Below are 57,671 nucleotides of genomic sequence, written 5' to 3'. Positions count from 1 at the left end.
TAATATTCCTCCTCCCTATTTCAACGAACCCTTGAGTTCGAGGTTGATCAGGTTATTCATTTCTACGGCGTATTCCAGAGGCAGGGCCTTGGATACCGGTTCGACGAAGCCGCGGACGAGCATGGCCCGGGCGTCATCTTCACTGAGGCCGCGGCCCATGAGGTAGAAGATGGCTTCATCGGAAATACGGCCGATGGAAGCTTCATGACCGAGGTCGATGTTGTCGTTCTTGACGATGATAGCCGGAATCGTATCGGACTGGGATTCTTCGTCGAGCATCAGCGATTCGCAGCTGACGTTGGCCTTAGCCCCGTCGGCCGGCGGATTGATGACGACGCTGCCGCGGTAAATGCTGACGCCGCCGCTCTTGCTGAGGGACTTGGAGTTGATGTTGCTCGTCGTGTTGGGCGCATTGTGGACGACTTTCGAGCCCGTATCGAGGAACTGGCCGGCACCGGCAAAGGTGACGCCCGTAAATTCGCAGTGAGCGCCTTCGCCATTGAGGATACTCATGGGATAGAGGCACGATGTATGGGACCCGAAGGAGCCCGTAACCCAGTTGATGCGGCCGTTCTTACCGACGATGGCCCGCTTGGTGTTGAGGTTGTACATGTTCTTGGACCAGTTTTCAATCGTCGAATAGGTCAGCTCAGCGTCGTCGCCGATGAACAGTTCGACGCAGCCGGCGTGGAGGTTGGCTACGTTGTACTTCGGAGCCGAACAGCCTTCGATGAAGTGGACCTTAGCCCCTTTTTCGACGATAATCATGGTGTGTTCGAACTGGCCTGCCCCCGGTGCATTGAGGCGGAAATAACTCTGAAGGGGAATCGATACGTCGACGCCGGCCGGCACGTAGACGAAGGAGCCACCGGACCAAACGGCGCCGTGAAGGGCGGCAAATTTATGGTCTGTCGGCGGAACGAGCTTCATGAAGTGCGCTTTGACGATGTCTTCGTACTGATCGAGAGCCGTATCAAAGTCGGTATAGACGACGCCCTGCTGGACGAGTTCGTCCTGAATGCTGTGATAGACGACTTCCGAGTCGTACTGAGCGCCGACACCGGCCAGGGACGTCTTTTCCGCTTCGGGAATGCCCAATCGGTCAAAGGTATCTTTGATATCGTCTGGTACTTCGTCCCAATTGGCCTTCATCTGGGAATTAGGGCGAACGTAAGTGACGATGTTGTCCATATCGAGTTCACTGATATCAGGACCCCAGTTCGGATATTCCATGCGGTTGAACAAATCCAGGGACTTGAGGCGGAAATCGAGCATCCACTGTGGTTCGTGCTTCTTTTCCGAGATTTCCCGAACGATGTCTTCCGTAAGGCCAGCATCGGTCTTATAGGAATAGGTAAAATCTTTTTTAAAGTTATACATATTGCCGAAATCAGCAAAGGTGTCGATGGTCTTGCGTTCGTCAGCCATCTTGCTCTGCTGTGAGGCAAATTTTTCGTTGTTATCAGCCATAGCTGTACCTCCCACTAGCCTTTATATGCGTCGTAACCGTTGGCTTCAATCGCCTGGATGAGGGATGCGTCGCCGGTCTTGACGATCTTGCCGTCGATCAGGATGTGAACGAAATCCGGTTTGAGCTTCTGCAGGATTTCGCTGTGGTGAGTAATGACCATGATGGAATTGTTTTCGTTGTGGTACTGAGATACCGTTTCCGATACGACGCGGACGGCATCGACGTCGAGGCCCGAGTCGATTTCATCGAGCATGGTCAGTTTCGGTTCGAGCATACACATCTGGAGGATTTCCGTCTTTTTCCGTTCACCGCCGGAGAAGCCATCGTTGACGTAGCGTTCGGCATAGGACTTGTCCATCTTCAGCTGATCCATTTGGGCGTGGAGCTTCTTGCGGAAAGGCATGATGCGCTGCTGGCCGGAAATGGTGCTCTTGGCGTTGCGGACAAAGTTTTCAACGGAAATGCCCTGGACGGCAATAGGCTGCTGAAAAGCCATGAAGATGCCGGCTTTGGCGCGTTCGTTGACAGGAGCTTCCGTAATTTCCTGTCCTTCGAAGAAGATCTTCCCGGCCGTGACGACGTACTTCGGATTGCCCATAATGGCATTGAACAGCGTCGATTTGCCGGCGCCGTTGGAACCCATGATGACATGCGTTTCGCCCGTATTGATCGTCAAATCGAGGCCTTTGAGGATTTCTTTGCCTTCGACGGCGATATGCAAGCCTTCTACTCTTAATAATTCACTCATCATTATCACTCCTACGTTAAGTTCTACGTTTTACTCCACCCCTGCACGGCGATGCAAAAACGTAATGATTTCCTATATTGATAAAGTATACCATTTAGATACACTTACTTTACTGTTCTTAATGTACTCCATAAACGCCACAAAGTCAACCTATTTAGTCGCTTTTTTGACTATTTTTTATCGACTTTGTCCTTCATCCAGCGGGCCCGCAAATCACTGCGCAGCCAGAGCTGCATGCCGCAGACGGCGACGGCCGCCGCCAGCAGGCCTAAAAGACCGGCTGACGGGCCGTCGACGACGAGGGCATAAAACAAAAAGGCATAGACGACGAGCCATAGAAACAGTTTGAGTTTCATCATCTTCGTCAGCTTAGCCACAGGCGTTGCATCCTTTGCAGTCTTCCCCTTCTTCGGGATCGCCGAAGAGGCGGGCCTTCTGACCGCGCATGGCCAGCGTTGCCTGGATATACATGGCGCATTCAATACGCTTCTTCTGGATCTGGCAGCTCAGGTCGTAAGGCGTCTTGATGTCGCCGCCGTACTTGATGTTGTTGGCATGGCAGCCGCCGCTGCAGAAGAATTTAGCCCAGCAGTCGCAGCAGATGGGCTTATTGAGGACGTGCATGTCCCGGAATAAGGGCGGCAGCGTCGTATTGGTCACGCCGTCATAGACGTTGCCGATGACGTATTCATCCTGGCCTACGAACTGGTGGCAGGGATAGATATCGCCGTTAGGGACGACACACATGTATTCGTGGCCGGCGCCGCAGCCGCGGAGGCGTTTGGCGATACAGGGGCCGCGATAGAGGTCCATGATGAAGTGATAATAGATGAAGGGCCGGCCTTCGTCGAGGCGTTTCAAGTAGAATTCGGCCAGGTTGTCGTATTCGTCAAAAATACGGGGCAGGTCCTTTTCGGTGATGGCATAGGACAAGTCGTCGCCGACGACAGGTTCCATGGACAGGCCTTCAAAGCCGAGGTCGGCCATGTGTTCTACGTCTTTGGTGAAATCGAGGTTGTACGTCGTGTACGTGCCGCGGACGTAGTACTCTTCCCCATTGCGGTGCTTGGCGGCATAGACCTGGTTGTCGGCACAGGTCTTGTAGGAGCTGCGGCCGCCGGCATCGGGGCGCATCCGGTCGTGGACTTCGGGACGGCCGTCGAGGCTGAGGATGAGGCTGATGTGATTGTCAGTCAGATACTTGACCTTAGCCGGGTCGAGGAGCATGCCGTTGGTCGTCAGGGACAATTTGAAGACCCGGTCGTGGATCTTTTCCTGTTCACGGATGTATTCGATGGTCTGTTTAACGACGCCGAAGTTCATCAGCGGTTCGCCGCCGAAGAAGTCGATTTCGCAGTGCTGGCGCTTGCCTTCGGTACTGCGGATCAGGAGGTCTACGGCATTCTTGGCTACGTCGAAGCTCATTAGTTCCCGCTTATGCGTGTCGTAGTCGCCTTGGGAGGCAAAGCAGTACTGGCAGCGCAGGTTGCAGTCGTGGGCAATGTTGAGGCACAGGGACTTAATGACCGGTTCTTCTTCGGCGACGACTTTAAAGTTTTCCGTCATGGGCGCAAAGAGGAGTTCCTTTTTGATCAATTCATCGAGTTCACCGAGGATATCGGTGAGGTCCTGTTTATCATACGTACCGGCAAAGGCTTCGTAGACGGCGTCTTTATTGGTGCCGTCGTAGACGTCGAGGACATCGTAGGTCATCTTGTCGATGACGTTGATGATGCCGCTGTTGACGTCGAGGAGCATGTAAGTACCGTTTTGACAGTATTTATGAATCATTGGTTTAATTTCAGCCATGAATAATCTTTCCTCCATATAAAAAAGAACGGGGTGCCGCGTGAGCGACGCCCCTTTTCCTTGAATAACTTATTTTGTGCAGATCTGATTGCCAACGGTGCAAGAAGTCTTGCAGGCGGACTGGCAGGACGTCTGACATTCGCTGCAGCCAGCGTGCTGTGCCGTCTTCTGGATAGATTCCGTATTAATCGTAATGATGTGTTTTGCCATGATCTTCACCTCGCTATCAAAGATTATGCTTTATTTTACCACATTACAGACGATTCTACAACAGAAGTCAAAACTATAAGAGTTTAAAACCTTCAAAGAAGAAGTTCTTGCCGATGCTGATGACCAGCGAGCGTTCTTCAAATACATCGTTTGTGTCAAAGAAAACGTCAAAGCCCTCTTGGTAGGTAGCATAAATCGAGGTAATGCGCTGCAAACATCCGGTGATGTCGTCAGCACTTACTTCCGGCTCACCCTCGGACCGCCATTTCTTATTCTTGAAACCAGCGATGAGCGGTGCATGGGAAACGACCTGTGACTGGTGTTCTACGACCCAGTTCCAGATTCCCTCAGCATACTGCTGGGCCTGTGCCTCCTGGCCTTCAGGGAGTCCGTCGAGAGTAAACAAAACGGGGCGGCCATCAACCATGATTTCATCCATGTAGCTGCCTTTGACATATTTTAAATTCACAGAAGCACCTCCTGCAAAATCATGTGGAGCATGAAGAATGGTTATGTCTAACGTATTAATTTTATCGTGCATTCAGGAGATTGTCAATAAAAAAAAGCTGCCGCCGAAGCGACAGCTTTCCATGGCTGCATTAGTCCATCTTCGTGAAGGAACCTTTGTCAGCACCGCAGGTCGGACATACCCAATCTTCCGGAAGATCAGCAAATTTCGTGCCAGCAGCGATACCGTTGTCAGCGTCGCCTTCAGCTTCATCATAAATGTAGCCGCAGATTGTGCATTCGTACTTATCCATAATCTTTCCCTCCTGATTGACGTATTAATAAATAATACTTATTAATTATTTTTTACACGTTTATGATATCATATTGTCTTAAAAAATGCAAGACTATTTTGCCTGTTTTCCCATATTAATATCGATAATGCCCGACGAGTATGGTGCCACTTCGTATTGACCGAAGATAAAGTGGATATTGCCCTTCTTATCGAGGTAGAAATTCTTGGGATCTTCCGTCAGGCCGTTGAAGTATGTCGACAAGACGTTGTCGCTCAAGGTCAGCTTGTTGGTGATTTTTTGCAGGGTAAAGGCCTTTTCGTCGCCCGGTTTGACCAATTCACGCCAGTTGGTAATGCGCCGGCCCGTTTCCATGTCGAAGACGACGCCCGTCTTCCAGCTCGTCGGATGGGCGGCCCGGTCGAAATAGAGGTAGCCTTCATCGAGGAAGGACAGGTACTTCCCATTGTTTAAGGTCACGGTATAGTGCTTTTCTTCGGTCAATTTGACGCCCTTGGTCCCCTGCTGGGCAAAAAATTCCCGGGCCTGGGCCTGTTCATCGGCAAAATACTGAGCCATCAGGGCCGCAGCCCCGGCATTGCCGTCAATCGAAATCGACGGATACTGGATGGTCAGCGTACTGCCATCGTCATGGGTATAGACAGCCTTCGGTGCGTCTTCAATGACAGCCGGCGACGCCGCCATGGCGACGGCTCCCATGAGCCAGGCGCCGCACAAAAGGGTGAGCAATTTCTTGTTTATCATAAGGAACCCCTCCTCTTTATTTTCTCTATATTATACCATATTTACTGGACGATTTTCCGCTTTTCATCGTTCCCCAGCCGGAAGAAGTCGTAAATATTTTCGGCAGCCTGACGGTTCATGCCCGGCACAGCGGCCAGTTCTTCGATGGAAGCGGCCTTCATGTCGGCCAGGGTTTTAAAGGCCGTCCACAAGGCTTTTCGCCGCTTGGGGCCGATGCCTTCGACGTGGTCCAAGATGGAGACCAGACTGCGCTTGCCGCGGAGGTTGCGGTGGTAGGTAATGGCGAAGCGATGGGCTTCGTCGCGGATTGACTGCAGGAGCTGCAGTTCCGGTGTGTGATGGCTTAAGATGATGGAATCGCTGCTGCCTTCGACAAAGACTTCTTCGATGCGCTTGGCCAAACTGATGACCGGGGCTTCACAGCCGGCATCGCGGATGATGGGCAGGGCGGCGTGGAGCTGTCCCTTGCCGCCGTCGATGATTATCAGGTCCGGTACGGGCCAGTCTTTTTCGCCGTAGCGGCGGGCCATGATTTCGGCCATGGACTTGAAGTCGTCTGGTTTCCCCTGAACGGTCTTCAATTTAAAGCGGCGGTATTCCTTCTTGGCCGGCTGGCCGTGTTCGAAGACGACCATGGAGGCCACCGTTTCGATCCCCTGGGTATGGGAAATATCGAAGCATTCCATCCGTTCGGGAAGATAGGGCAGATTGAGGATCCGCGCCAAGCCTTCGACGGCGCCCGTCGTCTTATCGACGTCGTGCTGCCACTGGAGGCGCTTCTGTTCCAAGAGGGCGGCGGCGTTTTCACAAGCCATGGTCAACAGCTGCTTCTTGGTCCCCCGCTGGGGCACGGTGACGCTGACCTTCCGGCCCTTCTGTTCGCTCAGGCGGCGTTCACAGCTTTCCCCGTCTTCAATGGCCGGGACGACGACTTCCGTCGGGACAAAGGTGCCGTCGCTGTAATACTGGTCGAGGACGGCGCTCATCAGGGCCCCTTCTTCTTCGTCGCTGCTGTTGTCCAGGGAGAAGGTTTCCCGGCCCATGAGTTTCCCCATGCGAACGGTGTAGATCTGGACACAGGTCTGACCGGCCTGACGAGCCAGGCCGATGACGTCCATGTCGCCGCCGTCGGTGTTGACGATGTTCTGCTGTTCCTGAATGACGGCCACGGCCTTGAGCTGGTCGCGGTACATGGCGGCCTTTTCAAACTCCATGGCTTCCGCCGCTTCGGCCATCTTTTCCTGCAGGGAACGGACGACGCCGTTGTCCCGGCCTTCGAGGACGGCCACGGCCTGGTCGACGTTGGCGTTGTAGTCGGCTTTGGTAATATAGTGGACGCAGGGCGCGTCGCAGTGGTGCAGATGATATTGCAGGCACGGCCGATCGCTGGGCATGACCCGGCACGACCGGATATGGTAGGCCCGCTGCATCAGTTTCAAGACCCGGTGGACGGCCGTCGAATCGGCAAAGGGACCGAAGTAGCGGGCGCCGTCGCGGCTGACGCGGCGGGTCATGAAGATCCGCGGATAGTCCTCTTGGACGGTGACCTTGATATAGGGATAGGTCTTGTCGTCGCGGAGCATGATGTTGTAGCGGGGATGATGCTTCTTGATGAGGTTGTTTTCTAAGATCAGGGCTTCCATCTCGGTGGCGACGACGATGGTTTCCAAGTCGACGGCGTGGTTGATCATGGCCGCGACCTTCGGCGAGCGGTTGACGTCGTGGCGGATGTAGCTGGTCACGCGGTTGCGAAGGTTGACGGCCTTGCCGACGTAGATGATCTTCCCCTTCTCGTCCTTCCACAGATAGACCCCGGGTTGGCCGGGCAGGTTCTGTACTTTCTTGCGTACGGCTTCACTGACAGCCATGACTTACCTCCCTTCTCCCTGTTCCATAAAGGCCCGCGTCCGTTCCAGGACCGGTTTCAGGAATTGACCCGTATAGGATGCCGGGACCTTGCAAATGTCTTCCGGCGTCCCCGTGGCAACGACGGTACCGCCGCCGTCCCCGCCTTCAGGGCCGAGGTCGATGAGGTAATCCGCCGTCTTGATGACGTCTAAGTTGTGTTCGATGACGACGACCGTATCGCCGCCGTCGACGAGCATCTGCAGGACGTCCATCAATTTATGGATGTCGGCCGCATGGAGGCCCGTCGTCGGTTCGTCGAGGATGTACAGCGTCCGGCCGGTGCTGCGCTTGGACAGTTCCGTCGCCAATTTGACACGCTGGGCTTCGCCGCCGGACAGGGTCGTCGCCGGCTGGCCCAAGCGGATATAGCCCAGACCGACCTGCTGGAGGGTCTTCATCTTATTGACGATGCGCGGCTGGTTTTCAAAGAAATTGCAGGCGTCGTCGACGGTCATGTTGAGGACGTCGGAAATGGTCTTGCCCTTGTATTTGACTTCCAGCGTTTCCCGATTGTAGCGGGCGCCGTGGCAGACTTCGCAGGGCACGTAGACGTCGGGCAGGAAGTTCATTTCGATGCGGATGATACCGTCGCCCTTACAGGCTTCACAGCGGCCGCCTTTGATGTTGAAGCTGAACCGGCCGGCTTTATAGCCGCGGACTTTGGCTTCTGACGTCTGACTGTAGAGCTGGCGGATGGCATCGAAGACGCCCGTATAAGTCGCCGGGTTGGACCGCGGCGTCCGGCCGATAGGCGACTGGTCGATGTTGATGATCTTATCGATGAGTTCGACCCCTTCGAGGGCCTTGAATTTCCCCGGTCGGTGCGGCGTTCCGTAGACGGCTTCAGCCATGGCCTTATAGAGGATTTCATTGACCAGGGTCGACTTGCCAGATCCGGAAACACCGGTGACGACGGTCAAGGTCCCGATGGGAATGGAAACGTCGACGTTCTTCAAATTGTGTTCGGCAGCGCCGATAATCTTGATAAAAGAGCCGTTGCCCTTCCGCCGTTCTTCGGGAATGGGAATGTATTTCGTCCCCTTCAAGTACTGACCGGTCAGAGACTGAGGGCAGGCCATGATATCGGCTGCCGTCCCCTGGGCGACGATGGTGCCGCCGTGTTCGCCGGCTTCAGGGCCGATATCGACGATGTAGTCCGCAGCTCGCATGGTGTCGTCATCGTGTTCGACGACGATGAGGGTATTGCCCAGGTCGCGCAGGTTGCGCAAGGCGTCGAGGAGCTTGTCATTGTCCCGTTGATGGAGGCCGATCGACGGTTCATCGAGGATGTAGAGGACGCCGACCAGGCCCGATCCGATCTGAGTGGCCAGGCGAATGCGCTGGGCTTCGCCGCCGGACAAGGTGCCTGCCGTCCGCGACAAAGTCAGGTAATCGAGGCCGACAGTCTGGAGAAAGGCCAGGCGAGCCTTGATTTCCTTAAAGACCTGCTGACCGATGAGCTGCTGCTTTTCCGTCAGTTTCAGATTATTAAAGAAAGGGATCATATCCCGAATAGGTAAGTCGGTCAGTTCGGCAATGTTGAGGCCGCCGATCTTAATGGCCAAGGCTTCATGGCGCAGGCGCGTGCCGTGACAGGTCGAGCAGGGCTTGACGGTCATGAATTGGGCAAACTGGTCGCGCATCATATCGGAAGAGGCTTCGCGGTAGCGGCGGCGGACCATGGGCAGGACGCCTTCAAAGGGAATGGAAAAGGTCTTCACTTCGCCCCGCAGGTTTTCATATTCAAAGACACAGTTTTCGGCCGAGCCGTTCATCAGCTTATCCTGAAGTTCTTTCGGCAAGTCGTCATAACTATTGTCTAAGGTAAAGCCATAGGGCTTCAACAAGCCGCCGAGCTGGCGCATGAACCACGAGTCGGGGTTGCTGCTGAGGGCGGCAATGGCCCCGTCGGCAAAGGCTTTCTTCTTGTCCGGCAGGACCAGGTGGATATCGACTTCCATCGTACTGCCGATGCCTGAGCAGTCCGGGCAGGCGCCGAAGGGACTGTTGAAGGAAAAGAGATGGGGCTCGATTTCCGGCAGGCTGATATGGCAGTCCGGGCAGGCGAAGTGCTGACTGAAGGTCAGGACTTCCTTGGTACCCATGCGGAAGATATGGACGATGCCGTCGGCCAGTTTAGCTGCCGTTTCCAGGGAATCGGTAAGGCGCATGAGGATGCTGTCCTTGATGACCAGGCGGTCGACGATGACGTCGATGGTATGCTTTTTATTCTTATCTAAAGGGATGTCGTCGGACAAAAGGTAGACTTCGCCGTCGACGCGGACCCGGGTATAGCCGTCTTTAATGAGCCGGGCCAAGAGTTTCTGATGGGTCCCCTTGCGGCCGTCGACGACAGGCCCCATGACCATGACCTTCTCCCCTTCGCCAAGAGCCATGACGGCATCGGCCATCTGCTCGATGGTCTGCTGGCGAATGGGTTTGCCGCAGTGCGGGCAGAAAGCGTCGCCGACGCGGGCGTAGAGCAGGCGCAGGTAGTCGTAGATTTCGGTAACGGTCCCTACTGTCGACCGGGGATTGCGGCTGGTCGTCTTCTGGTCGATGGAAATGGCCGGCGACAGGCCTTCGATGTAGTCAACGTCAGGTTTATCCATTTGTCCCAAAAACTGGCGGGCATAGGCCGACAACGATTCGACGTAGCGCCGCTGGCCTTCGGCATAGATGGTATCGAAAGCCAGGGACGACTTGCCCGATCCGGACAGGCCCGTAAAGACGACGAGCTTGTCCCGGGGAATCTTGACGTCTATATTTTTTAAATTGTGCTGGCGGGCACCTTTGATGACGATATATTTATCTTGCAAGGTAGACTCCTTCCTGTATCTTCAATGCCATAGCGGCCTAGCGCTTCTTGGCATCGGGCCGTTTGATCTTTCGTTGGTAGCGGCGGCTGGGCATATCCTCGCCTTCCATTTCTTTGGGCAGGGTGTCGTCGTGGCTCATATCGGCCAACTGTTGGCGCAGCTGCCCCAGGCGGTCGCGCAGTTCGGCGGCCTTTTCAAATTCCAGCCGCTTCGACGCTTCCTTCATCTGCAGGGTCATGGTCTTAATGACCTTGTTCAGGGATTCGCGGGTCATGGCCCGTCCCTTGCCGCCCTTTTTACTGCCATAGGCCACATCGTCTTCAGCGACCTTGGTCAGCTCGATGAGGTTGACGACGTCTTTCTTGACCGATTTCGGCGTGATGTGGTGCTGTTTATTATAGGTATCCTGAATTTCACGGCGGCGCTGGGTTTCATCCATAGCTCTGGCCATGGAATCGGTAATCTTATCGGCATACATAATGACCGTCCCGCCGACGTTTCGCGCCGCCCGGCCCATGGTCTGGATGAGGGACGTATCGGAACGCAGGAAGCCTTCTTTATCGGCGTCGAGGATGGCGACGAGAGACACTTCCGGCATATCGAGGCCTTCACGCAGCAAGTTGATGCCGACCAGGACGTCGAATTCGCCGACGCGGAGGTCGCGGATGATTTCCGCTCGTTCGATGGTAGCGATATCGGAATGGAGGTAGCGGACGCGGACGCCCATTTCCTTCAAATAGTCCGTCAAATCTTCGGCCATCTTCTTGGTCAGGGTCGTGACCAACACCCGTTCGTCCTTGTCGGTCCGCTTGCGGATTTCCCCTAAGAGGTCATCCATCTGGCCTTCGATGGGCCGGACTTCGACCTTGGGATCGAGGAGGCCCGTCGGGCGAATGATCTGCTGGGCCATATTCGTTTCGACATCCATTTCATAAGGCCCCGGCGTGGCGCTGACGTAGACGATCTGGTTGATGCGTTCGACAAATTCATCGAACTTCAAAGGCCGGTTATCGAGGGCCGACGGCAGGCGGAAGCCGTATTCGATGAGGCTTTCCTTCCGCGACCGGTCACCGGCGTACATGGCCCGCAGTTGAGGCAGGGTTACGTGGGATTCGTCGACGAGGATCATGAAGTCGTCCGGGAAATAGTCCAAAAGGGTATACGGCGCCTGGCCGGCTTTACGGCCTGCCAAGTGGCGGGAATAGTTTTCGATGCCCGAGCAGTAGCCCATTTCTTCCATCATTTCCATGTCGTACCGCGTCCGCTGTTCGAGACGCTGGGCTTCCAAGAGGTGTTCGCCGTCTTTCAGCTCTTTCAAGCGTTCATCGAGTTCCTGGCTAATGGTCCCCAGGGCCCGTTCCATCTTGTTCTTGGTGGTGACATAATGGCTGGCCGGGTAGATGGCGACGTGCTTGCGTTCGGCAATGACTTCGCCGGTCAGGACATCGACTTCAGTCAGGCGGTCGATTTCATCGCCGAACATTTCGATGCGGATGATCGACTTGTCGAAGGCCGCCGGAAAGACTTCAATCGTATCGCCGTGGACGCGGAAGGTCCCGCGGTCGAGATTCATGTCGTTGCGGTTGTACTGGATGTCGACCAGCTTCCTCAAGATTTCTTCCTGCGTCTTTTCCTGGCCCAGGCGCAGGGAGACGACGAGTTCACTGTAGTCTTCCGGGTCACCGAGGCCGTAGATGCAGGATACGGAGGCGACGATGATGACGTCCCGCCGTTCAAAGAGGCTCATCGTCGCCGAGTGGCGCAGTTTATCGATTTCATCGTTGATGGACGCATCTTTTTCGATATACGTATCGGTCGAGGCGATATAGGCTTCAGGCTGATAAAAGTCGTAATAACTGACGAAATAGCCGACTTCGTTATCCGGGAAAAAGGCCTTGAATTCGCTGCACAGCTGGGCTGCCAGGGTCTTATTGTGAGCGATGACCAAGGTCGGTTTCTGTACCTTTTCGATAAGCTTGGCCATGGTAAAGGTCTTGCCCGTCCCCGTAGCGCCGAGAAGGACCTGGGCCCATTGGCCGGACTGAATGCCTTCGGCCAGGGATTCAATGGCTTCGGGCTGATCGCCCATTGGTTCATAAGGGGCGACGACGCGGAAGGGATGGGACGTATCGTAATCTTTATTATAATGAGACATATCCATAAGGGCCACCTCGCTGCAGCTGTCGGCTGCGGACAACATAACTATTTATTGACTATCTTTCCGATGTTCTTCAACTCGATGGACAAGGTGCCGTCAGGGTTGTTGATGAAGCGGATAAAATCGGTGTTTTCGATATATTCAGACGGGAAGGTAATTTCAATGCCCGTATCGGTTTTTATTTTATGACTGCGGCCGGCTTTCTGGGCGTATTCCTTTTCGATAGCCACGACGTCGGGCAATTTGGCTTCGGCGACTTGCTGCTGAAATTCCTGGGCCATGGCCGGCGAGCTGCCGAAGACATCGGCTCCCATCTCCTGCGGCGAGAAAGAATCGGCGTTTTCAGCGTTTTCCACTAAATAAGTCTTGGTCTTGGACAAGGCTTCGACCGTGCTGGCACCGTGGTCTTCGGCGACTTTTTCGGCAATCTTGCTGATGACCTTGACCGCTTCCTTACTGGAAATGACCGACGTGCACTGGAGGAGCCGGTCCGGCAGGAGGTAGACGTCTTCGCCGTCCATCTTGCGCTTCTTGTCGACAAAGTGGATGGAAAAATCACTCAGCCGGATGAGGGCGTAGGCTTCGGCCTTCTGAGCCATACCGGGCAGGATGGCGTAGTGCTTGATGAGCTTGTTGTAGACCGTCCCTTCGTCGTCGAGAATCTGATGGGTATAAGCCGTCTTATTGTCCAGCATCAGGACGGCAATATTGCGGACGTCGTCGTCATCCTGAAAGTCGATGACCAACAGGTCGGCCGACTCCGGTTCGTCGCAGTGAGCCACGAGCTGATAGAGTTCGCGGGCCGTGTCCGAGGCCAGTTCGTCAAAGGTCATCGTCCCTTCGATCAGGGCCTGGAGCTTAGGCTGAAAGGCACTGGTGGCATAGAAGACGCCCGTCTGCTGGGACGCATCGCCGAGGATGCGGCTGAGCCGTTTATTGACGTATTCATAGACGACGTCGCTGCTGAAGTCGAGGGACTTTTGGGACACGATGCAGACGTTGGTATTGAAATCAAAAATATGGAGCACTGCTGCGTTGATCATCATAATCTATATCATCCTCTACGCTTGTTTTCGTAATTCAAAGACACTGGCTTCGCGGGAACAAAGGACGCGGAAAGGCAGCCAGTGACCGGTACCGCGGTTGACGTAACCCCGGCTTTCACCCTTTCGGAACATGCCGCGCAGGTATTTAAAGCCCACGGCCGTAACCAAAGGACCGATGGGGGCAAACTGAGCCCCGTGGGTATGACCGCTGAGGGTCAGGGGAATATTATGTTCAAAAGCTTCGTCGATGAAGGCCGAGTGATGGGCCAACATGACGATAAAGGCATCGTCGGGAACGCCGTCCAAGGTCTGGCGGACATAGTCCTCCCGCTGGGCGGCAAAGGCTTCATCGCCCTTGGCAAAACTGTAGTCCGTACCGGCAATATAGAAGGGCCGGCTGTCGCTGCCGTTCCTCCCCTTCAAGCCCCGGCCGTAACCGGGACTGGCTTCAAAGGACGTGTTGCGCAGGATGCGGACCGGCGTATCTTCGAGCATGGCCGTAATGGCCGGAAAATTGCGGTAATATTCGTGATTGCCGTAGCAAAAATCGATACCGTCGGGAAAGCGATGGGCGTTAGCGTTGAGGATATCTCTGGCCTGGGGCAGAAGGACGATCTCATCGATGAGATCGCCCGTGATTTCCAGCCGGTTGACGCCCTTTTCGGCAACGGCGTCGATCGATTCCTGAAGGCGTTCGGGGCTGAAGAAAAGTCCCATATGCAGGTCCGAGAGTTGACCGATTTTATAGCCATCGAGATAGTCCGGCAAATTCTTATACGTTAAGACGTGATGGGTCGTATCCAAATCACTTTCACCGAGGACATTCCCGGCGCCGCTGGTGGCAAAGGCCGCAGCCGGAATGAGGGCTGCCATCCCTTTGACGAAGGTCCGTCGGGTCATCCCCTGCGGAGCCGGTTTTTCCTTGCGATGCCAAAAACGGTGGACCGCCGTGGCTAAGGCGACGACGATCAGGCAGGGCAAGGCCAGGAAAAAGGCCAACAGCCAAATGAGAGCCGCCATGCCCTTGCCATCATAGAGACCGTCCCAACCGGACAGGACCATACCGGGAAAGGCCTCTTCATAGGAACTGAAGCCCACCGCCGACAACAGGGTCAGGACCAGGGTCCCCAGGATCAAGGCCTTGCGGTGGCCCGAGCGAAAGACGTAGTCCCATAAGACGGCCGCCAGGACGCAGACGCAGGACGCAAAGATCATGAAAGTGATTAAAAAAGTTCCCTTCATCGTTTACACCATGGCTGTGATCTTGCCGTGCGGACCGGCCCAAGGCAGGGCATCGTAGTCACTGCGGTCAATCCACTGCCAATCCTCCTCTTCTCCCATTTTTCCGTCCGTCAGCTCCCCTTCATAGACCGTGAGCTGCCAGACTTTATGCGAAAAAATACTCTTTAACGACCCGGCCGGACTGTCGTCGACGGAAACGCGCAGGCCCTTGTCGGCCAACATGCGGCGGACGGCGTCAATTCCGTCCTGCCCCGTTCCCGGTGCGTTGGGAAATTCCCACATCGAGGCCAGAAGGCCCTTGGGCGGGCGGCGATGGACGAGCCATTTCGTCCCGTGACGGGGAACGACGACGGTAATCTTTTCGACCGGTGCCTTTTTCTTGACCTGGCGCAGGGGCAGTTCACTTTCCTTGCCGTTAGCCCGGGCCAGGCAGATGTCCCCTAAGGGGCAGTCTTCACAGCGGGGATGCTTGGGAATGCAAATCGTCGCCCCCAAATCCATGAGGGCTTCATTAAAGGCCCCGGGACGATCGTCAGGCATCTGTTCTTCGACCAACGCGGCCACTTGTTTCTTGACTGCCGTCGACAAAACGTTTTCTTCAATATCGTAAAGGCGGGCAAAAATCCGCAGGACGTTGCCGTCGACAGCGGCTTCCTTTTTCCCGTAGGCTAAGCTTAAAATAGCGCCGGCAGTATAGTCACCAACGCCCTTTAAAGCCCGTACTTCCTTCTTCGTATCCGGTACGCGGCCGCCATATTTTGCCTGCACTTCCTGCACAGCCTGATGAAGATTGCGGGCCCGTGAGTAGTAACCGAGGCCCTGCCACTGTCGGAGGACGTCGTCTTGTGACGCTGCCGCCAGACTCTTGATATTGGGGAACCGTTCCATCCAGCTGTCGTAATAAGGACGGACCGTTTCAACCTTGGTCTGCTGCAGCATGATTTCCGACACCCAGACCTTGTAGGGATCGCGCGGCGATTCATCGCGCCAGGGCAGCTCCCTGCCATGGGAATCAAACCAGTCGAGCAGTAAGGAACTCCAATGTTCTTCTTTTATATTCATAGATAATAAGCCTCTTTCTTTCTACACTGTTATTTACTAGTATAGAAATCAAGAGGCCTTTTGTCAAACACGTGTTCTATTATTTTTTCTCATCGTTTCAGCCCCAAAAAAGAAGGCTTTATGACTTACAAGGGATGCAGATTTTTCAAGGATAAATCGAGGATTGGCGCCGAATGAGTCAGGGCTCCACTGGAAATATAATCGACGCCGATATCGGCCAGGGACGCAATATTTTCCTTAGTGACGTTGCCTGAGCATTCCGTTTCGGCCCGGCCGTCGATGAGGGCTACGGCTTCCTTCATCATATCGTGGCTCATGTTGTCCAGCATGATGATGTCGGCACCGGCTTCGACAGCTTCCCGGACCATGTCCAAAGTTTCCGTTTCGACTTCGATCTTGCGGACGAAGGGCGCATAGGCTTTGGCCATGGCAATGGCTTTCCCGACGCCGCCGGCAGCACCGATGTGATTGTCCTTCAAGAGGATGCCGTCAGACAAGTTGTAACGGTGGTTGCCCCCACCGCCGACGGTGACGGCATACTTTTCAAAGACGCGCATATTTGGCGTCGTCTTGCGCGTGTCGACCAATTTCATGCGGCTGCCCCGTAAGAGTTCCACGATCTGCCGGGTATAGGTGGCAATGCCGCTCATGCGCTGCAAGTAATTGAGGCCGACCCGTTCAGCCGATAAGATAGAGCGCATGCTGCCGGTCACGACGGCCAGTTTCTGCCCTTTATGAACGGTATCGCCGTCCTTGACGGTAAAGCGGACCTCGACGCCCTCATCCAAGAGGGTAAAGGCCCGGGCGAAGACGGCAAGGCCGGCAATGACGCCGTCGTCCTTGGCCAAGAGTTCGGCCTGTCCCCTACCATCTTCGGACAAAATGGCGTTGGTCGTCACGTCTTCACTGGTAATATCTTCCTGCAGGGCCTGTAAAATCAGAGGATCAGCCTGCAATTTCATGGTTACGTTGTTCATGACTCTTTTTCTCCCTTTCCATTTCCCCTAAGATACTCTTTCGATACACTTCGTCAAGGCCTCCTTCGTGACGGCTGACGTAGTCCGAAGCTTGAGCACAGGCCAGGCTGAAATCGCCGCAGGCCTCACCCTTTTCAGCCAAATCGAGGGCTGCCCGCTTGCCGAAGACCAGGCTTTCCAAGAGGGAATTGCTGGCCAGGCGGTTACGGCCGTGAACGCCGTTGCAGCTCGTTTCGCCGACGGCGTAGAGATGGTCCATCGTCGTCTTACTGTGGCTATCGACGTGGATGCCGCCCATGAAATAGTGCTGAGCCGGCGTGACCGGGACCCAGTCGACGGTGGCATCGATGCCGTCTTCGAGGCAGCGTTCATAAATATTGGGGAAATGGCCTTCGATGACGTCTTTTCCAAGACCGGTCATGTCCAGCCAGACGAAGGGTCGATTATCCTTTTCCATCTGCTTACGAATAGCAGCCGTCATCAGATCGCGGGGCAGAACTTCATTGGCAAAGCGCTGGCCGTCTTTCCCCCGCAGTTTCGCCCCTTCGCCGCGGACCGATTCGGAAATGAGGAAACTCCGCCCCGGACGGTTCGAATAAAGGGATGTCGGATGGATCTGGACGTAGTCGATATTCTCTAAGGCAATGCCGTGGCGCATGGCAATGGCCAAAGCGTCGCCGGTCAGGTGCGGGAAATTCGTCGAGTGGTCGTAGAGGCCGCCGATGCCGCCGCTGGCCAATATCGTATTGCCGGCTTCAATGGCACGGTAGGCCCCGTCCTTTTCGCGGGCCAGGATGCCGAGACAAGTATTGCCGTCGGTAATGATGTCGACCATGGTCGTGTAGTCGCGGATGGTCACATTGGGAAGCTCCCGAACGGCAGCCAAGAGGCGGCTGGTGATTTCCTTGCCCGTAATGTCCTTATGAAAGAGGATCCGCGGCCGGGAGTGACAGCCTTCGCGGGTATAGTCGAAAGAGCCGTCGGCCTTTCGGGCAAAGTCGACACCGTAGCCGACGAGTTCATCGATGACCCGGCGCGACGAGCGAATCATGATATCCACCGATTCGCGGCGGTTTTCGTAATGGCCGGCCTTCAGGGTATCTTCCATGAAGCTGTCGTAATCAGTTTCATCGTGAAGGACGCAGATTCCCCCTTGAGCCAGGAAAGAATCGCTGTTTTCCACGTCATCTTTGGTAATCATGAGGACCTTTTTATCGCGCGGCACGTGGAGGGCGGCAAAGAGGCCGCTGGCACCGGTACCGACGATGACAACATCTGTTTTTTCTGTTTCCATGACATCTACCTTCTTCTATTTGGCTAACTCCAGCATCCGTTCCAAAGCCCGGACGGCTTTCCCTGCCACGTGATCGTCGACAAAGACTTCGTTGGTCTCATCGCGCAGGCAGTCGCGGACCTTTTCCAAGGTGACTTTCTTCATATTGATGCAGTACGCATCTTCCATGGCCGGATAAAAGACCTTGTCGGGATTGCGCGTTTCCAGCTCATAAAAGACGCCGCCTTCGGTGCCGATGATGAACTCTTTGGCATCCGACGCTCCGGCATAGTCGATGATGCCCGACGTGCTGCCGACGTAATCGGCCAGGGCCAGGACTTCCTTGCGGCATTCGGGATGGGCCAGGAACAAGGCCTTGGGATGAGCCGCCTGAACGGTCTCGACGTAATCCGGGTCGACCGTATCGTGACGGGGACAGAAGCCCTGATTGACGATAAAATGCTTATCCGGCACCTGAGTCGAAACGTAATGGCCCAAGTTCTTATCGGGCGTAAAGAAGATGTTCTTCTGGGGCAGCTTCTTCACGATCTTGACGGCATTGGACGACGTGACGCAGACGTCGGACGCCGCCTTGACCGCTGCCGTCGAATTGACGTAACAGACGACGGCCAAATCGTCGTACTGGGTGCGGGCCTTTTCGATCGTCGCCGTGTCGGCCATGTGGGCCATAGGACAGGTCGCCGTCGCATCGGGCATGAGGACCTTCTTTTGAGGATTGAGCATCTTGGCGCTCTCACCCATAAAATCGACGCCAGCAAAGACGATGATTTTGGCATCCGTTTCGACAGCCTTCTTGGCCAGACCAAAAGAATCGCCGACGAAGTCAGCATAGGCCTGGACCTCATCGGGCACATAATAATGAGCGAGGATAATGGCCTCTTTCTCCTTTTTTAAGGCAGCGATCTCATCTTCAATATACACAGGTTTTCATCCTTTCAGAGAAACGGGACCGCCCGTCGGACAAGTCCCGTTCACCCCGCCGAGTATAAGGCCGGCGACCCTTTTTATTTACCCTAATTATACGCTATTGACCAAATTTTGACAATACTACTGTCAAGACAATAGAAAAGTCAAATATACAGATTTACCCAGAAATCACTACCGATACAGAAAAGAGCCGTTCCCCAAGGTAATGACCTCAGGAAACGACATGTAGTAAAGTGACATAGTCGACCAAGCCTCCATACCAATATGAAAAAGTGTTAGCACTAGTCTAATTATTAACATCAATTTCAAGCAAACCCAGAGTATATCATCGCCCGCGCTCTGATACCAGTCTATCTCCAGATTCAATAAAATCAAGACTTACTCAAAAATCAAGGAGAAAATAAAAAGAGCTAACTTTAAATACCATAAATTATGGATATCAAAGTTAGCTCCAATATATAGACTTTTATTTTCAAGTTCTTTTCAATTTACATTACGAAAATAAGGGCCCTCAATTTCACATCCAATGATGTCCTAACAAAACATCATTAAATATCATGCATATAATCATGATTATTCGAATTCATTTTTAACATGAAGTATCGGAAATTTGAATTGTTTTTTTTCTGAAACCAGAGTCCCTTTTCGTAGGCACATAAATCTTTCCAGATCCTCAATCCTAAAAATTATCCCTTCATTTGCAAATTCATCCAATATCGCTTCTTTGCTCATATAACCACCGTCTATTAATAAATCAATAGCTCCTTGGAATAAGTTATCCCTAAGTTGTCCAGGAACATCCCCTGGTTCTTTTAGTCGCCATCCTTTTTTTGAAATTTGCCTCATCATATACTGGAATTGATTCGCTGTTATAATCCCCATTTGGCGCGATCGATACATCATAGCCTGCATTGACACTTTCCACTTTTTCTTCAATTCTCTATAATAATCTATTGCAGTAGGATAAGCAGAAACAGCCATTCCAAACGATTTTCTCGGCAGCAAAAATGCGCTAGCAAAAATATTTGCCTGTTTTTCCCGCGCATTAAATTCATCCTTAGAGACTTCACCTTCTGTATCTTCAATTGACCATCTATGCATCAAAAGATGTCCAAGCTCATGAGCCATATCAAACCTCAATCTTTCAAGTGGCTTCTTTCCAATTGCTAAAACAACTACATATACATCTTCACCATTAACATTAATTTGTTGACTATAGGCATCAATTGATGAATCTTCATTTTTAAAGCCGGTAACAACAATACCATTAGACTCTAGCAAATACTGAAGATTATCAATAGGTCCATTACCCAATCCCCAATAATCTCTTACGTATTCTGCTAAACGTTCTATCTTAGATACAGCTTCATCAGAATCTACATCTTGAAAATTTTCTTCAAAATCATACATCCTTGTATCTGGCAGATTTAACTGAGGGAAATCGATTTTACTGAGTAATATTTCATATAAGGAAGCTACATATTTTGTCTTTTGTGAGGCTGCAACCCTAGCTCTCTTCGTAGTAGAAGCTTGTGATCTAAAATAAGTTTTTCCAGTCCTAATAACTTGAGAAGGCTCAGTCATAAAAAATTGATAAGGAAACGATAAAGCCTTTGCAATTTTAAAAACATTCTCTGCGGGCGGAGTATTAGCCTCATTTGCATATAACGACAGTGACTGCTTGCTGATCCCGGTTTCCCTTGCCAATTCAGTCATTTTCTTTTCTCTTAATTGCATAGCCTCTTTAAGCCGTACGCCATTAAATTTTTCTTGTTTCATTTTCATATAAAAAGCACACCCTTTTATGTTAATGTTATGCTTTCCTGTCTTCCTCCATTTCCCTAGGATAAATTTCAACCTTTTTATCCGGCTCGCTAGATAACTCACCTATTACTCCAGGTTTAATGGAGACTAAGTCATGCCCATCCTTTACGGGTTTATCTTTAGATTCCAATGTCAATTCACTAAAATCTGGCTTTAAATACTCAAGCAAGGATAGACACTCAAGAGTATGCCCATTCTTATCTAATAGCATCGCATCGATATTCGTAATCATATAATTTGCTGATTTGTAAACAGCAAGCCAACAACGATACCCCTGAAAAAAAGTCGGATTTCTTTTCAAAATTTTGATAAAATCTTCTTCATAAGTATTTTTTCTAAACGCATAAGGATCTTCTAATCCAAAATCAAATAAAGACCCTTGTTCATAAGTTGATATTGCATCTGAATTTAGGTTATTCACTAAAGTCTGTATATAATGGGGATTGCTTCTATCCTTCTTTTTTCTGACACTATCTAAAGCACTCTTTGTGCAAATCAGAAAAATTATTTTATTAACAAAGTCAATAACTAGAACGCCTTGCCAACACGCACGTTTGAATATCATTGTTTCAACAGCTTCACTTGTTGCAAACAGATTCACCAAATTAGTATTTATATTATCCACTCTCACACGAGGAGAGGCATTTTTCGTTACTGTATTACTTTCTTCATCGTAGTGTCGACAATCTTCACCCACGCCTTTTTCCACCGCTCTTACAATACCACTTAATGTTTGATTCATATGTTTGTCGATGATCACAATAACTTATATCCTCCCGGTCTATTTTATAATATTATTTTTACATTTATAATTAAATTTGTCAAGTATTTTATTAAATTTATTTTTTTAGTCATTTCTAAGAGAAATAAATTTTCTACCTTGAAGTAACTCTAGAAATTTAAGTTTCCCCCACCGTAGCCAAATGCTGCATTGTTTTTTTCGCTGCAATATCATGGCAAAGGCAAAATTCTATGAGCTATACCAGCCGATTTTTTTCCTTGCGTTTTCTATCATTATAGTCTTTGATCAACTACTTTATGACATTGCTCCAAGTCTTCAATTCCGTTGCAATCTATAAACCCATATTAGATTTTCTACTTCCCATAGTTTGGTAGTCCAAGTCTTTTGTTTTAGATATATGTTCTCAAAAAAGATATTTTTTTAATCGTTAGATATGACATTCTATCTGGTAGTACTCGACTTAGGCCGAGCGGAATACAAAAGGCCCCTACTTAGTTTAGCTTGCTTTATTCAACGCAGTTCCCCCCCCCTTTCTGCACAAGACTGTTTAGTAATTTCATAACCACCCTCTTTGTGTATAGATTTAAAAGTAAGTCAAAATAGCGCTTTTTCATACCTGCACGTCCTTGCTAATCAAATTAGTAATACTTAGGGCTATAACTTTCTGAGACGAGTTGCAAGATGTCAGTCCTGTGTTTAAGCAATTTGGAGACACCTTGCAGATTTTTCCTTGTAAAAATGATATGTCTAGCGTCTGTACGCAAAGTATGTGTCTTGAAGTGCCCAAATTGAATTTTGAACCCGTTCTCAGTTTATATGAAAACTTTTTTTCACGCGACGTTCCATACATTCGACGATAACCGTAATTTTCATGATTTTTTCGGATATCCTTGATTTTGGTCTCGAGCTCATGAAAGTTCAAAGGGGAACCAGTCGCATTGTCCAAAATGTGTATATTTCGGCAGTTTAAGAAAGGAAAGGATATCTTCTAGTTAATATGATTCTTGGCGAATGTGAGTCAGACTTGCTTTCACATTCGTGCTGCTTCATACTTTAATCGCAGTCACCTCAATACTTTTAAACAAACAGGCTCCACTCTTAGACAATAATTTGCTTCTTCCAATTGTTTCAGATAGACTTGTTGTTCATTTTACGGTTTCCTAGGCATAGTGAGTTTAACTATTTTGAGATTTCTGCCCGTCTATTGTGAGTGGAATCTTTCTAATACTGACTGACCGATAAGTATCTTCCCCCATTTGCCCCAAGACGGTCATTTCATGGCAAAAGTAAACGATAAATTCTGATATCTGTACTTAAGTATAATTTATCTCATAAAGTTTTAACCTAAAAAAGCATTTTGCAAAAAAGCACTCCCCCTGTAGTCAGATTTTAGATCCAACTACAGGGGGAGTGGGTAGAAAGAAGATTATCTCGATATATCCATCCTTCTTGTATCATCATAAAAATCATATTAACTAAACTTACCATTCTTCGACAGTTACTAGTCCTTTTTCAATAACCATCGGAAACGAAAGCGTTTTATTGGTAGCCGCAAATGAAACCATGATTTTACCAGTTTTAATCCCTGTAACTTTTCCTTTGCCAAAAGTCGTATGCCTGACAACCGTGCCTATGCGGAATTTGGACAAATCAATCTCTTTAAACGTAAGATTATCTGTTTCCTCTGAAACGTTATCTTGTTCCAATGTTTCTGGGATAGTATATATTTTTTTGCTAGTTAAAGACCTTTGGACCGGTTGTTCTACAATGATCTTTTTCTTAAAAGGGTTTTCCTGCATCGAAGCATTTTGTGCTGTCGCCATCTCTCTATATTCGTCTTTTGAAATGACAGTACTGAACAAACCAATATTTTCATCCGCAACATGTCTGTTAATCCCCGTATACTCTAACGAAGAATCTTCGTAACGCTTAAAATTATAAACGGCGCTATTCATCAGTGAATCGTTAAAAATTCCTATAGAAACAAGCAATTCAAAATCTTCGATAGTAAGACCCGTTACTTTTTTAAAAAGTCCTGGTTCAAACTGAGTGATGACGTCTTTCAAACTAAATTCACGAAAATCTGTTAAGTACATGAAAATTGGTATTCTAGTAGCAAATTTAATAAGTTTTTCTTGAATTTCTTTTCTCTTAGCCTTATATTCTTTTTCCTCTTCCGAAAGTTTTTTCTTTTTTTTCGGAGTCATTTCTTCATTTCCCTTAGACTTAATCTTTTTAACTGCATTAGACTTATTAATAATAGTTTCAATATCTCTATTTAGACTACGAAAACCTTCTATATTCATAATAGCATTCATTGCGTCTTCATTATTAAGAAGTCTCTGCAAGGTTTCATTATCTACATTTACAAGTAACGCAGATTCCCAGCGCCGTGCCAGTAATGTCGCTGACGTACCGGCCATCGTAATATCGAGAATATCCGATGCAGAAACAGCAGTCATCGTACTTCCATCAAAAGCCAGAACAGGGAGAAAATGGATGAAATTGGCAACCTTTTTTTCCGGATTTGATTCTCGAATATTTAACCTACAACTGTAGTCAGAAATCTGTCGAAGTGCACGATCGAGCGCAAAATCAAAAATGTAGGAATTTTCTTTCATAATTTCTTCCGTCCCGTCTTCCTTCTTAACGGTCCAAGGAGATTGCACACGAAAGGCTGCCTGGAAATAGGTTTCAGGAGAAGATAAATTACGCAACATAAAAATACCGGTCCACGGTTTAATAGTTACACCCGTTGTCAATTTACCACAAGAAAGTGTGATTGTCTTGGTTTCAAGTGGCGAATCCATAGAAGTACGTACCGGTCCAAGAGCTTCCAGCCCGACACCTGCTGCCGCTCCAGCACAGACATTTACATAGTAGTCATGATAGAAGACATTTTGTGCTTCCGCAAGTAGATTTGCCATAGCATAACACGAAGCTACATTCGGTAAAAACCATAAAGTATGATTTAAAACAGAAAGCATTCGAGTATCAGAATATGGCATAACAGGTTTTGCATTCTGACCTAGTTTCAAATCATCAAGCGATGAAGGAAGATAGGCACCACGAATCAGGTTAAGCCATTTCTGAACAGAGTCCTTATAAATAAACTGTGCAGTTTCAACCTTACCTTCTATTGCCGGTTTTGCTGCAAAAAATACATTTAAATCAAATTCATTGAAATCTTCATTATATGCAATACGTCTGATTTCATCAGGAATTCGGTACGTCATTAAAACAATTTGGGGCATAGATGCATAGGGATTAGGCCCATCATGATAATCCCAGTTTTGTTTTGCATTTTGTTCATCAGAATAAGTCCAAGAGAAGATTTGATCTTCCATAAACTCACCTGTGTTCAATGCACGAAAAGGAGTTCCCGATAGAAATAGATAATAATTCGTAGTAATTGGTAAAAAAGTTTCGTTTATAGCATTGTCAGCCTCATCGTTCTTATATTTTTCAAGATCAAGTTCATCATAGCTATCATCATCTTCGTTTTCAAAAAGCTTCTTTGCATTTTCGCGCCAGGCACCGAAATGATATTCATCAAAAATGACCAAGTCCCAATTCGTAGTGTGCACCCATTCATTTTTGACTTTTATACCACCTGCAACATTAGTTCCTAAGAAATCCTGAAATGATCCAAAACAAACAATGGGTTTATCAGGATTCATATCCTCTGGCTTTACTCCTGTCCTCCAAGACAAATCTCGAGAGTAAAATTGCCAGCCTTCAAAATCCACATGTGTATTCAAGTCGGTTTCCCAAGACTCTTCTACAGCAGGTTTAAAAGTAAGAATTAACACACGTTTCAAATTCATTATCTTAGCCAGTTCATAAGCAGTAAAGGTTTTACCAAATCGCATCTTAGCATTCCAAAGAAATTTTGCCGAATGATTTGGATTTTCTCTTTTTTGCGATTCAAAATATGCTTTCGTCATTCGAACAGCACGAGCTTGTTCTGGACGCATAGAGAAGTTTTGTACTCGGTGCGTAATATTTGTTTTATAATGCTTGACTGCATATATCGCTTCCTTGACCTGCTGAACAGAACATTTAAACCATTCTGTTTTTTTACCGTCCTGATCTTTGAGGGCATGAATATGATTTGCTTCCAGTAATTTATGCACTGCGTGGTCATAAAATATCTCTCCAGCTGCATTTAAAGCGGATTCGGTATATTCAACTTTATAAGAACACCCAGGAGTAAGAGTCGGATAATGCTCATGCATACGGTCTTTTACGGGACGGTCGGTATAACCAATTTTCAAACATCCAGGGAATCGAGTATCGGAGTATACATATAGGCTAGGATTAATATCTTTTTTGGGATGAACATATTGATCAAAAATATCAGGCATCAGCGACTACCTCCAATATTAGCTATCTTTGAATCTATAAACAACCACTCATCATCGTTAATATCCCATTTTTTGCAGAGCATCTCATCTGTATACACACCTGAATATTTCTCTAAATGCGGCACAAAACGAAATTTTTCTCTGGTAACATCTTGTGAAACTACACATTGCAATAAAAGGAATCTTGCAACTTTTGTATAAATATAACTTTTAAAAGATTCAACTTCCGCTTTGGTAGTCGCGGAAAAAAGAACTATAAATGACTCGGTGCAGCAAGTTCCTGGGGGAACTATTCTGGTATTACCATCATAATAAAAGCTTACTGGTTTAGTAAAATCTGTTTGTCCTGCAATAGGAGAACGTGGTGCCAAAAACTTCCATTTATCAAGAATATTTCCACTATCAGTCACATCCTGAGGGTCTGCATATTTTAAGCCTATCTTTTGAATAAATTGACATGGTATCCCGTGACTTTTGGGTTTATAAAATGTACGTAATCCAAAAGGCTTTGATGGAGATACAGTCTCATTCATGTATTTACCTTTATGATGCTTTACTATCTTCCTTACAATATCGACAGCTTTATTAGAGCGGATAAAAACATCATATTCATCAAGCAACCTAGTCTGAGAAATATCCTGATGATTACTTGCACAATTCACAACTTCACATAGACCATCATGGTTTCTATCCCATAGGAAATAACAAGCTCCACCAGCTAAATCAACCCCTGGAAAAACATCCTTAAAGCTCTCATAATCAACAAGTTTCGAAATTCGTTTGTCCTGCAGCATCATTTTTCTAAATTTTTCTAATCCCCTGCCACCGGAAAACCATCTTGACGGAATTATCATTGAAAGATATCTTGGATTTAATTTTAGAGCTTGCTGCACGAAATGTTGATAAATAGGCATCGCACTTTTCCCGTGTCCACCGTCCTCTAATTGATAGGGTGGATTACTGATGATTACATCAAACTTCATTCCAAAAATCTCCTCTGGTTTTAATGTATGAATGAATTCATATGCATGATTTTCCATTCCTTCACGCATTACATCATTTAATTGATTGCTATAGTTTATACCGCAAAAAATGCAATGTCCCTTTGAATTAGTTTTATCCCACTTATGCTTAACTTTATGGAACAGAATATTCCCATATACACTATCGAATTTAGTAAGCGAAAATGGACTATTTGCATATTTAGAGCAATATATAGAACGCCTAGATAGGAGTGAGGTCAACTCGGTTATAGCAATTCCATATAGCTGGTTCTTAAAAATCCAGTCACAGCGTTCCTGCAAATTTGGGATTTTATCTGCCAGTCCGACAATTAATCTTTTTGCAATTTCCCGTAAAAACACACCTGACTTACAGGCTGGATCTAAAAATTTTGTATCCAGACTGCGAAAAAGTTCTTGAGGCAATATATCGAGCATATCATTTGCTACATCGGGTGAAGTAAAAACCTCGTCATTGGACAAATCCGCCAGACAAGAAAGCACGTCTGGTTTATAAATACTCGTAAATAAATCAGGATTAAGTGGCATATTGCACCTCCCAAAAATCTATAAGTGGATACTCTTTAATTGGAGCGGGTATCCATTCTTTCATTTCCTCGTCATATTCCCAGCCTACCATATCAAAGGACATTTGTACTTGCTGAACTCTCATTAACGCATCAAGTGTATAATCCCTTCGTTTTATCTTATTACCAGTAATGAAATCCCACTGAGCAAATACGATAGGTGTCCCATCATTTTTCAGAAGCGTCAATGCATCGCCACATAAAATATTTTTACCAAGGATATATTTTGCAGCAGTTCTTACTTCATCCATTATGTCTTCTTTACACTGAGTAAGATAATCTTTATCCCAGATTTTGAACAACCGTTCGCGGCATTCTTCTACATTATCCTCTAAAATATCAATCCCATAAATACTAGTAAGTGCCAGAAAAGAATTTTTCGTATATTCCAAATTATTCCTTGTATATTGTCGTTTTACCCTAACAAGTTTTCGCCTTAAAATCTCCGCTAAAAAGTTTCCATTACCACAGGCCGGTTCTAAAAAACGGCTTTCAATACGGTCAGTTTCATCTTTAACAAGGTCAAGCATCGCATTAACTTCTTGTTCGTTTGTAAATACTTCTCCATGATAAGATACACGATTCTTCGACTTTATCTGTTTTGTCACGTAAAAATTTCACCTCAAGTCACTCTATAAAGACTTTTAAAAGATTATTTATCAGCCACGGTTTCCACAATTTCGTTTATATTGCAATCTAGTGCTTCACAAACCTTAAGAAGCACATCCGTAGTAAGATTTTCGCCCTTGCCTAATTTGGCAAGAGATGCAGTGCTGATACCACTTTTTTCACGCAACTCTTTTTTAGTCATTTCTCTTTTGGCCAATAATACCCACAAAGGTCTATAGCTTATATGCATTAATACCTCCATAAATGCTCTTATTGCAACATCTTAACCATCGAACCGTCTAATCGAAATAAAAGTTAGTAGATTTTCTGAAAAATACGAAGCCCCCTTTTTACCATAACGGTTAATTCCCAATTAAGACGCAAACAAAAGTATGTACAGCTGTGTTTTGGATTAATTTTTCTCAATTCGTTAAATATACTTAAATCGAAAAAGAAATTTTCAATCCACAACTCTTTGTTTAAATTATATCTAATGATTATCCGATGGTCAATTTTAAATTTGTATTCATAAACTTTAAATTGACCATTAAATAATATTCTTCCCGTAAAACACGTGACTCGACTAACAGCCATAGACCTTTATGGCTAAAAACCCGCTTTCAAAGACTTGCCTTTCAATTCATTCAAACAAATATGTATTTCACACATTACATTTCCCTAAAAGAATTTTGATTACTTCTCAAGTAATCAAAAAAGTGACCTAACAAAATCCGGTACAAGACATCATTATCAGATGACCTGTACCGGATTTTCTCATGCAGCATCCAATTTTATGAAACTTATCAGTCTTCCGTCCCCTTTCGGGGATTATGGTTCTTAACGTTGGTCATTGACCAACAGAAGTACTTCAGTTTTAAGGTGTTTCCGTCCCCTTTCGGGGATTGTGGTTCTTAACAGCCCCCTTACGGATGGCATAACCAAGCCATCGATTTTGCCGTTTGCGGGGCGGATTTTATTTTTCTACTATTTCCGGTATTATCTGTGAAAACTTCTATCATAAAGGCTTAAAACCTGCATGTTCATCATATCGGGGCAGAATGTTATAAAATCCATTGGTTTCTTTACATTATACCATATTTTTAATCTTCAAGAAAAATCCAGTACAGCCTTTCTTAAGGATTTCAGTCACCTATTAATCAGATCCTTTTATAGAAGAAGTGCCATCAAGGTGGGAAAAATGGTAATGCGACGAAAAAGACGTTGCTTCTTCACAGATGCCCCTAATCGGGCACAGGAACTCTTTCCATATCTTGGTCGTCAGTTTTTATTAATCGACTTCAACAGGCCTTCTAATTCGCGCCTATGAGGGTTTTCTCCTATATAAAAAGAAGGCTGTACGTCGTGAAAAAAATTCATACGTACAGCCCTTATATGGGGAAGTCTCCCCTCCTAATATACAAGGACGTTTCAATCCACGCACCCTAAGGGTGCGACTGCGAAAGACTATATGTTTCGCTTTTTCTTATAAAAAAAGGACGTCCCATGACAGGAGTCACGGAACATCCTTTTTGTTCGGAGTCAAACGATGATCTTATTTGCCTTCAAAGGTCGGTTTACGTTTTTCTACGAAAGCAGCCATGCCTTCTTTCTGGTCGTTCGTGGAGAAGCAGAGACCGAAGACTTCAGCTTCGTAAGCGATGCCGGTTACGACGTCGCAGTTGATGCCGCGGTTGATGGCAGCTTTGGAGAGCTGTACAGCGACCGGAGCGTTCTTAGCGATCTTGCCAGCCAATTTGAGAACGGTCGGCATTAATTCTTCCTGAGGAACGACTTTGTTTACGAGGCCGATAGCTTTTGCTTCTTCAGCACCGATCATGCCGCCGGTGTAGATGAGTTCTTTAGCCTGGCCGCGGCCAACGACGCGGGTCAAGCGCTGGGTGCCGCCGAAGCCCGGGGTAATACCGAGACCAACTTCAGGCTGGCCGAATTTTGCGTTTTCTGCTGCATAGCGGATGTCGCAAGCGCAGGAAAGTTCGCAGCCGCCGCCGAGGCAGAAGCCGTTGATAGCAGCGATAACGGGCTGAGGCATGTTTTCGATTTCCGTGAAGACGTTCTGACCGAACTGGCCCCATTCGCGGCCTTCAGCCGGAGTCTTGGTAGCCATTTCTTTGATGTCTGCGCCAGCTACGAAGGATTTTTCGCCAGCACCGGTGATAACGACGACTTTAACGGCTTTGTCGACAGCGATCTTTTCGATAGCGTCTTTTAATTCCGTAACCGTGTCGAGGTTCAAAGCGTTCAAAGCTTTCGGACGATTGATGGTAATCGTTGCAATACCGTTTTCTACTGCACAAAGAATGTTCTGGTAATCCATGAGATAAACCTCCTAAAACAACTGATATAAAGAATAGTATAGAATGAGTATAGAAAACGACTGTCTTTTCCAGAATGGACTCCAACAGGCCGGACCGCCCCCGGGATGTTGGAAAGATACGCCGTTTTATGGACTAAAGTTTAAAAATAATACGGGGTGTGATAGTCACGCCCCGTATTCAATTAGCACAATGCTAACTTATTTCGTGTAATCGTAGAAGCCTTTGCCAGTCTTACGGCCGAGGTAACCAGCCTGGACGTATTTTTTGAGCAGCGGGCACGGACGATATTTGGGATCGCCAAAGCCTTCATAAAGAACTTCCATGACGTGGAGAACAACGTCGTTACCGATAAGGTCGCAGAGAGCCAGAGGTCCCATGGGATGGTTGAAGCCGAGTTTGCAGACGTTATCGATGTCTTCTTTAGAAGCAACGCCTTCCATCAAAGCCTGGATAGCTTCGTTGAGCATCGGAATGACGATACGGTTGCCGGCGAAGCCCGGGAAGTCGTTAACTTTAACCGGAGTTTTGCCGAGGTCTTTCGACAACTGTTCGATCTTAGCGTAAGTTTCATCAGAGGTTGCGATGCCGTTGATGAGTTCGAGCAACTTCATGACCGGAGCCGGGTTGAAGAAGTGCATGCCGATAACTTTATCCGGGCGTTTCGTAGCAGCGCCGATCTGAGTGATAGCCAGGGACGACGTGTTGGAAGCGAGGATCGTGTGTTCCGGGCAGAGTTCGTCAAGTTCTTTGAAGATAGCCGATTTGATCTTCAAGTCTTCGATAGCAGCTTCGACGACGAGGTCGATGTCTTTCATGTTTTCAGGTGTACGGGTTACGAAGCCAGTAATGCGAGCCATCGTTGCATCTTTTTCTTCCTGAGTCATTTTTTCTTTAGCAACTAATTTGGTCAGAGATTTGTCGATTTTGGCCTGGCCGCCAGCGATGAATTCGTCTTTAATATCGTTCAAGACAACGTCCCAACCGTGCGTAGCGAAAACCTGTGCAATGCCGGAACCCATCGTACCAGCGCCAATAACCATTACTTTACTCATGTTTAACTCCTCCTTCGTCGCGTGATTTTTTTCACTAGATTATCCTAAAAAAAAAGTCACACGCCTCATAAATAAGATTCACTGCTTACATTGATAGTATACCACACACACCAAAAAAATCCACTAAAAAACGGCACTTTTTTCATTTTTTCACATTTATTACATGCATTTTATGCAAGTCGTTTTAAGTCAAGTTACTTATTATCATTCTTTAATACAATTATATCATAGAAATACGTTACGTTATGAACTTATGTTATAAAAGTTACGTCTATTTTTCACAAAGTGAATCGGTATCCATAACCAATGGGAATTATCGGTCAATCCGGCCGGAGTTTTCCCTAGGACACCGATAAAAAAAGTGCCGCATCCGGCAAAGCGGTACGGCACTTGATCTGTCTTATTTTCCCCCATTGAGGGCTTTTAAGAGGGCGCCCCGTTTTTCATAGGAAGCGCGGTACATCTTGGTATTTTCTTCATCGGGAACATAAGTGGCTTTAACTTCCAGCTGGCGTTCGAGGGCTTTCTTCAAGTCTTTGATATCGCCGGCCGCGTAGGCTGCGACGATGCAGTTGGTCGGTACGGCTCCGCCGGCAACTTTCAAGGTAACGACCGTCGTATCGAGCATGTCGGCCTTGATCTGGTTCCACAGTTCGTCCCGACTGCCGCCTTCGGTAATGGTCAGGTGCTTTAAGCCGATACCGGCTGCCCGGTACTGGTCGGTGACTTCCATGTAGTCGTAGCCGATGCCTTCGAGGACGCAGCGCCACATGGCCCCTTGGTCGGAGTCGAGGGTAAGTCCCGTAAAGGTCCCGCGGACGTTGGGATAGGCGCTGTCGCCGCCGGTAAGGTAAGGCAGGAACATGGCCCCTTCGCAGCCCGGTTTATGGCGCTTGGCCAGTTCGTCGAGGGTTCCGTAGTAGTCGTCCCCTTCTTGTCTGGCAATGCTGTCTTTGAACCAGCGAAGAGCCAAACCGCCCGTGCGGACCATGCCCCAGTAGAAGTACGTGCCCGGCAGTGTCCCGGAGTTAAAGATCAGGTTGCTTCCGGGGACGGACAGTTCAGGCATGATGCCGTCCGTTGCGGCGCAGAACATGGCACAGGTCCCGGCGACGTCGACGGCGTTGCCCGCTTCCAAGATGCCGCTGCCCATCATGGATTCCATCGTATCACCGGCACCGGCGCAGATGGGAATGCCTGCGGGAAAGCCTGTTTCCATAGCGTCTTCTTCACAGAGATGACCGATGATGTCCCAAGGCTTTACGATGCGCGGCATGAAGTCTTCGGAAATGCCCAGAATATCGAGCTGTTCCTTGGACCATTCTTTTTTGACGACATCATAGCCGAGGCCCCATCCAGACATGGTACCCCAATCGATGAAGGCGTCTTTGCCTTTAAGGCCTGCCAGGTGCATCAATACGTAGGGGCAGTTATGGACGAACTTGACGCCCTTTTCTTTCCAGGCCGGGACGTTTTTCATGAACCAGCGGGCAAACATGGCCGGGAACATCATGTTCGGTTCGGCATTGCCCGTTTCCCGTCCCCAGATATCGAGGTTCTTGGCTTTCAGGGCTTCTACATCGTCGCGGGTACGGCTGTCGAGGTAGTTGACGTAAGGCGTAATGGCCTTTCCGTCTTCGTCGATGCCGGCGATGCCGCAGATGATGCCGTCGCCCATGATGGCCCGGACGTTACCGACGTCCCAGCCTTTTTCTTCCATCTGCCGGCTGCAGGACGCCATGCACTGTTTGATGAGGCGGTAATATTCATCGACGTCCATCTGAACCCAGCCGGGCTGGGGATAAGCCAAATGGGTCTTGGCCGTATCCATGGCCAGGCAATGCTGTTCGTCGTCGTAAACGGCTACTTTGACGCTCTGTGTACCGGCGTCGAATCCGAGATAATACTTATCACTCATTGATACCACAATCCTTTCTTATCAGCCGTGGCAGTCCTTGACCATGCCGCCGATGCGCCCGACAAGGCCCGTCGTCGATTGGTTTGGCTTGGGAAAGCGCTTGAGGCTGGTCAGGGCTTCGACGTAACAGAAGTATTCTTCCATCGCCGTTTCGATGGCCGAAAGGGTCTGTCCGTCGATGTGTTCAATGAGGGCCAAATCGTGCTGTTCATAGCGGTTGATGTAGCCGTAAAGCGAGGTAAAGGTACCGGTATGTTTGGTATAAGAACAGAAGAAACAATACTCGATGACGGCGTCGCATTTTTTCAGCGTCTGCTGCTCTGCCGTACTGGAAAATTCCGGTCGGTCCTGGATGATGGTCTTGATCCAGTTGTTGATAACGCCTTCAAAAAAGGTAAATAACGACAACAGTGCCGCCCGATAGTACCGGCGGGATAAAAAGATGCCTTTCTTCGTTTCCTTTTCTTGCTGCATGACAGCCCGTTGTTTAAATGTACAGTAGTCTTTCCACAGTTCTTCGTAGATCGAAGCCTGCAGTATATCCATATCACCGTTTTTGAAAATGGTGACGTCAATCTTGGCCTTCATGAAATCGGCTGTCCTCCTACTTCGATAGTTTTAAAAAATCTGGTTCTTTCTCGGCCATGCGGCTGAGGATCTTTTCGTACCCGCCGCTGCCGTATACGAGACAGCGCTTGATACGGCTGATGGTCGCCGTGCTGGCGCCGGTCTTTTGGACGATATCTTCGTAGATGTCGCCGGCTTTGAGCATGCGGGCTACTTCGAGCCGAGCCGAAATGGCTTTCATTTCCTGAATGGTGCAGATGTCTTCGAAAAATTCATAGCATTCGTCGACGCTCTTGAGTTCCAGTATGGCCCGAAACAGCTGGTCGTGCAGGTGATCCCGTAATTTTTCATTCACTGCCACGATATATCCCTTCTTTCGCTTACAGATTTTGTCTTGCTGAGGCCGTTCCTTTAGTCGGCTAAATACAAGAATTATTATACGGCAATACGGTCAATCTGTCGAGAGAAAAAGCCCCTCCTAAGGGAGAGGCTCTGTTTCTTATAGGCTCGTTTACATGGCAAAGAGATCGATTTGTTCGTCTTCCGGAAGGTCGCCTAAGCAGCCTTCTTCGCTCATGGTGTCGATGAGCGACTGGGATACCTTGCCGCGCATCTTGAGGTCGGCTTTGGAACTGAACGGGGCAGCCTCTCTTGCGGCAACGATCTGTTCGGCAACATTGGCCCCCAGGCCGTCGATGGCCGTAAAGGGCGGCAGGATCTTGCCGTCGCAGATGGTGAATTTCGTCGCTGCCGAGCGGTTGAGGTCGACGTTCAGGAAGGAGAAGCCGCGAAGGCTCATTTCCTTGGCCAGTTCCAGGGCCGAATAGAGGTCCTGTTCGATCTTGGACGCGCTCTTGCCCTTGGCGGCGATGGTTTTCATGGCCCGTTCCTGCCCTTCAAGACCGTGGATCATGGCCGACAGTTTGAAGGCCTTGGCCCGGATGGTGAAGTAGGCGCAGTAGTAGGCCAGGGGCTGGTTGATCTTATACCAGGCGATGCGGAAGGCCATCATGACGTAGGCGACGGCGTGGGCTCTCGGGAAGAGGTAGCCGATTTTCTGGCACGATTCGATGAACCACTGAGGAATGTGCCCTTCTTTCAATTCGCCTTCGTAGTCCGTCGTCTTTTGGCCGAGTTTGTTGGGCTTATCGATGCCCTTGCCCTTACGGACGTTTTCCATGACTTTAAAGCTCGTCTTGGGTTTGATGCCGTGTTCGATGAGATAGTTCATGATGTCGTCACGGGTCGAAACGGCTTCCTTCAAGGGAACCGTCCCCGACGTGATGAGGTCCTGGGCGTTGTTCAGCCAGACGTCGGTACCGTGGGAGAAACCGGAAATACGGACCAATTCCGAGAAGGTCTTGGGCTTGGTATCGACCAGCATCTGACGGACGAAGGACGTCCCGAATTCGGGGATGCCCAGGCTTCCGACTTTGGAACCCAGTTCTTCCGGCGTGACGCCGAGGGCCTTGGTCGAGCTGAACAGGCTCATCGTCGCCGGATCGTCGAAAGGAATGGTCGTGGCCTTGATATGGGTCATATCTTCGAGCATGCGGATGACCGTCGGATCATCATGGCCGAGGATGTCGAGCTTGACCAGACGGCCTTCGATGGAGTGGTAGTCGAAGTGGGTCGTGATGATGCCGCTGTCTTTCTTGTTGGCCGGGTACTGGACGGGGGTAAAGTGATGGACGTCCATGTCGCGGGGGATAACCATGACCCCACCGGGATGCTGGCCCGTCGTGTTCTTGATGCCCGTGCAGCCCGAAACGAGGCTGTTGACGTAGGCGTCGTTGACTTTGATGCCCTTGGCTTCGGCCCATTTCATGACGTAGCCGTAGGCCGTCTTATCCTTGACGGCGCCGATGGTACCGGCGCGGAAGACGTTGTCTTTCCCGAAGAGTTCTTCCGTATATTTATGAGCCTTGGGATGGTATTCGCCGGAGAAGTTGAGGTCGATATCAGGGACCTTGTCGCCGTCGAAACCGAGGAAGATGGCAAAAGGAATGTTGTGGCCGTTCTTTAAGAGCGGTTCGCCGCATTCGGGGCAGGTCTTATCGGGCAGGTCGAAACCGCCGCCGTATTCCCCTTTGGTGTAGAAATGACTCCAATGGCACTTGGGGCAGACGTAGTGCGGCGGCAAAGGATTGACTTCGGTGATGCCTGACATGGTGGCCACGAAGGACGAGCCGACGGACCCACGGGACCCTACGAGGTAACCGTCGTCGTTGGAGTGTTTTACCAGTTTATGGGCGATGTAATAGAGGACGCCGAAACCGTGGCCGAGGATGGATGTGAATTCTTCTTCCAACCGATCTTCGACGACCTTCGGAAGCGGCGTGCCGTAGATTTCATGAGCCTTTTCGTAGCACATGTGCTTCAAGGCTTCCGACGAGCCGGCGATCTGCGGGAAGTACAGCGTTTCCTTCGGGATCGGGCGGCAGTCGTCAATCATGTCGTTGACCTTATTGGGATTGGTAATGACGACTTCCCGCGCCCGGTCTTCGCCGAGGTAGGAAAATTCTTCCAGCATTTCGTCCGTCGTCCTGAGGTACAGGTCGGGCTGGAATTCGGCATCTTTAAAGCCCTTGCCAGTCATGAGGATTTCCCGATAGATCTTGTCTTCGGGGTTCATGAAGTGGGCATCGCAGGTGGCGACGGTCATTTTCCCCAATTCGTCGCCGATTTTTAAGATCGTCCGGTTGATGTCGCGCAGCCCTTCTTCATCGGCCACATAGCCTTCGCGGACTAAGAAGCCGTTGTTGGTCAGGGGCTGGATTTCCAGGTAATCGTAGTAATCGGCGATCTTCTTCAATTCTTCGTAGGGCAGTTTCTTCTGGACCATGGAGCGGACCAGTTCGCCGGCTTCGCAGGCAGAACCTAAGATGAGGCCTTCGCGGTATTCGTCGAGAACGGCCCGGGGAATGCGGGGACGGCCGCGGTAGATGTATTTCAGGTGAGAGATACTGACCAATTTGTACAGGTTGCGGATACCGGTCTGGTTCTTGGCCAGGATGATGATGTGGTACGACTGGTCGATCTTGTCGTCAAAGAGGTAGCCTTCGACGCCGTAAATGACCTTGACGCCGTTGCTCTTATCGGTCGAGATTTCCTGCAGCAGCGGGAAGGACTGGACGACGCCGTGGTCGGTGACGGCAACGGCTGGATGATGCCATTTTTTGACGGTCTTGATGAGCTGTTTGACCGTGATCAAGGCGTCCATATCGCTCATGACCGTATGCAGGTGGAGCTCGACGCGAGGCGTCGGGTTGTTGTCTTCCCGTTCGACGGTCCCGCCGTCGGCAGCCATCATGTCATAGGCCATGAAGACGTAGTCGTTTTGGTAGTTGTCATATTGGATATTGCCGTGGATGCGGACGTAGGCGCCGGGCTGCAGTTTCGTTTTCAAGCAGTCGTATTCTTCCGGCGTCATGGTATTCTTGCGGCGGAACTTGCCGCCCCCGCCCTGATTGCTGACGTCGAGGAATTTTTTGGCCGAAATACCGTTGGTGCTGTCGGCCATCTGGAAGGTCAGGAGGATGCGCTTCGATTTCAATTCCCGGAACTCGACTTTGACGACCTTGCCCTGGAGGACGACGTCGTTCTGCTCTTCGCCGAGGACGTCGTTGATGGGAACCGGCTGACCGCCAAAGGCACGGCCCATCCAAACCCGGCTGTCGCCGCCGGTCTTGGTGCCGCTTCCCTTGCTTTCTTTGGTGACGCTGCACGAGGAAACGGAAGCGCACTGGCAGGCCTTCTTATAGTCTTCATCCTGATATAATTCTTCGTCGACGTCGTAGAGGGCTTCGTACGAATCCTCATGGGGAATGCCGTAGCCTTCGAGGTCATCCGTCGAGATGTCGGCAATCTGCCGCAGGGGATCGTTTTCCGGTACCGCCAGCGACATGTCGCCGCCGTGGAAGACGGACGTCACCTGGTGTTCGACAGAGACGTTGCCTTCAAGGCCCAGTTTCCGGCAGACCCGGTCGCGGAGGAGGTCCATATCGCCGAGGGCATAAGACGACTCGGTCTTGACCTTCCACCAGTGACCTTCGACGTCAGCTGCAATGGAGGCAACGGCGACGGTCTGACCGCCGTCGACGGGAATCAAAATATCATTTTTGGGAACAATATGCCAAACCTTCATAAACTATCCTTTCTTTCAGGCACGGTGATCAGGCTACTCTTCGTCGTAGTCTTCGTCAGCGTTTTCGTCGCCATTCGGGTCATCGCCGGCAGGCGCTGCCGTGACGTTGAATTCCATCATATCGTGCGGCGCGTTGAGGAGCGGATCCTGAGGCTGGAGATCCGCCGTGCTGACGACTTCTTCACTGTCTCCGTCGGGCGTCAAGACGATGGCGTCGTTGGGATCGTAGTGCGACGTAATGAGGTCGATATGACGGTCGCCGTCGCTGTAGGTTACGGTCCGGCGGATGGTGATGTCGTGGCCGTCGTAGCCAAACTGCTTCAGCGTGTCGTCACTGACACTGTCATCGTGCTTCTTTATGATCTTGTGAGGTAAATTCTGGAGATGTGTCGTTTCAAAGGTGACCGTACTGGTATCGGCGTGGTTGCCTAAGATGTACGTCGTCACCGTATTGGCCCCGACAACGGTATAGACGGCGACGGGGTGCTGGAAGGGGTTGGTAAAGGCGAAATCAAGGCCGTCATCGGCAACGGTGGCATCCATGCCGACAGGGACATAGGCTGCCGGAGCGAAATGCGGTTCCCGACTGGCGATGAAGAGGCCGGCCCGGAGGGCTGCGTTGAATAAGGTTGTGCTGACCTGGCAGACGCCGCCGCCGACGGATTGTTCCAACCGGTTTTCAAAGTAAGACGGGGCCTGTTTATAGCCTTTATCTGCCGTTCGCGTGCCGACGTATTTATTGAATGAAAAGTCCTGTTGGCTGGCAACGAAGGCATGATTCAGCCGTTCCTGGGCCAATTTGATATTCGTATTGCGGTCAGGATTGCTGTTGTCGAAATGGGTCGTGTAATAGGACAACACCGTATCGATGTCCTTTAAGTCACCGCTCTTGACATCGGCCTGCTGCCGACTGTCAATGGGCACGTCGATGTCGCCGGTCTGGCCTTTATGCAGGCTGTCGGTAATGGAATCCTTGAGGCCTGCCGTATTGATGACGATGCGGTCTTTTTCCGGTTCGACGGCGACGGTCTTATTGTCTTCCTTGACATAGGCAAAGGCATTTTCCGGATCCTTATCGTGTTTATCGTGAAGATCCGTCAGGGCCTTGTCGAGTTTTTCTTCATCGACGGCAATGGCCAGGGGGATGTCCTTGCCATGCATCAAGGTCGTCGCGACGTCAGCCACGCGCTCCCAGGGCATGCCCTGCCGGCCGATGAGATGGAGTTCATCGTCGATGTAATCGCGGTCGAGTTTGGCACCGAGTTCATCGAGGCTCAGCGTCGTATCGACGCCGTCGGCTGCCAGGTGGAGCTTGCGCCCTTCGATATCTTTGGCATGGAGATCGAGATAGTTGGCAATATCCTCTTCGGTCATATCCTGAACGGAATGGCCGTCGAGGGTCACCATCTGTTCGGCCCGCGTCTGGGCGGCAAAGAACCCGCCGAATCCCAGGATGCACAGGGCCACGACTGCACCGCCTATTTTCTTCCATGACCGAGACTTCGGAGCCGGCAGCCCATGCTTTTCACGATACCGGCGGCGGTATTCCTTCATTCTCTCTTTTCGTTCCTTTTCTGCTTCCGTCACGCTCTAACCTACCTTTTCAGACTACAATAAAGACAAATAAGGGCTCCCATATCGGCCGGCGACGCCTTCCCGCTGCGGATATGGAGCTGTAAGGTAAAAATATTACATATACAACGTTCTAACTCTTCTATTGTCCAATAAGATGCGACTTTTTGCAAGTGATATATGACATATTTCGCACTTCGCCCCTTATTGACAGCCGTCAGGACCTGTTCGCGCTGGTGCTGACCGGCGTGGGCCCGTAACAGTTCTTTATACGACAAGAGGAGCCGCAGGCGCGACAGCATATATCCCGTGTTCTTTAAAAAGGCATCCTGCTTACTGAACAAGCCTTCGACAAAGGGCAGGGTCTTCTCCCCATTGCGGCGAAGGAAGGCATCCATGAAGGTGAAGAGGTTCTTTTCCATGGTGCCGGCAAAGAGGTCGGCCAAATCGTCGGGGCCGATGCTCTTTTTCCCGTCAGGGAGGGTGATGCACAATTTATCGAGCTCGGAAAAGACGTAGAGCAAGGATATGCTGCCCCAGGTTTGAAAGAGGTCCTGCAAAAAGACGACGCCGTCGCGGCTAAGGCTTCGGCCCCGATCTTTAAGATAGGCTGTCACATAGGGCATGACCGTCTTTTCCGTCACCGCTTCGGCAGCGACGACCTCAGCCATGGGCTTCAAGGCCTTAAAGAAAGCGCTTCCCGTATCGACGTTGCCCTTACTGTAAAATAAGAGGCTGTTGCCGTCGTCGAGGTGTCCAGCTTCATCGAGAAACCACTGTTCTTCTTTCGATATTTTACTCCGCGACCGGCCGCCCTTCTTCAAGGGCAAAAAGGGACAGTCGTACCAGACGGTGATCGTACCGCTGCTAAAGAGGCTCGTCCCCTGGAAGGATTCGACGACCGTCGCCGCGGCGGCATCCTTTTGAAAGGTCTGCACTTCGGCATCGCCGCCGGATCGTTTGCGGGCCGCTGCGAAAAACTTCTTCCGCCCCTCTTCCATGAGGTAGGCTTCGGTCCCGTAGATGATCATGATGTTCTTGGTAGTACTCATAAATCTTCCTCAATAAATGTAGATAGGCGCCACTGACCGCGATGGCGAAAGAGGCGCAGTTGTCCGTCCCGAGACGGGATATAGGCAGGAACGCCGTAGCTATCGGCCGCTTCGCCCCACTCGGCGGCAGCGCCTTGGCCGCGGAACCCTTCATAAACGACGGTTCCTAAAGCCGATGCGGGAAAGGATTTTCCGTCCCAAGCGTCAAGGGACCGCAGTTCCCAAAGGAGGGGTTCGCCCGAAAAAGTCTGGGGCACGGCCGTTACGCCGCGATAGGGAATCTCCCCTTTCCCCGGTCCTTTTAGGAAGGTAAATGCTTTTTGGAACAAGGCTTCGGTGTAAGCCCTTTCCTCCCCTTCGACGACGCACCGGCGAAGGCGGAAGATGCCGTTGGCCCGAAGGGCCGGAATGACGACGACGGCCGCCTGATCGGGATTGGAGAATCTCGATTTATTATACCATAAATCGGCCGATCTATCTTCATAAATAATGGCCGTAGCCTGATCGCGGCCGGCGTCAAAAATGAGCACTCCCGGCCCGGATGGCCGCATCATCCAACTGACCGCCAAGGAGATGATTAGGGGCAGAAAAATTTTCTTTCGAAGGCTCCGAAAAAAGACGAATCCCACCAAAAGATACCACGAAAACCAAGCCCAAAGGGACGGCTGTCCGGCCCACAGGCGGCTCCCCGGAAGGGCGGCGATAAAGGCGTTTCCTTTTAAGGCCAGAGCCAACAAAGGCTTTACCCCAAAGAGTATGAGATCGGCACCGGCGTCGTACAAGAGGGATAATACAGAAGCGCCGAGGCCGAGGACCATGACCAGGTCGAGGACCGGCGCCACGACGACGTTGGCCAGTAACGAGTAGACGGGAAAGGAAAAGAAGGCTCCCAAGAGGAGGGGCACGACGAGGACCTGAGCTGACAGAGAGACAGACAGGCAGTTTCGCAAAAATTCCGGCAGAAACGAAAGGATTGTCGTAATCCGTTTATAACATAAGACGATGCCCGCCGACGCACTGCACGACAGGCGAAAGCTCAGGTCAAAAAAGAGGTAGGGGCTGTAGAGCAGCATGGCCATGACGGCTAAGGCCAAAGCATGGCCTGCCGTATAGTCGCGCCGTGCCGTCAGGCTGAAGGCACTGAGACTTCCCATGATGGACGCCCGGACGACGGGCGACGTAAAGTCAGCTAAGGCGCTGTAAAGGAGGAGAAAGGCGGCCGATAAGACAAAGAGCGGCGTCCCGCGAAGGCCAGCGGCCCGGCCGATCACTTGCAGAACGGCTAAGAGCAGGGCCACGTGAGAGCCCGACACGGAGAGGATATGAATGAGGCCCGTCGTGCTGAAGGCCTCGAGAAGACCCGGCGGCAGTTCGTCGTAATGACCGCCAAAGAGGAGGCTCGACAGGACCGGTGCATAGTCCGGCCCGAGGACGGCGTCGTAACGCTTAGTCAAAGCCGTTTTCAGGTCTTGTAGCAAGGCGCGGATGCCCACGGGCTCTGAAAGGACCTGAACGGCCCCACCCTCTTTGCCAAAGATCCGCAGCCAGATGTCCTTTTCCCGGTCGCGGTGACGGGCGTCGTACATGCCGTCGTTTTTATAATACGTCAAGGGTTTGCTCTGGCCCGTAATCCGCAGGGTGTCACCAACGTCAGGCCCATCGGGGACGGTCACATAAGCCCGCCCCTTTCCGGGATACGTCCGGTCGTCATCGCCATACCGATAAGACGTAAGATCCATGACGTAGCGTCCCATGGTTCCCCCTTCACCGGTAAAGGTACCCCGTTTTTCCGAAAGGGTTCCCTCAACGACGAGGTTGGCGCCAGCGGCCTGATGGGGCAAGGCGTCGTAGCCGTCAGCGGCCAGTTGAAGCCGCATGCCTCCGAGGCAAAAGAGGGCCGGAATCAGGAAGAAGATCAAGGCCATTCTCCGATAGAAGGCACACAATCCAGTTCCAAAAAGGGACAAAAGAAAAAAGGCCCCCCACCAAGGAAGGGGCAGTGAAAATCGGTCAGCTGCAGCAATGCCGGCACAAAGGGCCAGTGCCAACGACAGGCTGAGCCACAGAGGCCGCATAGAAAGGGCTTTCATAAGCCGACCTGGTCCTTTAATTTTTGGAACTTAGCCGGCCCGATACCCTTGACCTGCTTCAGCTCGTCAATGTTGGTAAAGGCACCGTGTTCCCGGCGGTAGGCGATGATATTGTCGGCCATGGCCGGCCCGATACCTGGCAGGGTCATGAGTTGTTCGGCATCGGCCTGATTTAACGACACCTTTCCGTCATCGACAGACGGCGGCGGTACGCCGTTCCAGTCATAAGGGATGTGGATATGCATGCCGTCGACGGCCTTTCCGGCCAGATTCACCGCTGCCGTATCAGCATAGGCCGCCATGCCCCCTGCCGTCGCTACGGCTTCACCGACGGTCTGTCCCCCATCGAGGGCATAGAGACCGGGCTTCTGGACGGCACCGGTGACGTAGATAAAGGCTTTCTCGGGCAAGGCTTCTTCGACGACCGGTACCGGTTCGGCCACGACCGGAAAGAGGGCGTCACTAAATTGACTGACGGCCAAAAAAGCGGCTATGGCGCCAAAGACGGCGATTTTCTTCATGTTCGTCCCTCCTATCATAAGGCTATACGTACAGTGTGCCTTACTCAGAGGACGCCGAGGAGAAGTTTAATCGATTTTTAACCGATATTCTTTTTATTCAGGAAGGATTTACCTACCAGCTGCCCTTCGACTTCCAGAAGTTCTTCTGGAGCATGACCAAGAGGGTGAACATTTCCAGTCGCCCTAAGAGCATGGACAGGCAGAGGATGGACTTTGAAAATAGGGACAGTTCGGCATAGGTCGACGTCGCCCCGGTGATGCCGAAGGCCGGGCCGATACAGCCCATGGTCGAGACGCTGATGCCGATAGCATCGAAGACGGTGATGCCGTCAAAGGTCAACAGCAGGGCCCAGAGGGCGATGAACATGACGTATAGGAAACAGAACTGGGCGACGCGGACGACCGTATCGTCGCCGATGCGGTGGCCGTTGATGGTCATGCCCAGGACCTGATTGGGATGAAGTTTGGTCTTGGCCGCATGCCAGATGTACTGGGCCATGATGACTACGCGGGAGACCTTTAAGCCTGCCGCCGTCGAGCCGGCACAACCGCCGGAAATCATGAGCATCAACAAGATCCCCTTAGAAAAGGTCGGCCAGCGGTCAAAGTCGGCCGAGACGAAGCCCGTCGTAGCGATGGACGCCGCCTGGAAAGACGAGTAGCGAAGGGCCGTCGTCGGACCTTCTCCTAAAGAGCTCATGAGATTGAGGCCGATGAGGATCGTCGCCGCGGCCACGATCAAGAGATAGACCCGAAATTCCATATTTTCCCACAGGACGCCCCAGCCCTTCTGCCAGGCCCGGTAATAGAGGGCGTAGTTGCCGCCGGTGAGGACCATGAAAAAGGTCATCCAGCCTTCGACGGCCGGACTTTCAAAGTGGGCGGTGCTGGCATTATACGTCGAAAAGCCGCCGGCCGAGACCGTCGACAAGGCGTGGTTGGCCGCATCGAGAAAATCCATGCCGCAGATGACGAAAATGACGAAGGCCGTCGCCGTAAAGGCCAGGTAGATGCGAAACAGCACCTTGGTCATGTCGTGAAGCCTGGGCAGGACGCGTTCCCTTGTCGGCCCTGTCGATTCGGCATTATACATGTAAAACACCGCCGACTGACCGGCTTCGGGCAAGAGGGCGATGAATATGACGATAATCCCGAGGCCGCCGAGCCAGTGGGTCATGCTGCGCCAAAGGAGCAGGCTCTGAGGCAGGATTTCTAAGTCCGTAATGACCGTCGCCCCGGTCCCGGTAAAGCCGGAGACGCTCTCAAAGAGGCCGTCGAAATACGACAAATAGCCGCCGAGGCAATAAGGAAGCATGCCCAGAAAGGTGGCCAGCATCCAGCCGATGCCGGTAATGGCAATACCTTCGCGCATGGTCAGTTTCTGCGTCCGCACGCGGCCGTAGTTCAGGCAGCTCATGCCGACTAAGCCGCAGAGAATGATGCTGCCCACAAAAGGCAGCCAGCTCGATTCCCCCATGATGATGGCCATGGCCAGGGGCAAAAACAGGACGCCGCCTTCGGCCAAGGCTATTTTTCCTAAAAATCGAGAAATGACGCGTAAGTCCATAAGATCCCCTTCACAAAAAATATTTTCTCTATTATACCATGAGGCTTTCAGAAAACCAAAAGCATGGCCGCCCTTATCTATGATATAATAACAGGATCACAAAATTTATCCCCAAGAAAGGATGATCGTCATGTCCCGTGACTCTATCGATACCTTATTGAACTTCATTGACCGCTCCCCGTCGCCGTACCACACCGTCGCCGCCTCCAAAAAGCTTCTCGACGAAGCCGGCTTTACGGCCCTCGTGCCGGAAGAGACACTGTGGCAATTGAAGGCTGACCGTGCCTACTACGTCCCGGTCTACGGATCGGGCCTCGTCGCCTTCCGGACGGGCCGGGATATCCGCCGTCATCTGCGCCTCAGTGCGGCCCACACCGATTTTCCCGCCCTTCGCATCAAGCAGCGGCCGGAAATCCGCGAAAAGGGCTATCTGAAACTCAATGCCGAAACCTACGGCGGCCTCATCCGTGAATCGTGGCTCGACCGGCCTCTTTCCCTGGCCGGTGCCGTCGCCCTTGAAAGCGACGATCCCTTCCGGCCCAAACTGCGCCTCATCGACCTTGAAAAACCGGTCCTCACCATCCCCCGCCTGGCCATCCACATGAACCGCAAGACCAATCAGGGCATCGAACTCAATCCGCAAAAGGACCTCCTGCCCGTTCTCGGTCTCGACGGCAAAGACGTGACTAAACACTTCTTCCTCGACTTTTTATCCGAAACCTGCCGCTGCCTGCCTGAAGCCATTTTATCGTACGAACTGACGGTCTATCCGGCAGAATCGGGCTGCCGCCTCGGCTGGCACGACGAATTCGTCTCGTCGCCCCGCCTGGACAACCTGACGTCGGTCCTGGCCTCCCTCTTGGCCCTCGTAGGCGCCGACGAAGCCGACGGTTTGAACGTCGTCGCCCTCTTTGACAACGAAGAAGTGGGCAGCCATACGAAACAAGGCGCCGATTCCGCCGTCCTGTCCCGGATCCTGGGCCGCATCTACCACGCCTTCGAGCTGACCGATGACGATCTCTCGGCCGACCTTGCCAAGGGCTTCATGCTGTCCGTCGACGTGGCTCACGCCATCCATCCCAACGTCCCTGAAAAATGCGACATCACCAACCAGCCTCAAATGGGACGCGGCGTCGCCCTCAAGATTGCCAGCAGCCAATCTTATGCCGGAGATGCCGAAGCCGTGGCCGTCTTAAAAGGCTTGTGCCGCAAAGCCGACATCCCCTATCAGATTTTCATGAACCGGTCCGACCTTCCCGGCGGCTCGACCTTGGGCTCCCTGTTATCGGCCAACCTCCCCATCCGGACCATGGACATCGGCATTCCCATTACGGCCATGCATTCCTGCCGCGAATTGATGGGCGCCGCCGACCAGGATGCCCTGACCGACCTCATTACGGCCTTCTTCAGTCATTCCTAAATATCTCGAAATATTTATTTTCTATCCTAGTTTGTCAGCATTGACACGTTTTGTTTTACATCTTATAATGACAAGTGTATAATACAGCATACTGTATAGTATACAGAAAGAGTGGATATGAATGACTCTAGGACAAGAAATTAAGTACTATCGCAAGAAAAACGGCTTAACCCAGACAGCTTTCGGCGACCTCTTCGGTATGTCAAAGCAAGCCGTCTACTCTTGGGAAACAGGTCTTTATTCACCAGATATTTCAGTATTGCTGAAAATGGCTGATTTTTTCCAAATTCCCATCTGTGTCCTTGTCGGCCGGCCCGGCATGTATTGCCAAAAGAGCGACGACACCCGCAGCAACTGCGACTACTGTGCGCCCATCACCGACGAAGACTGTCTCGTCATCCGGGCCCTTCACGCCTTGCCCCCGGAAAAACAGCAGGCCGTCAAGACACTCCTCAATATCAAACCGAAAAAAAACGGCAGCTCCGACGTAGGAGACAACTGACAACGCGGTATTGATGTATAAAAAATCGGACCCGATCCATCGAGGGTCCGATTTTTTATGCCCTTTTCTTGCCAGGGCCTGACAAATAGGCTATGATGAGAAAAAACGAAAAGGAACGATATGCTATGGAATCTCTTCTCCGCTCGGTCTACGGCCGGGCCGAAGCCGAATATGTCATCAAAAAATCCCGCTTCATCGCCACCGTCTGTGAAGTGAAGACGGAAGCCGAAGCGGCAGCCTTCATCGAAAGCGTGCGCAAGCACTATTGGGACGCCCGGCACAACTGCTCGGCCTTCCAAATCGGAGCCGGCGGTCAGATCCAGCGCTCCAGCGACGACGGCGAACCGTCGGGAACGGCAGGCCGCCCCATTTTGGAAGTCTTAAAGAAACGGGACCTTACCAATACGGCCGTCGTCGTCACCCGCTATTTCGGCGGCATCAAACTCGGCGCCAGCGGCCTCATCCGGGCTTACAGCCACGCCGCAGCGCTGGCCCTTGACGAAGCCTCCGTCGTCGACTACACGCCCTTCACGGTCCTTACGGCGACCGTCGCCTATCCCCTGGTCAGCACCCTTGAACGCTTTGCCGAAAGTCACGGCGTCCTCATCACCGACCGGGCCTTTGCCGCCGACGTGACCTTCACCTTTGAAGTCCCAGAGGGTAACAGCGCCGCCTTTATGGCCGATCTGACCAATACCACCAACGGCCGCGCAAGCTTACAAAAAACGGGTACCGTCGTAAAACCGGTACCCGTTACAGAGTCTTAACAGCTGACCTCAGGCCTTATAGCCCGTCGTAAGATCGACAATATTTTCCAATTTTTCGCCGGCCAGGAACCGTTTCAGGTTGTCAACGGCGATACGGGCGATGTAGTCGTGCGTCGCCTGCAGGTGGTAGCCGCCGGAAATGTGCGGCGTAATGTAGATGCCTTTCGTCTGCCACAAAGGATCCGTCGACGGCAGCGGTTCCGGATCGGTAACATCCAGCCCGGCACCTGCCAAATGACCGGACAGGACGGCTTCGCGCAACGCTTCCTGGTCGACGTTGCTGCCGCGGCCGACGTTGACAAAGAAAGCGCCTTTCTTCATAGCCATGAAGCGTTCCTTATTGTAAATCCGATACGTTTCCGGCGTATCGGGCAGGCAGGACGCTACGATGTCCGCCCGGGAAAGATAGTCTTCAAAATGAGCCATATCCCCCATTTCATCGGCTTCCGGCGGTACTTCGCCCTTGCGGCGGCGCAGGCCGATAACCTGAGCACCCAAGGCCTTTACGCGACGGCCAAAGTTGCGGCCGATATCGCCAAAACCGACGACGACGACCGTGGCCCCGTAAAAGGACGTGACCGGACCTTCATCCTGCCACAAGGATTGATGCTGATTGTCATGATATACGTAAAGCTTCTTCATCATGGCCATAGTCAAGGCCAGCATGTGCTCGGACAACGCCAGGCCATAGGCACCGGTCGCATTGGTAAGTAAGACGCCGTCCGGCAGAATACCGGGCTGGCAGTACGTATTGGCACCGGCACTGTTGAGCTGGAGCCATTTCAAATTCTTAGCCTTGCTGACCAGTTTCGGTTCGACGTTGCCGATAATGACGTCGGCTTCTTCGAGAGCCGCACCGGCATCGCTTCCATCACCGGGACAGAAGGTCACCTTGGCACCTTCCGCAGCCGTTTCAAACCACTGTCGCTGTTTTGCATCCGTATCCATGACAACTAGAATATTCAACAGAATCACTCCTTATTATATTTTGTGTTGGCGGCAATTTCCTTCACCGTTTCTAATGGGCATTTTGCGATGTGGGCAATAAATTCATAGGTTACATCTTCCTGCAAGAGCTCCGTAACCAGACGAACTACGCTGCCCTCTTCGCCGTCCATGTTAACGAATTGTCCCATGTCCGCCTCCTCTGCACTATCTGCACAACCAAAAGGTCCCGCATCACCTGGGAAACAAGACCATTTTCGTAAAAATAAACGCTGTATTTACGTTTTAATTATAGCCTGTATATACTGAAAAAGATAGGCAACGGCGCCACTTGTGACAAAACTGTTCAGCGGAGGTGGAAATATATCAACTATCTGTTACTGATAGGCCCAAAAAAGGATTTATTGTTACTAAATAGACAGCCCCTGTCATCAGAGCATGTAAGTCTGACGACAGGGGCCAGTCCCAATAAGCAATCTTATTCAGTTCGTGCCGCCTTATTTGGCCATAAGCGAGGCGACTTTATTGGCAAAGGCAACGGGATCATCGGGCATGATGCCTTCCAGGAGCAGAGCCTGATCGTAGAGCAGCTGGCAGTAATCCTTGAAGTCTTGGCCATCTTTACCAGCCTGATGAACGGCGGCCAGTTTTCCGAACAGTTCATGGTCCGGATTGATTTCCAGGATCCGGCGGGCTTTGAACATGGGGTTATTGGCGGCAGCAAAGGCCTGTTCCATAGCCAGTGACGGACCGGCCGCATCGGCGACGAGGCAGACGGCACCGCTCTTTAAGCGGTTCGACAGGCGGACGTCGGCGACCTTATCGCCTAAGGTGCTCTTCATGTCAGAGAGGAGGCCTTCATTGTCTTTGGCCAGGTCTTCGTTCTTCTTCTTTTCGGCCTTAAAGGCGTCGTCTTCGAGGTCGAGATCGCCGCGGCTGACGGAATGGAAGCGATGGCCTTCGTATTCACCGATGGCTTCGACGGCAAATTCATCGACGGGATCGGTCATGTACAGGACTTCGATATCGCGGTCGCGGAGGAGTTCCATCTGGGGCAGGCCTTCGATGGCTTCCTTATCCTTGCCCGTTGCGTAATAGATCTTCTGCTGGCCGTCTTTCATGGCGTCGACGTATTCCTTGATGGTGCGGAGTTTTCCGTCTTTGGAGGACATGAACAACAACAGGTCCTTCAGCTTTTCAACGTTGTTTTCACCGGTCATCATGCCGCTGTAGACGCCGATTTTCAGGGATTTACCGTATTCGGCCCAGAATTTTTCATACTTTTCACGGTTCTTTTCAAGATCCCGCTTCAAGGACTTGAGGATCGTCTTTTCCAGGTTGCGGCCGATGAGGTTCAGTTCACGGCTCTTCTGCAGGAGTTCACGAGAAATGTTGAGCGACAGGTCCGGCGAATCGACGAGGCCTTTGACGAAGCGCAGGTAATCCGGCAGGAGGTCCTTGCATTTATCCATGATGAAGATATGCCGCGAATAGAGCTGGATGCCCGGTTCATAGTCGGCATAGTAGAGGTTGAACGGCGCCTTGCCGGGGATGAATAACAAGGCCGTGTAATCGACGGCGCCTTCGGCACGGTTGTGGAAGATGTCCATCGGTTCGTCCCATTCATAGAACTGGTGCTGGAAAAATTCGTGGTATTCTTCCGGTTTGATATCCGATTTATTCCGCGTCCACAAGGGCTGCATAGAGTTCAAGGTCCGCGTTTCTGTCTTTTCTTCTTCCGGTGCATCTTCGATGGTCTTTCCGTCTTCGTCCTTAGGCTTTACCTTGGTCGTAAAGTCCATGGTGATCGGGTAGCGGATGTAGTCGGAATACTTCTTGACCAGGCTCTGGAGGATCATCTGGTCGGTGTAGTTTTCTTCGCTATCGTCGCCATAGAATTCGCTGTTCAAATGGAGGATGATCGTCGTCCCGTGCTTCGGTTTCTGGCATTCTTCGAGGGTATATTCGCCGCTGCCCGTCGATTCCCACTTGTAAGCCTGCGTTTCGCCGGCCTTGCGGGTAACGACGGTGACCGTATCGGCGACCATGAAGGCCGAATAGAAGCCGACACCGAACTGGCCGATGAGGTCCTTATTCGTATCGCCGCCGTCCTGGGATTCCTTCAGCTTTTCGAGGAAGGCCTTGGTCCCGGACTGGGCGATAGTGCCGAGGTTATCCATCAGATCCTTTTTATCCATGCCCAGGCCGTTGTCGGAAATGGTCAGCGTATGGCCGTCAGCATCGGGCGTCAGGTGGATTTCAAAGCCCGTGTCCCCTTCGAGGAGATCGCCGTTGGTCAGGGATTGATAATGGAGTTTATCGATCGCATCGGAGGCGTTGGAAATCAGTTCCCGCAGGAAGATTTCGTGATTTGTATAAATAGAGTGGACCATGAGGTCCAGCAGCTGCTTCGTTTCAGCTTGAAATTCATGGGTTTCTTTTGCCATGGTAAAACACTCCTTTGTATCCGTTTTCCGTACCGTCAGCGGCAGCTGAGGTACTTTCACATCACTATCATACCGCAAAAAGTCAAATAGTCAAGTATTTTTTCAGCATAAGCCTATCCCATGGCAAAGGACAAAGCCCGGCCTCATTCCCAGGTTTGAACCGGGCCCATTTTGACCGCTCCGCCCATAAAAATCTGCTGCAGATTCCCCTCGTCATCGACACTGGCCGCAATGGCAATAGTCCCGCCGGGCTGCTTCAGATAAGCGGCGACCCGCTTGCGCGTCGTACAGGCCAAAGCTGCTGCCACGGCGGCAGACCCGCTGCCGCAGCTGTTTTCCCAGTACAGGGTGTCGGTCTGGCTGACGTAGACGGCTGGCACCATCTCCTGGGTCTTGGAATCGCAGAGGATGAGGCCGTAAGCTGGAAAATCTTCGCCGTCGACATAGTCTTTTAAGGCCTGCCAATAGACGTCCTTATCGAGGCCGTCAAACGTCTCGATGAAGTGGACAAAGTGCGTAATTCCCGGCAGGTCGACGCGGAAGAAGCGGGCCGGCTGACCGTCGACGTCGACTAAAAGAGCCCCGACGCCGTCGGGATAAGGCATCTCGATAAAGGCTTCGTAGTCACCGCCGCCCTTATGATTGACCTTGACCGGCAGGATTTCGTCACAGCCCGAACAGGATACGCCGTAGACGCCCTGCTCTTTCCCGTCACAGGACAAGGCGTAAGCTGCCGCCGCCCGCGAGGCATTGCCGCAAAATTCGCCGCCCATCATGTCGACCCGCAGGGTTTTTCCCTCGACACAGGTCACATAGCCGACCTGTTCGGCATCGATGTCGGATCGGGCCAGTAACTGCGCCGCCAGGGTACTGTGCTGCTCCTTGGGAACCGGCGTCAGTACCAAAATCGTCTTATTGCCGCTGGGGTCGGCCAATAGATAGTCTAGTTTCATCATGTTCTCCTTTTCGTGCGGACTGTCTCCGTCGCGATGTAAAGTCTCTTCTGCTATTTTATCACGCCTTCCCCGATCATAGAATATAAGTCCGGCTTTTTTATCCTTATTTACCGCAGGATTTCGTCTCCATACTATCCTTTTGGGTACTATGCCACTTAAAAGTGCATTCTTCCTAAAAAGGATGGTTTACGATACAATAAGCCCATCAGCTGATACAGAACATTGCGATAAAAAAAGACGCTATGGCCCTGACCTTGTCAGGCCCCATCTTAGGTCACAATAAAGGAGATATACTATGTTACACGAAATCAACTGGCCCCACCCATACCTGCCGGGCACGACCGACAATTTTGCTTCGAACGAAGTCATCATCCAGGGCGTTACTGCCAAAGAAGCCTTTGAAAATTTGATTGACACGGCGATCTGGCCGACGTACTATGACAATGTATCCGACGTCGAATTCGACAACACGAAGGGCACGAAGCTTGCCGCCGATACGCGATTTCGCTTCAAGACCTTCGGCTTCCCCATCGAAGCCGAAATCACGGAATTCGTCGCTCCTAAGGGCGATCAGCCGGGGAGACTTTCCTGGCACGGCTGGGCCGAAGGCGACGCGGATCACCGCCTCGACGTCATCCACGCCTGGCTCCTCGAAGACCTGTCGGAAAACCGCCTGCGCATCCTGACCCAGGAATCGCAGATTGGAAAACCGGCAGCCGAACTCCACCGCGACCAGTCGGACCCGATGAACGTCGGCCACCAAAACTGGCTCCGCGGCCTGGCAGCGACCTTGCTGGCAAATAAAGGCCGCTAATATCAACTTTGTCTATTAGGGAAGGAATGTTTTATGGCTAGCAAAAATTCAATGTTTCAATGTCCCGTCGAGGCGGCCTTAAGCCTCCTGGGCGGCAAATATAAGTGCATCATCCTCTGGCACCTCTTAGAAGGCACCCACCGCTACAGCGAGCTCCAGCACGTCATCCCCCAGGCCACGCCGAAGATGCTGACCCAACAGCTGCGCGAACTGGAAGACGCCGGCGTCATTTCCCGCAAAGTCTATCCCGTCGTGCCGCCTAAGACCGAATACAGCCTGACCGAATTCGGCCGGACCTTATCGCCCATCATCGAAGCCATGTGCGACTGGGGCAAAACGTATATGGCCGACCGGATTTTGCCAAAAAATATTCCGTCTAAATAAATATGAATCAAAAAAATATAAATGTAAAATTGATAACTGCTTAACAAGGCGGCTTGAAGACCGAAAATGGGACTTCAAGCCGCCTTTTGTAAACTCATAAAGTCAGGTACCTTATTGTATCAGAATAAATAGTAATTTATCTCATTATGGAAGATTCCTTTCACCGTCAGGACTAGGGACCGATATAGGCCGAGCTCGGGCACAGCCGACCTTTTTCTCACGAAAAAAGCCATGCCCGAACGGCATCCGTCCGGAACATGGCCCTATGGAAAAAAGGATTAGAATGTAATTTCAACGCCCGTGCGCCAAATGCGGCCGTCGAGGTAGATGGCGTCGATTTTTTTATTGAAGACGTTGTCGACACCGGCAAAGAGGCGCGTCTTTTCATTGAACTTACGGTTGACGACGAAGTTAAAGGTCTGATAGGTGTAGGCTTTATTGGTATCGCTTTCATAGTAATTATTGACCCACTGTTCCCAAATCGTGGCATTCCAGCCCGTCGTCTTGTGATCGTCATAGGTGAGCTGCAGGGTCGTAATATTGTCGGCAATGCCGTCGACACCGTGAGCAGAGGCTTCGGCCGACGCCGATTTATTGCTGGCCGACGTCCAGTTGCTGGTCAACTTCGTATCCCAGCGGTCGGACAGTTTGCGGCCTAAGGTCAGTTCGACGCCGTGAGTCTTGGTCGTGCCGTCGATGTTGTAGTACTGGCTCCAACCGCTGCGGCCGCTGCCGACGGTATGGGTGGAAATCATGTTTTCGATATCGTTATGGAAGTAGGTCAATTTCCCGAAGGTCTTGCCCCATTCCCCTTCATAGCTGATATCCCAGTTCTTCGATTCTTCAGGCTTTAAGTCCGGGTTGCCTAAGGTCAGGACGCCCATGTGGGTGTAGTCCATGTAGAGTTCGCTGACGCTCGGCGCCTTATAGCCTTCACCCCAATTGGCCTTGAAGCGGTTGTTGTCATTGAGGAAATATGTCGCGCCGATGTGGGGCGTCGTCTTGCTGCCGAACTGGCTGTGGTGGTCGTAGCGGACAGCCGGGATGATGACCCATTTATCGCCGATGAGCCATTCGTCCTGGACGTAAGCCGCGTAGGTGCTGACGTCTTTGCCGTCAGTGCCGCTGGTACCGAAGTTGACGCCGTCGACGCTGTAGCGGTCGTATTCCGTGCCGTAGGTCAAGGTGTGGTCACCGTTGATCTTATGGCTGTTCTTACCTTCAATGCCCCAAATGCTGTAGTTGTTCGTTTCGCCGTATTCCTTGGCCAGGGCCGTATAGGGCAGGAAGCGGAACTTATTCAGCTTGCTGTAGAAGGTACGGACCATGTAATCGTCCTTGTCATTCTTTCCGGTCAGGCTCAGGCTGGCGTCGCGCCGTTCCGTTTCCAGCTTGGCATCTTCCAGGCGGACGATGCCGCCCCAGGCGCCGAGGTTGTATTCCTTGTGGCTCCAGTCGCCGGTCAGTTTATCCTTATAATATCCGAGGTCGAGGTTGAGGTTTTTGTTTTCCCCGAGTTCATAGGTACCGCTGAAGTTGTAGCTCTGTTTCGGCCCTTCGAGATTCTTGACCGGCAGGCCCGATACTTCGTGTTCCGTCCACTGGCGGTCCTTGGAGAAATTCATATCGAAGGTGCTGCTGAACTTGCCCTGTTTCCCGAGATCGATGTGGTAGTAGTTAGAGATGTTCGTCGTCCCCGTAGCCACGCCCATAGTCACCGACGGTTCGCCGGAAGACTTCTTGGTGATAATGTTGATGACGCCGGACAGGGCGTCGGAACCGTACTGGGCCGAGGCTGCGCCGCGGACGATTTCGATGCGTTCGATGGTATGGACGTTCAAGCGGTCCAGGGCCAGGAGGTTCTGCGTCGTCGACGTATCTTCAATGGCCGTCCGCTGGCCGTTGATCAAGATGAGGGCGCTGTTGCTGGCCATGCCCCGCATAGAGATGCGATGGCCAAAGCCGGTGCTGGTATTCATGATCTGGATGTTATCGGCCAGGCGCAGAGCCGAATAAACGTCGGTAGCCCCTAATTTTTCAATATCCTCTGCCGTAATGACTTCCACCGTCTGCGGTACGGTCTTGACTTCCGCTTCCGTTCTCGTCGCCGTAACGACGACGTCTTTAGTCGTCACCGCCGAATCCGCATCCTGTACATCTGCCGCATAGGCTGGCAGGGACAGGGCCATCAGTATACCCCAGGTTATATAAGCCGCTCTGTTATGTCTCATCGTTCGATAAGTCCCTTCTTTCACTGTTAATTTTGAAAATCTTTCGCAATAAAAGAGTACCATATCTCAGGGTCACCTTCTACTCCATTTAGCCAAAAAGTACTCCATTACGACATTTTTTTCACAAATAGGGACATTTGCGAGCGGCCTATCGCAAAGATTGATGCTTCGTTCCTATCAGGCCTCCAACCGGTCCTGGAACACCTGCTGCTTTCGGTATTCCCGCGGAAGGCAGCCGGCCATCTTTTTGAAGGCGACGGCAAATTTACTGCTATTTTCATAGCCCACGCAGTTGGCGACTTCGAGGACGCTCTTCTCCGTTTTCACCAACAGTTCCATGGCTTTGGCCATGCGCAGTTCCTTCTGATACTGGTACATCGTCGTGCCGTAGACGTCTTTGAAGCAGCGCTTGAGCGACGTCGGCGCCATGTTGTAGCGTTCAGCCATGGCTTCTATGGTGCAGTGGCAGCTCAGATCGGCGACTAATTCCTGATGAACGGCCTTTACGGTCTCGACCTGGCGCCGCGTCAAGTACGGGCGGTCAAGGCGCATCTTGCCTTGAAAGGTGCTGAGGAAGAGAAAAATTTCCAAGATTTTCAGGCGGAAGTAGCGATTGCGAATGGCCGGCGGCACGTGGTAGAGTTCATAGAATAAGTGCTTCATGGCCTCGTTTTCCTGGACGATGATGCCGAAGTCGGAGTCGCTGCAAAAGCGGTCGCACAAGGAAACCAGGGAAAAGCTTTCCTGTTCCAAGAGGCGGTCGATGATGGACTGGGCCCGTTTTTCATCGACTAAGATGGATAGGCCGTGATAATGGGACGAGGGAAAATAAGCCATGTGGCAGTAGTCGCTGCAGCTGCGGCGGCCGACGGACATGTCGCCCTTGCCCATATACAGGTATTCTCCGTTTTTGAACCGGCATTCGATGCGCCCTTCTTCGCAGTGATTGATGGCAAAGACGTCAGGCCGAAGGGGTGCATAACAAGAAAATTCTTCCATATGTGCCTCGAGATAGCTGAGGGTGATGCCGGGATAGACTTCCCAATTGTTCATTTCGGCCGTCCCCGTCTCATTTTCCAGGGATAAGACGGTCAATGGCCCGTCATGGCGAACCATCTTAATCGTCGTCGTATAGTCCATGATAACCTCCTTAAGATAGGTAATAAATCTGCCGCAAAGGCTGTTTCCGTTCGGCAAAACCGGACCAGACAAAGGTCAGCCGCCGGGGCGTCAATTCGATACCGTGCAGGGTGACGGCCAGGCTATCGAGCCGCTTCTGGGAAATCCCTTTGGCCGCAGCCGCCGTCACATAGGCCGGGTCGTCCCCTTCCAGCAGACGTACAGAACCTTCGATCTGAAGACCGCCCAAGTGGCGTACATCGGTAAAGCTGTCGAAGACGGCAAAGGCCGCCTGAGGATTCCGGTAGAGATGGATGAATTTTTCCCCACCTTCGCTGAAAAAATAGAGTTTTTGCTGAACGAAGACGTATTCGATGGGCGTCGCCCGCAAAATGCCGTCGCTGCCGGTCGTCAAGACGCCCGTATTATGGCGGACGAGAAAATCTTCCATAGCCTGCAGGGCTTCTTCATCGGCCAAAGGCTCCGGACGCAGGGCTTTGATGTGCCGCGCCGCTTCGATGGCATCTTCGAGAAAATTTTCACGAGAAAGGCGAAAAGACGCCGTTAAGGACCGTCCCAATCCCTCTTCGACAGCCCGGAGGCCTTCCTTCCAGTCAGCGTCGGTCTTGACCGCAGCCACAAGGATCACCGATTTTCTAGAAAGAGCCTCCCGCCATTCGCCAAGAGACGAGAGCAGGCTGCCTCTTTCCCCCAGAATCAGGACGACCTGACCGTAGTGCTGCCACGGCCGCGGCGATTTATAAGAAGCGCAGGCTCCCATGCCGACCATAGGGCTGACCATCCGGGCTATTTTCTCGCTGACATCATCCTCATAGAGATAGAGTGTATTCATCAGAGCCTCCTTTGTTAATAATATTGACTCTCATTATAATTTTAATAGAGGACGTATCCTCTGTCAAATCAAAGTAATCAAAACCACCAGTTTAACTGGTGGTTT

Annotated in this window: 47 protein-coding genes (1 of these 47 running past the window's edge); 5 read left to right on the top strand and 42 right to left on the bottom strand. The window is 51.1% G+C overall.

What is annotated here, in order from left to right; translation table 11 throughout:
* From HMPREF3201_RS02160 to HMPREF3201_RS01990, 35 genes are all read right to left on the bottom strand, one after another.
* A protein-coding gene (locus HMPREF3201_RS02160) for a SufB/SufD family protein (RefSeq protein WP_062411524.1) crosses the window boundary here: on the bottom strand, position 1 shows a 1-nt sliver of it. 1,136 nt of this gene lie to the left of the window's left edge; a 1-nt sliver of its 1,137-nt coding sequence is all that appears in the window; the start codon is cut by the window's left edge — 1 of its three bases falls inside, at position 1; the stop codon falls past the left edge of the window.
* Positions 2–15: 14 nt separating this feature from the next.
* The gene (gene sufB, locus HMPREF3201_RS02155; RefSeq protein ID WP_156423313.1) at positions 16–1,428 is read right to left on the bottom strand and encodes a Fe-S cluster assembly protein SufB; all 1,413 of its coding nucleotides are present in this window, start codon (positions 1,426–1,428) and stop codon (positions 16–18) included.
* 56 nt (positions 1,429–1,484) lie between these two features.
* Complete coding sequence (sufC, locus tag HMPREF3201_RS02150; RefSeq protein ID WP_062411522.1) at positions 1,485–2,219, bottom strand: Fe-S cluster assembly ATPase SufC; 735 nt, start codon at positions 2,217–2,219, stop codon at positions 1,485–1,487.
* Positions 2,220–2,389: 170 nt separating this feature from the next.
* Positions 2,390–2,596, bottom strand: coding sequence for a hypothetical protein (locus HMPREF3201_RS02145; RefSeq protein WP_062411521.1), 207 nt, complete (start codon positions 2,594–2,596; stop codon positions 2,390–2,392).
* Positions 2,589–4,028 (bottom strand): thioether cross-link-forming SCIFF peptide maturase, encoded by a 1,440-nt coding sequence (scfB, locus tag HMPREF3201_RS02140; RefSeq protein ID WP_062411520.1) that lies wholly within the window; start codon positions 4,026–4,028, stop codon positions 2,589–2,591. Before scfB ends, HMPREF3201_RS02145 begins: the two co-directional genes overlap by 8 nt.
* 69 nt (positions 4,029–4,097) lie before the next feature.
* The gene (scfA, locus tag HMPREF3201_RS02135) at positions 4,098–4,238 is read right to left on the bottom strand and encodes a six-cysteine ranthipeptide SCIFF (protein WP_014017076.1); all 141 of its coding nucleotides are present in this window, start codon (positions 4,236–4,238) and stop codon (positions 4,098–4,100) included.
* Between the two features lie 73 nt (positions 4,239–4,311).
* On the bottom strand, positions 4,312–4,707 hold the full coding sequence (locus HMPREF3201_RS02130; RefSeq protein WP_062411519.1) for a hypothetical protein: 396 nt from the start codon (positions 4,705–4,707) through the stop codon (positions 4,312–4,314).
* A 130-nt stretch (positions 4,708–4,837) separates the two neighbouring features.
* Entirely contained in the window at positions 4,838–4,999 is a 162-nt protein-coding gene (gene rd / locus HMPREF3201_RS02125; RefSeq protein ID WP_044503013.1) for a rubredoxin, read from the bottom strand.
* 93 nt (positions 5,000–5,092) lie between these two features.
* Positions 5,093–5,743 carry a DUF3298 domain-containing protein gene (locus HMPREF3201_RS02120; protein ID WP_062411518.1) on the bottom strand — a complete coding sequence of 217 codons (651 nt, stop codon included), beginning with the start codon at positions 5,741–5,743 and terminating at the stop codon, positions 5,093–5,095.
* Positions 5,744–5,784: 41 nt separating this feature from the next.
* On the bottom strand, positions 5,785–7,611 hold the full coding sequence (gene uvrC, locus HMPREF3201_RS02115) for an excinuclease ABC subunit UvrC (protein ID WP_062411517.1): 1,827 nt from the start codon (positions 7,609–7,611) through the stop codon (positions 5,785–5,787).
* A gap of 3 nt (positions 7,612–7,614) precedes the next feature.
* Complete coding sequence (uvrA, locus tag HMPREF3201_RS02110) at positions 7,615–10,470, bottom strand: excinuclease ABC subunit UvrA (RefSeq protein ID WP_062411516.1); 2,856 nt, start codon at positions 10,468–10,470, stop codon at positions 7,615–7,617.
* 37 nt (positions 10,471–10,507) lie between these two features.
* Positions 10,508–12,625, bottom strand: a complete 2,118-nt coding sequence (gene uvrB / locus HMPREF3201_RS02105; RefSeq protein ID WP_172980542.1) for an excinuclease ABC subunit UvrB — start codon at positions 12,623–12,625, stop codon at positions 10,508–10,510.
* A 47-nt stretch (positions 12,626–12,672) separates the two neighbouring features.
* Complete coding sequence (locus tag HMPREF3201_RS02100) at positions 12,673–13,674, bottom strand: nucleoid-associated protein (RefSeq protein WP_062411514.1); 1,002 nt, start codon at positions 13,672–13,674, stop codon at positions 12,673–12,675.
* A gap of 15 nt (positions 13,675–13,689) precedes the next feature.
* Positions 13,690–14,889 (bottom strand): metallophosphoesterase, encoded by a 1,200-nt coding sequence (locus HMPREF3201_RS02095; RefSeq protein ID WP_227163160.1) that lies wholly within the window; start codon positions 14,887–14,889, stop codon positions 13,690–13,692.
* 30 nt (positions 14,890–14,919) lie between these two features.
* Positions 14,920–15,978, bottom strand: coding sequence for an A/G-specific adenine glycosylase (gene mutY / locus HMPREF3201_RS02090; RefSeq protein WP_062411512.1), 1,059 nt, complete (start codon positions 15,976–15,978; stop codon positions 14,920–14,922).
* Positions 15,979–16,103: 125 nt separating this feature from the next.
* Positions 16,104–16,955 (bottom strand): carboxylating nicotinate-nucleotide diphosphorylase, encoded by an 852-nt coding sequence (gene nadC, locus HMPREF3201_RS02085; protein ID WP_062411511.1) that lies wholly within the window; start codon positions 16,953–16,955, stop codon positions 16,104–16,106.
* Positions 16,924–18,249: an L-aspartate oxidase gene (locus HMPREF3201_RS02080; RefSeq protein ID WP_062411510.1), complete on the bottom strand. Its 1,326-nt coding sequence runs from the start codon at positions 18,247–18,249 to the stop codon at positions 16,924–16,926. The genes nadC and HMPREF3201_RS02080 overlap by 32 nt, the downstream gene beginning before the upstream one ends.
* 15 nt (positions 18,250–18,264) lie before the next feature.
* Positions 18,265–19,170, bottom strand: coding sequence for a quinolinate synthase NadA (gene nadA, locus HMPREF3201_RS02075; protein ID WP_062411509.1), 906 nt, complete (start codon positions 19,168–19,170; stop codon positions 18,265–18,267).
* A 579-nt stretch (positions 19,171–19,749) separates the two neighbouring features.
* On the bottom strand, positions 19,750–20,961 hold the full coding sequence (locus tag HMPREF3201_RS02070; protein ID WP_197408248.1) for a helix-turn-helix domain-containing protein: 1,212 nt from the start codon (positions 20,959–20,961) through the stop codon (positions 19,750–19,752).
* 28 nt (positions 20,962–20,989) lie between these two features.
* Positions 20,990–21,760, bottom strand: a complete 771-nt coding sequence (locus tag HMPREF3201_RS02065; protein WP_062411508.1) for a DUF5986 family protein — start codon at positions 21,758–21,760, stop codon at positions 20,990–20,992.
* 1,463 nt (positions 21,761–23,223) lie between these two features.
* Positions 23,224–26,109 (bottom strand): GIY-YIG nuclease family protein, encoded by a 2,886-nt coding sequence (locus HMPREF3201_RS02060; RefSeq protein ID WP_062411507.1) that lies wholly within the window; start codon positions 26,107–26,109, stop codon positions 23,224–23,226.
* Positions 26,109–27,659: an Eco57I restriction-modification methylase domain-containing protein gene (locus tag HMPREF3201_RS11845; protein ID WP_062411506.1), complete on the bottom strand. Its 1,551-nt coding sequence runs from the start codon at positions 27,657–27,659 to the stop codon at positions 26,109–26,111. The genes HMPREF3201_RS02060 and HMPREF3201_RS11845 overlap by 1 nt, the downstream gene beginning before the upstream one ends.
* Positions 27,649–28,305, bottom strand: coding sequence for a hypothetical protein (locus tag HMPREF3201_RS02050; protein WP_062411505.1), 657 nt, complete (start codon positions 28,303–28,305; stop codon positions 27,649–27,651). Before HMPREF3201_RS02050 ends, HMPREF3201_RS11845 begins: the two co-directional genes overlap by 11 nt.
* A gap of 44 nt (positions 28,306–28,349) precedes the next feature.
* The gene (locus tag HMPREF3201_RS02045) at positions 28,350–28,568 is read right to left on the bottom strand and encodes a helix-turn-helix domain-containing protein (protein ID WP_227163159.1); all 219 of its coding nucleotides are present in this window, start codon (positions 28,566–28,568) and stop codon (positions 28,350–28,352) included.
* A gap of 1,290 nt (positions 28,569–29,858) precedes the next feature.
* A complete protein-coding gene (locus HMPREF3201_RS02040) occupies positions 29,859–30,641 on the bottom strand; it encodes a short-chain-enoyl-CoA hydratase (RefSeq protein ID WP_062411503.1) in 783 nt (260 codons plus the stop codon).
* 198 nt (positions 30,642–30,839) lie between these two features.
* Entirely contained in the window at positions 30,840–31,694 is an 855-nt protein-coding gene (locus tag HMPREF3201_RS02035; RefSeq protein WP_062411502.1) for a 3-hydroxybutyryl-CoA dehydrogenase, read from the bottom strand.
* Positions 31,695–32,094: 400 nt separating this feature from the next.
* Entirely contained in the window at positions 32,095–33,612 is a 1,518-nt protein-coding gene (locus tag HMPREF3201_RS02030) for an FGGY-family carbohydrate kinase (protein WP_062411501.1), read from the bottom strand.
* Between the two features lie 21 nt (positions 33,613–33,633).
* On the bottom strand, positions 33,634–34,200 hold the full coding sequence (locus tag HMPREF3201_RS02025; protein WP_062411500.1) for a hypothetical protein: 567 nt from the start codon (positions 34,198–34,200) through the stop codon (positions 33,634–33,636).
* 16 nt (positions 34,201–34,216) lie between these two features.
* Positions 34,217–34,540, bottom strand: coding sequence for a YerC/YecD family TrpR-related protein (locus tag HMPREF3201_RS02020; protein ID WP_044503058.1), 324 nt, complete (start codon positions 34,538–34,540; stop codon positions 34,217–34,219).
* Between the two features lie 150 nt (positions 34,541–34,690).
* Positions 34,691–38,326 carry a PolC-type DNA polymerase III gene (locus HMPREF3201_RS02015; RefSeq protein ID WP_062411499.1) on the bottom strand — a complete coding sequence of 1,212 codons (3,636 nt, stop codon included), beginning with the start codon at positions 38,324–38,326 and terminating at the stop codon, positions 34,691–34,693.
* A 33-nt stretch (positions 38,327–38,359) separates the two neighbouring features.
* Positions 38,360–39,913, bottom strand: a complete 1,554-nt coding sequence (locus HMPREF3201_RS02010) for a VanW family protein (protein ID WP_227163158.1) — start codon at positions 39,911–39,913, stop codon at positions 38,360–38,362.
* An 8-nt stretch (positions 39,914–39,921) separates the two neighbouring features.
* A complete protein-coding gene (gene holA / locus HMPREF3201_RS02005; protein WP_062411498.1) occupies positions 39,922–40,950 on the bottom strand; it encodes a DNA polymerase III subunit delta in 1,029 nt (342 codons plus the stop codon).
* Positions 40,947–43,040, bottom strand: coding sequence for a ComEC/Rec2 family competence protein (locus HMPREF3201_RS02000; protein ID WP_062411497.1), 2,094 nt, complete (start codon positions 43,038–43,040; stop codon positions 40,947–40,949). The genes holA and HMPREF3201_RS02000 overlap by 4 nt, the downstream gene beginning before the upstream one ends.
* Positions 43,037–43,561, bottom strand: coding sequence for a ComEA family DNA-binding protein (locus HMPREF3201_RS01995; RefSeq protein WP_062411496.1), 525 nt, complete (start codon positions 43,559–43,561; stop codon positions 43,037–43,039). The genes HMPREF3201_RS02000 and HMPREF3201_RS01995 overlap by 4 nt, the downstream gene beginning before the upstream one ends.
* 112 nt (positions 43,562–43,673) lie before the next feature.
* Positions 43,674–45,128: a TrkH family potassium uptake protein gene (locus HMPREF3201_RS01990; RefSeq protein WP_062411495.1), complete on the bottom strand. Its 1,455-nt coding sequence runs from the start codon at positions 45,126–45,128 to the stop codon at positions 43,674–43,676.
* A gap of 130 nt (positions 45,129–45,258) precedes the next feature.
* Here HMPREF3201_RS01990 and HMPREF3201_RS01985 point away from each other — a divergent pair, with 130 nt between their 5' ends.
* The 3 genes from HMPREF3201_RS01985 (at position 45,259) to HMPREF3201_RS01975 (ending at position 47,817) form a co-directional block, all read left to right on the top strand.
* Positions 45,259–46,548 (top strand): M18 family aminopeptidase, encoded by a 1,290-nt coding sequence (locus HMPREF3201_RS01985; RefSeq protein ID WP_062411494.1) that lies wholly within the window; start codon positions 45,259–45,261, stop codon positions 46,546–46,548.
* A 121-nt stretch (positions 46,549–46,669) separates the two neighbouring features.
* Entirely contained in the window at positions 46,670–47,050 is a 381-nt protein-coding gene (locus HMPREF3201_RS01980; protein WP_062411493.1) for a helix-turn-helix transcriptional regulator, read from the top strand.
* A gap of 125 nt (positions 47,051–47,175) precedes the next feature.
* Positions 47,176–47,817 (top strand): YigZ family protein, encoded by a 642-nt coding sequence (locus tag HMPREF3201_RS01975; protein ID WP_062411492.1) that lies wholly within the window; start codon positions 47,176–47,178, stop codon positions 47,815–47,817.
* A gap of 9 nt (positions 47,818–47,826) precedes the next feature.
* Here HMPREF3201_RS01975 and HMPREF3201_RS01970 read toward each other — a convergent pair whose 3' ends face one another.
* From HMPREF3201_RS01970 to HMPREF3201_RS01960, 4 genes are all read right to left on the bottom strand, one after another.
* On the bottom strand, positions 47,827–48,792 hold the full coding sequence (locus HMPREF3201_RS01970; RefSeq protein ID WP_227163157.1) for a D-2-hydroxyacid dehydrogenase: 966 nt from the start codon (positions 48,790–48,792) through the stop codon (positions 47,827–47,829).
* Complete coding sequence (locus tag HMPREF3201_RS11840) at positions 48,789–48,953, bottom strand: hypothetical protein (protein ID WP_172980540.1); 165 nt, start codon at positions 48,951–48,953, stop codon at positions 48,789–48,791. Before HMPREF3201_RS11840 ends, HMPREF3201_RS01970 begins: the two co-directional genes overlap by 4 nt.
* Before the next feature lie 306 nt (positions 48,954–49,259).
* Entirely contained in the window at positions 49,260–51,209 is a 1,950-nt protein-coding gene (gene htpG / locus HMPREF3201_RS01965) for a molecular chaperone HtpG (RefSeq protein WP_062411490.1), read from the bottom strand.
* Between the two features lie 143 nt (positions 51,210–51,352).
* On the bottom strand, positions 51,353–52,165 hold the full coding sequence (locus tag HMPREF3201_RS01960) for a hypothetical protein (protein WP_227163156.1): 813 nt from the start codon (positions 52,163–52,165) through the stop codon (positions 51,353–51,355).
* 295 nt (positions 52,166–52,460) lie between these two features.
* Between HMPREF3201_RS01960 and HMPREF3201_RS01955 the strand changes: the two genes are divergently transcribed.
* On the top strand, positions 52,461–52,979 hold the full coding sequence (locus HMPREF3201_RS01955) for an SRPBCC family protein (RefSeq protein WP_062411488.1): 519 nt from the start codon (positions 52,461–52,463) through the stop codon (positions 52,977–52,979).
* A gap of 33 nt (positions 52,980–53,012) precedes the next feature.
* Positions 53,013–53,363 carry a winged helix-turn-helix transcriptional regulator gene (locus tag HMPREF3201_RS01950; RefSeq protein WP_062411487.1) on the top strand — a complete coding sequence of 117 codons (351 nt, stop codon included), beginning with the start codon at positions 53,013–53,015 and terminating at the stop codon, positions 53,361–53,363.
* A 278-nt stretch (positions 53,364–53,641) separates the two neighbouring features.
* Here the strand turns inward: HMPREF3201_RS01950 and HMPREF3201_RS01945 are convergent, their stop codons facing one another.
* From HMPREF3201_RS01945 to HMPREF3201_RS01935, 3 genes are all read right to left on the bottom strand, one after another.
* Positions 53,642–55,594 (bottom strand): TonB-dependent receptor plug domain-containing protein, encoded by a 1,953-nt coding sequence (locus tag HMPREF3201_RS01945; RefSeq protein ID WP_072271996.1) that lies wholly within the window; start codon positions 55,592–55,594, stop codon positions 53,642–53,644.
* Positions 55,595–55,771: 177 nt separating this feature from the next.
* Entirely contained in the window at positions 55,772–56,734 is a 963-nt protein-coding gene (locus tag HMPREF3201_RS01940) for a helix-turn-helix domain-containing protein (RefSeq protein WP_062411485.1), read from the bottom strand.
* 10 nt (positions 56,735–56,744) lie between these two features.
* A complete protein-coding gene (locus tag HMPREF3201_RS01935) occupies positions 56,745–57,566 on the bottom strand; it encodes a pyridoxamine 5'-phosphate oxidase family protein (RefSeq protein ID WP_062411484.1) in 822 nt (273 codons plus the stop codon).
* Positions 57,567–57,671 lie beyond the last annotated feature (105 nt).

The organism is Megasphaera sp. MJR8396C (assembly GCF_001546855.1).
Taxonomy (GTDB): domain Bacteria; phylum Bacillota; class Negativicutes; order Veillonellales; family Megasphaeraceae; genus Megasphaera.
This window is presented reverse-complemented; position numbering and strand designations above follow the sequence as displayed.

What these genes read in the sequence shown, in the direction of transcription:
- HMPREF3201_RS02060 (WP_062411507.1), bottom strand. Translation starts at nt 26,109, where the DNA reads ATGCCTGATATTTTTGATCAATATGTTCATCCCAAAAAAGATATTAAT.
- HMPREF3201_RS01945 (WP_072271996.1), bottom strand. Translation starts at nt 55,594, where the DNA reads ATGAGACATAACAGAGCGGCTTATATAACCTGGGGTATACTGATGGCC.
- rd (WP_044503013.1), bottom strand. Translation starts at nt 4,999, where the DNA reads ATGGATAAGTACGAATGCACAATCTGCGGCTACATTTATGATGAAGCT.
- HMPREF3201_RS01995 (WP_062411496.1), bottom strand. Translation starts at nt 43,561, where the DNA reads ATGAAGAAAATCGCCGTCTTTGGCGCCATAGCCGCTTTTTTGGCCGTC.
- HMPREF3201_RS01940 (WP_062411485.1), bottom strand. Translation starts at nt 56,734, where the DNA reads ATGGACTATACGACGACGATTAAGATGGTTCGCCATGACGGGCCATTG.
- mutY (WP_062411512.1), bottom strand. Translation starts at nt 15,978, where the DNA reads ATGAATATAAAAGAAGAACATTGGAGTTCCTTACTGCTCGACTGGTTT.
- HMPREF3201_RS01935 (WP_062411484.1), bottom strand. Translation starts at nt 57,566, where the DNA reads ATGAATACACTCTATCTCTATGAGGATGATGTCAGCGAGAAAATAGCC.
- HMPREF3201_RS11840 (WP_172980540.1), bottom strand. Translation starts at nt 48,953, where the DNA reads ATGGGACAATTCGTTAACATGGACGGCGAAGAGGGCAGCGTAGTTCGT.
- HMPREF3201_RS02095 (WP_227163160.1), bottom strand. Translation starts at nt 14,889, where the DNA reads ATGATCTTTGCGTCCTGCGTCTGCGTCCTGGCGGCCGTCTTATGGGAC.
- scfA (WP_014017076.1), bottom strand. Translation starts at nt 4,238, where the DNA reads ATGGCAAAACACATCATTACGATTAATACGGAATCTATCCAGAAGACG.
- holA (WP_062411498.1), bottom strand. Translation starts at nt 40,950, where the DNA reads ATGAGTACTACCAAGAACATCATGATCATCTACGGGACCGAAGCCTAC.
- sufB (WP_156423313.1), bottom strand. Translation starts at nt 1,428, where the DNA reads ATGGCTGACGAACGCAAGACCATCGACACCTTTGCTGATTTCGGCAAT.
- HMPREF3201_RS01955 (WP_062411488.1), top strand. Translation starts at nt 52,461, where the DNA reads ATGTTACACGAAATCAACTGGCCCCACCCATACCTGCCGGGCACGACC.
- sufC (WP_062411522.1), bottom strand. Translation starts at nt 2,219, where the DNA reads ATGAGTGAATTATTAAGAGTAGAAGGCTTGCATATCGCCGTCGAAGGC.
- htpG (WP_062411490.1), bottom strand. Translation starts at nt 51,209, where the DNA reads ATGGCAAAAGAAACCCATGAATTTCAAGCTGAAACGAAGCAGCTGCTG.
- HMPREF3201_RS02000 (WP_062411497.1), bottom strand. Translation starts at nt 43,040, where the DNA reads ATGAAAGCCCTTTCTATGCGGCCTCTGTGGCTCAGCCTGTCGTTGGCA.
- HMPREF3201_RS02100 (WP_062411514.1), bottom strand. Translation starts at nt 13,674, where the DNA reads ATGATGATCAACGCAGCAGTGCTCCATATTTTTGATTTCAATACCAAC.
- HMPREF3201_RS02045 (WP_227163159.1), bottom strand. Translation starts at nt 28,568, where the DNA reads ATGGAGGTATTAATGCATATAAGCTATAGACCTTTGTGGGTATTATTG.
- HMPREF3201_RS02040 (WP_062411503.1), bottom strand. Translation starts at nt 30,641, where the DNA reads ATGGATTACCAGAACATTCTTTGTGCAGTAGAAAACGGTATTGCAACG.
- HMPREF3201_RS02080 (WP_062411510.1), bottom strand. Translation starts at nt 18,249, where the DNA reads ATGGAAACAGAAAAAACAGATGTTGTCATCGTCGGTACCGGTGCCAGC.
- HMPREF3201_RS02030 (WP_062411501.1), bottom strand. Translation starts at nt 33,612, where the DNA reads ATGAGTGATAAGTATTATCTCGGATTCGACGCCGGTACACAGAGCGTC.
- HMPREF3201_RS02025 (WP_062411500.1), bottom strand. Translation starts at nt 34,200, where the DNA reads ATGAAGGCCAAGATTGACGTCACCATTTTCAAAAACGGTGATATGGAT.
- nadC (WP_062411511.1), bottom strand. Translation starts at nt 16,955, where the DNA reads ATGAACAACGTAACCATGAAATTGCAGGCTGATCCTCTGATTTTACAG.
- HMPREF3201_RS02015 (WP_062411499.1), bottom strand. Translation starts at nt 38,326, where the DNA reads ATGAAGGTTTGGCATATTGTTCCCAAAAATGATATTTTGATTCCCGTC.
- HMPREF3201_RS01980 (WP_062411493.1), top strand. Translation starts at nt 46,670, where the DNA reads ATGACTCTAGGACAAGAAATTAAGTACTATCGCAAGAAAAACGGCTTA.
- HMPREF3201_RS02070 (WP_197408248.1), bottom strand. Translation starts at nt 20,961, where the DNA reads ATGAAAATGAAACAAGAAAAATTTAATGGCGTACGGCTTAAAGAGGCT.
- HMPREF3201_RS11845 (WP_062411506.1), bottom strand. Translation starts at nt 27,659, where the DNA reads ATGCCACTTAATCCTGATTTATTTACGAGTATTTATAAACCAGACGTG.
- HMPREF3201_RS01990 (WP_062411495.1), bottom strand. Translation starts at nt 45,128, where the DNA reads ATGGACTTACGCGTCATTTCTCGATTTTTAGGAAAAATAGCCTTGGCC.
- HMPREF3201_RS01960 (WP_227163156.1), bottom strand. Translation starts at nt 52,165, where the DNA reads ATGATGAAACTAGACTATCTATTGGCCGACCCCAGCGGCAATAAGACG.
- uvrC (WP_062411517.1), bottom strand. Translation starts at nt 7,611, where the DNA reads ATGGCTGTCAGTGAAGCCGTACGCAAGAAAGTACAGAACCTGCCCGGC.
- scfB (WP_062411520.1), bottom strand. Translation starts at nt 4,028, where the DNA reads ATGGCTGAAATTAAACCAATGATTCATAAATACTGTCAAAACGGTACT.
- HMPREF3201_RS01975 (WP_062411492.1), top strand. Translation starts at nt 47,176, where the DNA reads ATGGAATCTCTTCTCCGCTCGGTCTACGGCCGGGCCGAAGCCGAATAT.
- HMPREF3201_RS01985 (WP_062411494.1), top strand. Translation starts at nt 45,259, where the DNA reads ATGTCCCGTGACTCTATCGATACCTTATTGAACTTCATTGACCGCTCC.
- HMPREF3201_RS02120 (WP_062411518.1), bottom strand. Translation starts at nt 5,743, where the DNA reads ATGATAAACAAGAAATTGCTCACCCTTTTGTGCGGCGCCTGGCTCATG.
- HMPREF3201_RS01950 (WP_062411487.1), top strand. Translation starts at nt 53,013, where the DNA reads ATGGCTAGCAAAAATTCAATGTTTCAATGTCCCGTCGAGGCGGCCTTA.
- uvrB (WP_172980542.1), bottom strand. Translation starts at nt 12,625, where the DNA reads ATGTCTCATTATAATAAAGATTACGATACGTCCCATCCCTTCCGCGTC.
- HMPREF3201_RS02035 (WP_062411502.1), bottom strand. Translation starts at nt 31,694, where the DNA reads ATGAGTAAAGTAATGGTTATTGGCGCTGGTACGATGGGTTCCGGCATT.